Origin of the sequence: Sinomonas flava (assembly GCF_039531875.1) — a bacterium.
Classification (GTDB): Bacteria; Actinomycetota; Actinomycetes; order Actinomycetales; family Micrococcaceae; genus Sinomonas; species Sinomonas flava.
The window spans coordinates 65,296-121,475 of sequence record NZ_BAAAQW010000011.1 but is presented as its reverse complement, the minus strand read 5'-3'; the positions used below and the strand labels follow the sequence as shown (position 1 = coordinate 121,475).

Here is a 56,180-nt window from a genome sequence, read left to right as displayed (position 1 = left end):
CCGGACAACACCACCAGGTCGAGCCCCCCAGCACCCGCCGGGGGGCTCCCTGCATTTAACTCACGCCGCGGGCAAGCCCCGCCCACAACGGCGAACCGCAGGAAAAAAGAGAGGGCCCCGGAGCGCACAATTGGGGGGGTGTGCGCTCCGAGGCGGTTCTCTGGTGCCGCCCTCACTCCCAAGCTTCCAAAGAAAACTGAGTGTGCGCTGGCACATAAAAAACACTACCTGGCAGAACTGCCCTTGGCCAGCATTCGCGCGCCCAGCGCGCCCCAACCTGGTTGCCGCGCCCCCGCCGCCGGTGCGGAGAGCGCCGCCCGTCCTTGTCGGCGTCGTGCGCGGGTGCTCGAATAGGCGCATGGACTCTCCCCGATACCTTCTGGCCATCGGCACGAAGAAGGGCCTGTGGCTCGCTACGAGTCAGGACCGCACCACCTGGGCCCTCGGAGCACCGCAGTTCCTCATGCAGGAGATCCCCTCTGTCGGGATCGACACGCGCGGCGGCCGTACCCGGCTTCTGGTCGGCGTCCGTTCGGAGCACTTCGGCCCGACGGTTGCACATTCCGATGACCTCGGAGCGACGTGGACCGAGCCCGAGGCGGGGTCGGTCGTGTTCCCTGAGGATACGGACGCTGCCGTGGAGCGCATCTGGCAGATCCGCCCGGATAGCGAGGACCGGCCTGGGGTCGTCTGGGTGGGCGCCGAGCCGATCTCAGTGTGGAAGTCGACGGACGGCGGCGAGACGTTCGAGCTCAACCGCGCGCTCTGGGAGCACCCCGACAGGGACAGGTGGGGTCCGGGGGCCGGCGGCGCGGCCGTCCACACCGTGGTCCCCGATCCCGCTGACGATGACCGGATCCACCTCGCGATCAGCGCCGGCGGCGTGTACATGAGCAGCGACGGCGGAGCGAGCTGGTCGGCGCGGAACCACGGCATCTCCGCGTACTTCCTTCCCGACCCCGAGCCCGAGGTCGGCCAGTGCGTGCACAAGATCGCGAGGGATGCAGACGGCCGCCTCTACGCCCAGAACCACCGGGGCGTATACCGCAGCGACGATGCGGGGGACACCTGGACCTCGATTGCAGACGGCCTCCCGGCGGACTTCGGCTTCGTCATGCTGACGCACCCCCGCCGCAGCGGGACTGCGTGGGTCGTGCCGCTGGTCTCCGATTGGGAGCGCGTGGCGCCCGAGGGCCGCCTCGCAGTCCACCGCACCGACGACGCCGGCTCCACGTGGCGCCGCCTGGACGCAGGCCTGCCCGAGTACGACTGGAACACCGTGCTCCGCGACGCCGCGTGCGTCGACGCCGCGGATCCGGTCGGCGTCTACTTCGGCACCCGCGGCGGCTCGGTCTACGCAAGCGCCGACGAGGGCGAGAGCTTCCGTGAGGTCGTCTCGAGGCTCCCCGATGTGCTGTGCGTGCGGGCGGCCGTGCTCGACGGCGGCCAGGGCGTCTGAGCGTGGCGGTCACCGTCGTCGTGCCCTCCGTCCTCGCGGACGTGGCCGGAGGCCGCACCGAGTTCGAGGTTCCGGACGCCGAGGCGAGCACCGTGAGCGCGGCCCTCGACGCCGTCGCGGCCCAGTTCCCGGTGCTCGGCCGGAGGCTGCGGGATGAGCGGGGGTCGCTGCGCCGGCATGTGAACGTCTATGTCGGCGGGGAGAGCGTCCGTTCCCTCCAAGGTCTGGAGACCCACGTGGCCGCTGGTCAGGAGGTGCTGGTCATCCAGTCGATCGCCGGCGGATGACCAGCTGGGGTCCTGCTGCGATGGCGGCGGACGCTCAGGCAGCGTGGTCGCGCACGTGCCAGAGGGTGAAGTCCTCGGACTGCACCGCGCGGCGCGCGTGGCTCGCCTCGAGCCTGATCCAGACGAGCCCCACCCCGGGTGCCGTGTCGTAGACCGTTCCGCGCAGCACGGTCTGCCCGCTGCGGGCCTCGATGAGTTCGCCCCGACGGATGTCGGTGAGGCGGCGGATCCGGCTGTGGGTATCGGCGGTCATCGTCTGCCCCTTCTCGAACATGTGCGCTGGTGAGACCAGTGTCCCGGGGACCGGTTTCCATGCTGTTTCCGGCCGGTAATCGGGCCGTAAGCAGATCTCGGCGGCTCCGTTTCGCGCCTCCCTCGGCTACGGCGGGGCGTCGAGAAAAGTCACGTACTCAGTGGTAAGGCGAAATCTCGCATTCCTGTGGCTAGCCTCGAACGCACAGATGTCATGCGCGTCACACGCGCATGGGGCGAGAATGCAGGAGGGTGTCTGCTCATGCCAGCAAGGTTTGAAGTACGTCGCGGCGGCAAGGGTGCCGGCGCGTATCTGGTCCAGCTCTGCACCGGGGACGGTCGCGTCGTCGCGGACCTCGGTGGCTTCCCGAGCCTCGACGAGGTCAAGCGGGCCATCGCGTTCCTCCGCGAGGGGGCGGCTCAGGGCCACGTCGTCGACCTGACAGGCACTGCGTGACCGGCCGCGCCTGAGCGCCCCCCGCCAGAGGATTGGCCCGGGGCGGGAGCGCAGCGCGTGCCGGTGCAACGTGCGTGCAACCTCCTCCCACGGAGGATCCGGGCGACCGCGATACACTTGTGAGCCACGGCACACATGAAGGGGTGGGTGGACGTGCGCACACAGGACCCGGTGGACGCCCCGGAGCGGCCCGTCGTCGCTGACTCGTGGCGTCGGTCTCTCGCTGCGCACCCGCGCCGCGAGGATGCGGTCGTCACAGACGTCCTCGACGACGACGAGCTGGCCTCCTACCGGGAGAGCCACGCCCTCGCGCGGGTCATGCCCGTGATCGAGGAACTCCTCGTGCAGCCCGCGCGCGACTCCGGCATCCTCGTGGCGGTCGGGGACGCCGACAGCAGGCTCCTGTGGCTCGGCGGCGATGCCTCGGTGCGCCGCCGCGCCGAGGGCATGGCGTTCCTCGAAGGCGCCGACTGGTCCGAGTCCAGCATCGGCACGTCTGCCCCCGGCACGGCGCTGGCCACCGGCGGTGCGGTCCAGATCCGCGGAGCAGAGCATTTCAGCCCCCTCGCGGAGGCCTTCTCGTGCACCGCGGTCCCGATCCGCGATCCCCGCACCGGCGACCCGATCGGCGTCGTCGACATCACGGGCGGCGAGCAGGCTGCGGCCGGGCACGCGCTCCCGTGGCTCCGCGCCGCCGTCGCCGCCGCCGAGGAGAGGCTGCGCGGCCTCGCCAAGGCGGCGCAGCGCACGACGCCGGTCCCCCCGGGCGGTGGGAACCGTACCGGCGCCGGGCCCTCGGCTGGGCCAGCGGTCCTATCGGTCACCGGTCGGGACCAGGGGATCCTCCGCGCGGGTGCACGGGAGCTGAGCCTGAGCGTGCGCCACTCCGAGATCCTCGTCCTGCTCGCCGGCAACCCGCGCGGGCTCACGGCCGAGGAGCTCGCCGAGCGCCTCTACACCCAGGCCGTGCCGCCCGTGACCCTGCGGGCCGAGCTCGTGCGGCTGCGCAAGGCGCTCGACGCCTCGGGAACCGGCGTCCGGCTCCTTTCGCGGCCGTACCGCGTGGAGGGGCTCGAGGTCGACTCGATGCATGCGCTGGCCCTGCTCGAGCGGGGGTCGCACCGCCAGGCACTCGGGTCCTACGGAGGGCAGCTCCTGCCGCGCTCGGAGGCGCCTGCCATCACCGAGCTCCGCGAGGAGCTGTCCGCGACGCTGCGGGAGGCAGTGGTCGGCAGTGCGGCGGTCGACGTCGTGCTGCACTACCTGCGCCTGCCTGAGGCCGCCGACGATCTCGAGGCGTGGCGGACCGCCCTCCGCCTCCTCCCGCCGCGCTCGCCCAAGCGGGCCGCGGTGGTCGCACACCTCGAGCGGCTCGTGGGCTGAGGCGGGAGCGAGCTGCGGGGGGTTCAAAGTGTCGGTGCCCGGGCGTAGGCTCACGCTCGTCAGCGAGGATCTGCGACGCAAGGAGCGGCTGTGACAGCGACACTGAACCCCTACATCAGCTTCAAGGACACCACCCGGGACGCGATGACGTTCTACCAGTCGGTGCTGGGCGGTGACCTCACGATCTCCACCTTCGCGGACCTCCACGCGGCCCAGGATCCCTCCGAGGCGGATCTGGTGATGCACTCCCTGCTCACGACGCCGAGCGGCTTCACGCTGATGGCCTCGGACACGCCAGCACGCATGGAGTATGCGCCCGGGAACAACTTCTCGATCTCGCTCAGCGGCGACTCCGAATCGGAGGGTGAGCTACGCGGGTACTGGGACCGGCTCTCCGACGGCGCCACCGTCTCGATGCCGCTCGAGAAGGCCATCTGGGGCGACACCTTCGGCATGCTCACGGACCGATTCGGCATCGCGTGGCTCGTGAACATCGCGGGCGACGACACGCCGACCGGTCACTCGTAGCCACCTCGTCCCCCCTCGCCACTTCCGCGGAAGGATCCATCGTGCCCACGCTCCTCAATCCCTACCTCAGCTTCACGGGAAAAGCCCGCGAGGCCCTCACGTTCTACCAGTCGGTCTTCGGCGGCGACCTCACCATCAGCACGTTCGGGGAGTTCCGGCCCCCCGCGGACGCTGGCGGGGACGCCCCCGGCATGCCGGCGTCGGAGGCGGACAAGGTCATGCACGGCATGCTCGTCACCCCCAACGGACTGGTCCTCATGGGCTCGGACACGCCCGAAGGCATGCCCCACACCGAGGGCAGCAGCATCTCCCTCTCGCTCTCCGGCGACGACGAGTCCCAGCTGCGCGGCTACTGGGACAGGCTGGCCGACGGTGGCAGGGTCACCGTGCCCATGGAGCGTGCGCCGTGGGGCGACGTGTTCGGCATGCTGACGGACAGATACGGCATGGCGTGGCTGATCAACGTGAACTCGGGCCAGCAGGGAGGGGCGGCCCAGGGCTGACGCCCGCGGGCGCCCCCACCCGGCGCGTTTTCCCTGAACCTGCTCCCTGCTCCAGCAGGGCCTGGCACATAGACTCGGCTCACGGGCGGCAGCGGGGCCGGCAGAGCGGAGGATGCGCGCGTGAAGGTCGGGATTGCGAGGGAACGTCTTGCCGGGGAGCAGCGCGTCGCGGCCACGCCCGAATCCGTGCGGCAGCTCGTGGGCCTCGGACTAGAGGTCATCGTCGAGTCGGGTGCGGGGACGGCGGCCGGCCACTCCGACGCCTCCTACACCGAGGCGGGGGCAGAGGTTGCCTCCTCGCTGGACCCTGCCGCCGTCGACGTCGTGGCCCACGTCCGCGCCCTCGCGCCGGGCACGGCCGCGCGGCTCAAGCCCGGTGTCGTGACCGTCGGGCTGGCGTCGCCCTCCACTGACCTTCCCACGGTCCGGGCGCTCGCCGACGCGCGGGTCACCGCGTTCGCACTCGAGCTCGTCCCGCGCATCTCCCGCGCCCAGTCCATGGACGCGCTCACCTCCCAGGCCCTCGTGACCGGCTACCGGTGCGTGCTCGAGGCCGCGATCCGCCTGCCGCGCTTCTTCCCGCTCTACATGACGGCTGCCGGGACCGTCCCGCCAGCAAAGGTCCTCGTCCTCGGCGCCGGGGTCGCAGGCCTGCAGGCCATCGGCACGGCCAAGAGGCTCGGCGCGCGCGTCTCCGCGAACGACATCCGGCCAGCCTCCGCGGACGAGGTCGCCTCCATGGGCGGTACCTTCATCCGGCTCGACGTTGAAGGGGAGGCCGCCGGCGGGTACGCCCGCGAGCTCACCGCCGACAGGGGGGCGCTCCAGCGCGAGCTCCTCGCGCCGCACGTCGCCGACGCCGACGTCCTCATCACGACCGCCGCCGTCCCCGGCCGCCGGGCCCCGCTCCTCGTCACCCGGGACATGGTCGCCCGGATGCGCCCCGGATCCGTCGTCGTGGACATGGCCGCGGAGTCGGGCGGCAACGTCGAGGGCTCCGTTCCCGGCCAGGACCTCCGCGTTCCGACGGCCGACGGCGCGGGGGAAATCACCGTCGTCGGGCTCAAGGACGCGGCCTCCGCGATGGCCGCCGACGCCTCGCGGCTGTACGCGAAGAACGTCGCGAACTTCATCGCCCTGCTCGTGCCCGGGGCGGACGGCACGGTGGCGCCCGACTTCAGCGACGAGGTGGTCGCCGGCGCGTGCCTGACGCACGACGGCGAGGTGCGGCACGAGCCCACCGCCGAGGCCCTCGCTGCGCTCGCCTCGGCCGAGGCCCCGCCGGGTGAGATCGACGAGACCGAGGAAGGAGCAGGCTGATGGGCGGCATCGAACTGCTGACGATCACGGTGCTGGCGGTGTTCGTCGGCTTCGAGGTGGTCTCGAAGGTCTCGAGCATCCTGCACACTCCCCTGATGTCGGGGGCGAATGCGATCCACGGCATCATCCTCGTCGGCGCGATCACCGTTGCCGGGCAGGCGGCCGACGCGTGGGTGCTCGCGGTGGCGCTGCTCGCCGTCGTGCTCGCCACGGCGAACCTCGTGGGCGGGTTCGTCGTGACGGACCGCATGCTCGAGATGTTCCGTGGACGGAAGGCGCCGGCCGCCGGGCAGCCGGGTACCGGGCGCCAGGAGGCGGGCAGGTGACTCCCGTTCTGGACCCGACGTGGACGGCGCGGCTGTACCTGGTCGCGGCCGTGTGCTTCATCCTCGCCCTCAAAGGCCTGTCCTCGCCGAAGCATGCGCGGCGCGGCAACCTCGTCGGGGCGTTCGGTGCGCTTGTGGCCCTCGTGACGGTGTTCCTCTCGAGCCGGCTCGGCAACATCCCGTGGATCCTCGCGGCGATCGCGGTGGGGGCGGCCATCGCCGCACCAGTCGCGCGTCGGGTCCAGATGACCCAGATGCCGCAGCTTGTGGCCCTCTTCAACGGTGTGGGCGGCGGCGCCGCGGCGCTCGTGGCGCTGCTCGAGCTCCCGCACGCAGACGATGCGTGGGTACGCCTCGCGATCGTGTTCACGCTGCTGGTCGGGGCCCTCTCGTTCGCGGGCTCTGCCGTGACGTTCGCGAAGCTCCAGGAGCTCATGACCACCCGGCCGATCGCCTTCCCGGGCCTTCCGACGCTCATGGGCGCCGTGCTCCTCGCCGCCGCCGTCGCCGCGGGCTTCGTGGTCGTGCTGCCGCTGTCCGCCGGGTCCACCGTGGTCGCCGTCGTGCTCCTCGCGCTGGGCCTCGTGGCCGGAGTCCTGCTGGTGCTGCCCGTGGGAGGGGCAGACGTGCCGATCGTCATCTCGCTGCTCAACGCCTTCACGGGCCTCGCGGTGGCGGCGTCCGGCCTCGTCCTCGGCAACGTGCTGCTCGTTGTCGCGGGCACGCTCGTGGGAGCCTCCGGCACGATCCTGACCCGGCTCATGGCCGCGGCGATGGGCCGCAGCGTCTCCCACATCATGTTCGGCGCGTTCCGCGGAGGCTCGACGGCGGGCTCCACCGCCATCTCCGAGCGCCCGGTGCGCTCGAGCACCGCGGAAGACGTCGCGATCCTCCTCGGGTACGCCCAGAAGGTCATCATCGTGCCCGGGTACGGGCTCGCCGTCGCCCAGGGCCAGCACACCGCCGCCGAGCTCGCGCAGGCCCTCGAGGCGCGCGGCACCGAGGTCGAGTTCGCGATCCATCCCGTCGCCGGGCGCATGCCGGGGCACATGAACGTCCTCCTCGCGGAGGCGAACGTCCCCTACGAGTCGCTCAAGGAGATGGCCGAGGTCAACGGCGACTTCCGGCAGGCCGACGTCGCGCTCGTGGTGGGCGCGAACGACGTCGTGAATCCCGCCGCGAAGTCCACCCCCGGATCGCCGATCTACGGCATGCCGATCCTGGAGGTCGCGGACGCGAAGCAGGTCGTGTTCCTCAAGCGGTCCATGCGGCCGGGCTTCGCGGGGATCGAGAACGAGCTCCTGTACGAGCCGCAGACCACGCTGCTCTTCGGAGACGCGAAGGATTCGCTCACGAAGGTGCTCACGGCGGTGAAGGCGCTGTGATTGGAAAGCGCTGTGATTGGAAGGCACTGTGACGGGCACGGGAGGACTGGCATGACGGACGGGACCATCGCGGTGGTCGGCACCGGCCTCATCGGCGCGAGCTGGGCAGCGTACTACCTCGCGCGCGGGTTCCGGGTGGTCGCGAGCGATCCCGCTCCGGGGGCGCAGCAGGCGCTGCGCGAGCGGATTGACGGCTTCTGGCCCACGCTCGAGACGCTCGGACTCGACGAGGGCGCGTCCAGAGACCGGCTGGAGTTCGCGCCGTCGATCGCCGACGCGGCCCGCGGAGCGGACTTCGTGCAGGAGAACGGCCCGGAACGCCTCGACGTCAAGCGCTCCATCCTCGCCGAGATCGAACAGGGCGTCGGCGAGGACGTACTGATCGCGACGTCGTCGTCCGGGCTGCTCGTGTCCGAGGCCCAGAAGGGCATGCGCCACCCCGAGCGGCTCGTGCTCGGGCACCCATTCAACCCGCCGCACCTCATCCCGCTCGTGGAGGTGCTCGGCGGAGAGCAGACCTCCTCGGAGAACGTCGAGCGGGCCCTCGCCTTCTACGCCGGGATCGGGAAGAAGCCGATCCGGATCAACCGAGAGGTTCCGGGCCACGTGGCGAACCGGCTTCAGGACGCGCTGTGGCGGGAGATGTTCCATCTCGTCCGCACCGGGGTCGCGAGCGTGGCGGACATCGACACCGCGATCTCCTACGGGCCCGGCCTCCGCTGGGCGCTCATGGGCCCCTTCCTCACGATGCACGCGGGCGGCGGCGACGGCGGGATCTCCCACTTCCTCGAGCACCTCGGGCCGGCCATGCGGGACTGGGCGAGGGACCTCGGCGAATACCCCGAGACCGACGAGTATGTCAGCACCATGGCCGAGGGCGTCGAGGACGAGCTCGCGGGACACGACTGGGCCGCGGCGCTCGCGGCACGGGACCGGCTCCTCCTGGGCCTCCTTGCGGCCAAGGCCGAGGCGCCGGAGATTCCGTGACTACCTTGGCCCGGGCCGGATCGGCACGCAGGTCGCGCAGGCCTGTGCCGCCGCCGGATCGGCCAGGGCGTCGCGCTCGAGCTTGAGCCGCGCTGACAATGCGACGGCCATGAGCACGACGGCGGCGACCCCCACCGCGGGCTGCACTCCCCAGCGGATCGCGTCCAGGGGCAGGCCGGCGAAGATCTGCACGAGGAGGCCCGACCGGCTCTGCGTGGTGGCCAGCAGCAGCCCGATCGCGCCGAACAGCGGGCCGCGGAGGTCGCAGAAGGTCGCCTCGGCGCCGATCGGGGCTCCCACGAGGCTGGCGATGAGCAGCCCGAGCGCAGCCGAGCCCGCGAGCACGAGCGCTCCGGTCCACGCGGCACCCGGGAGGGCGGCGCCGTCGAACGCGCCGTTGGCGAACACCAGGGCGGCCGCGGAAAGCACCGCGGCCGCCGCGCCGACTCCCCAGCGGGCTGCCGTCCACGTCGTGACGACCGGCCAGCGGCTGCTCACCGGAACGAGAGCAGCTTGTTGATGAAGCTCGCGTTGGACCCGGTGCCGGAGTCGTGGCCGGGGCAGCGGCGATCCTGGGGGACGTTCGCGAAGACCTGGTCGATGTGCTGGCCGCAGCCAGCCCAGGTCACCTTGCCGCAGGTCGAGCACGTCGCGGGGCTGCACATGGGATTCTCCTTCTTGTCGCTCTCAATACCCCTAGGGGTATTTCTAGAATAGCGTCGAGCGGACCTTCGGGCAAGGGAGGAGCCGTGCGGCCGCACCGGCGCGAGAACCGACACGCGTAGGAGGTGCGCCGCTGAGCAGCCCGGATGTGGATACCCTTCGCGTAATTGGGGGGCCCATTCGTTCTCTGGCAGGAGGGGACAGCCTAGGGCCTGAAGCTCCCCCGGCACGAGTGCTGGGGCATCCAGAGAGGGGGGCCAATGCCGGCCCACAGGAACATGTCCGCCGTCGCGGCGCTGTCCGTCTCCGTACTCCTTGCGCTCACCGGGTGCAACCCGGCGGCGAACTCCGGCGGCTCGGCGGCTCCGAGCAGCTCCGGCGGCACGGGAGCCTTCAGCAAGGACCAGTCGGGGACGCTCAAGACGAGCGGCTACAACCCCTCCGATGAGGTCGGCAAGGCCCGTTCGGACCTCGCCACCCAGGCGGTGGCACCCGCCGAGGTGTCCATGGACACGACGAACTTCGACGCCCAGAAGTTCGCGGCGCAGGCGGCCTCCGGCCAGGTCCCCGACCTCATCCAGGTGGACCGCAGCATGGTTCCGACCCTGGCCGACAAGGGCCTGATCCAGCCCCTCGATGCGTGCTTCTCGCTCTGGGGAGTCACCCCGAACGACCAGTACTACCCGGCCGCGGTCAAGAGCGTCACCTACAAGGACAAGGTGTACGCGGTTCCGCAGTTCTTCCAGACGTCCATGCTCATCGCGGACAAGACCGTCATGCAGGCCGCCGGCGTGACCGAGGACCAGCTCGACACCTCCAAGCCGGACCAGATCATCGCGGCCGCCCAGAAGATGTACAAGGCCTCGGGCGGCAAGCCCTCCGTGATCGGGTTCGATCCCGACCTCCCCGGCTCGGCCGACCTCTGGCTGCAGGTCTTCGGAGGCAACGCGATGGACGGCGACGGCAAGCCGACGCTGGACAACGGCGACAACGTCAAGGCACTCACTTGGATGAAGCAGCTCATGGACGCCCAGGGTGGCTACGCGGCCATCAAGTCGTTCAAGGACTCGATGGACGTGTTCGGCAACCAGAACCAGTACGTGAAGCACCAGGTGGGCGCCCAGACGTGGGCCCAGTGGTACATCAACGTCCTGTCCAACACGAAGGGCGACGTCAGCGTCGTCGGCGCGCCGATCAAGACGCTCCAGGGCAAGCCGATCGGCTACGCCGGCGGCGCCTCGCTCGCGATCCCGACCGCGGCGAAGAACCCCTCGGCGGCGTGTGCCTGGGCCATCAAGGCCACCTCGCTGGACGCGTGGAAGGCCGCCGGGGATGCCCGGGCCCAGACCGTCCAGAAGAAGAACTCCATCAACACCGGCTTGTTCACGGGCTCGCCCGCCGCGGACAAGGCTGTCCGGGACGCGCACGTCACCCCGTCCGGCAACGCGGACTTCGACCAGCTGATCAAGACCTCCTACTCCACGCTCGACAACACGGCCTCGTTCGGCAGCTCGCCGGCCGGGCAGACCATCAAGGACTCGCTCGCCAACGCCGTGGCCGTGGCCCTGTCCGGGGAGAAGGACCCGACCGCCGCCCTGAAGGACGCACAGGACACCGCCATGCGCGCCTGGCAGCAGACCTCGGCCGGGCAGAATCACTGATCCCTGTGGGCACGCGCACGAGCCAGCGCACCCGGTCGAGGAAGTACAACGTCCGGGAGTCCATCGCGGGGTACCTCTTCATCTCGCCGTGGATCGCCGGACTGCTGATCTTCACCGTGATCTCGATGGGCTGGAGCCTGGTGCTCTCGTTCCAGAACTACGACCTGGCGACGGGAGCCAGCTCGCCGGCAGGGTTTGAGAACTACCGCCTGCTGGCCGAGGACCCGAACGTCCTCGGCTCGCTCGGCAACACGTTCGTCTATGCCCTCATGGCGGTCCCGCTGGACATCGCCTTCGCGCTCCTGCTCGCCTCGCTGCTGAACGGCGTCAAGCGCGGCTCCGGCTTCTTCCGGCTGGTCTACTACCTGCCGAAGATGACCCCGGGTGTGGCGACGGCGGCGGTGTTCCTGCTGCTGCTGAACGGCAACAGCGGCGCGATCAACAACTTCCTCGGGCTATTCGGGATCGCTGGACCGCAGTGGCTCTCGGACCCGGTCTGGATGAAGCCCTCGATCGTGCTCATGAGCCTGTGGGGCGTGGGCGGCACGACCGTCATCCTGCTCGCGGCGCTGCAGGCGGTGCCGAAGGAGCTCTACGAGGCGGCTGCGACGGACGGGGCAAGCCGGCGGCAGCAGTTCTTCTACATCACCATCCCGATGATCTCGCCGACGCTGTTCTTCCTGGTCATCGTCAACACGATCGCGGCCCTGCAGATCTTCGACCAGGCGTACCTGCTGTTCTACCGCGACGGGAACTCCAGCGTCCCCGACGCGGCCCGCTTCTACGGGGTGTACCTGTACCAGCAGGCGTTCCAGCACTTCAATTTCGGGCCCGCCGCGGCCATGGCATGGCTGCTGTTCGTGATCATCATGGTCATCACCGTGGTCCAGATCAGGGTCGGGAACCGCTTGGTCCACTACGAGGGGGGTGACCGCCCGTGAGCAACGTCAACCCCGGGCTGGAACCTGGCACGACGGCGGGGCCCGCCGCCGCGCCGGCAGGGGCACCGTCGGTGCCGCTTGCCGGGGAGGGCGCCAGCACGGTCGAGAGGGCCGGGCGGCGGCCTTCGAATCCGGCCGACGTCCAATGGGCCGGGGAGCGCCGCAGCAGGCTGGCCCGGCGGCTGGGCCAGGGCATCCGCTGGCTGCTGCTCGTCGGCTTCGCCCTGCTGTTCATGTACCCATTTGCCTGGCTGCTCGCCGCCTCGCTCAAGCCGCGCGGTGAGGTGTTCGACAACCGGCTCATCCCGCTGACGCCCACGCCCGAGAACTACGCGGAGGTCTGGAACCAGCTGCCGCTGCTCAGCTGGGTCTTCAACTCGGTGTTCATCGCGCTGGCGTCGGCCACCATCGTGACCCTGACCAGCTCGGCCATCGCCTTCGGATTCGCCTACTTCCGTTTCCCCGGGCAGAAGATCCTCTTCGGCATCCTCCTGGGCACGATGATGCTCCCGGGGGCCGTCACGCTCATTCCGAACTACCTCATCTGGAAGACCCTCGGCTGGCTCGGGACGACCGTGCCGCTGTGGGGCGGGACGCTGTTCGGCTCCGCGTTCTACATCTTCCTCATGCGGCAGTTCTACCTGTCCCTGCCGCGGGACCTGTTCGAGGCGGCGCGCATCGACGGGTGCTCGTTCTTCGGGCTGTTCCGCAGGATCGCCTTCCCGCTCGCGCTGCCCAGCGCGATCATCGTGTTCATCTTCGAGTTCCAGGCGTCGTGGAACAACTTCGCGGGCCCGCTCATCTACCTCAACTTCGGCGACCCGAAGGGGTACACCGTGCCGCTCGGCGTCGCCTACGCGATGACGATGTACTCGCCGACGGCGGGCGGCCACGGCGACTACCAGTTCGTGATGGTGGCGTCCTTGCTGGTGACGCTGCCGATGATGGTCATCTTCGCCGTGGGCCAGCGGTACTTCATCGAGGGCATCGCCGCGGGTTCGCTCAAGGGGTGAGGCCCGGGGTGAGACGCCAAGACCGCGTGGCCCCTCGCCCCCGCCACCGCTGCAGTGGCTCTCGCCGGGGCCTTCGCCGATCGTTCGTTGCCCCCGCAGGTTCCGCGGCCGGGAGGGCGGAGAGGGCTGCGGCGGATGCCGGGGGGTCTCTTCAAGGGTCTGCTCGGGCCGCGTCGCAGTGCCTCCCCGGAAGGAGCCCTAGTTTCAGCAGGTGAATCGGACTCCTGCGGCGAGGGCCTCCACCGCCTCCCTGCGGTCCCGCTCGAGCAGTACCAGGGCTTCGAGCTCGGAGCGCCGCTGGCCGTGTTGCGCCAGGGCTGCGATCGAGACGTCCCGGAACAGGCAGGCAAGCGCGCCCGCCAGACCTGCCCTGAGCTGTTCGAGGTTGGTGTGCTCCACGAGCAGGTACGGGCCGGCGATGGCGATGTTGACGCCTTCGTAGCCGGCGTCGCGCAGCCGCCGCGCGGTCGAGGGATCCTCAATCAGGTCGATCTCGTACGGTTCGGCCCGTCTGCTCAATGCGACCATGACGGTGTACTTCGAAGGGCCGCGGGCGGTGCCGAGATTCCAGGGCAGGGCACTGGCGACGATCGCGTCGAGGCCAATGGCCTGCTCGGGCAGGCGGGGGGCACCCTCGATGATGGATTCCCTGGTGGTGTCCATGATTGTTCCACGTCCTTCAGTCGTTCTCTGGATGGCCCACGCGGGAGCCCGCGGGGCGGTCGCTCGCGGCAGGGGTGCCGGAGGGTTCACGGCTGGAGATTTCGCTGGAGACGTGTCGTCGGGCGCCTGGCGGCGCCTCCCCGTAGAGGTGGAGGCACAAAGACGGTGGGCGCCCGTACCCCAGTCTACGCGCTTTCCGCATCACGGAAGGGCAGGATCGGAGGCCTGGCGCAGGCAGCAGCTGAGCAGGCCCGCGGGGACTCTCGCGGCGGGTCCGGCAGTAGGCTGGCGGCTGGACTACACCGCCTCGCCCCGGGCGCCCAGAAGCGGAGGTCCGGCCCCCACCTCGGGTCTCGTGCCGGCCGCGGCGGAGCCTGCAGGGAGCTCAGGTGCGGTCAGTTCCGGGGCACGGTGGAGGTGACCCTAGTGCCCCCGCCTGGGACTCCTTCGGTGCTGGCCGTTGCGCCGAGGGCGGCTGCCTGCTCGCCGATGCGTGCTGCTCGGCGGTCCCGGTCGGCGGTGGCGGCAGTGCCGTCGTCCTCCACGGTCAGCGCGAGGGAGCCGTCGAGGGCGGTGAGGGTCACGGTCAGCTCTGCCGCGGAGCGGGCGATGGCGTCGCCGATGGCTTCCCGGCCGATGGCCAGGATCCCCCGTGCCAAGGCTGGGGGCAGCTCCCCGATGGCGCCGTCCACGCTGACCCGGGGGACGAGGGCGGTGTTCCGGACGGCGTCGTGGACGGCGTCGACCAGGGCGTGCGCGAGGCCTTGGCCGCGGGGGCCCTGCCGGAGGGAGTAGACGGTGCTGCGCAGCTCCCTGATCGTCGCATCGAGTTCCCCGGTGAGCGTGGCGATCCCTGCCCGGATGGCCGGGTCGGGGGCGGTGCGGCCGAGGTTCTGCATGCTCATCCCGGCGGCGAATAGGCGCCGGATAACGAGGTCGTTCAGCCCGGTGGCGATCCGGTCGCGGTCGCTGGACAGGAGCGCGTCCTCGCGCCGGCGCTGGACGAGGCCCAGGTCCAGGGCCAGCCCGACGTGCGAGCCGTACCCGGCCCCCGAGGCCAGGTCCGCCTCGGTGAAGGGGGCGCTGCCGGCCGGCCGGGCGAGCAGCACCAGCCACTCCCCGGCCCTCCCGGGCCCGAGCGGGAACGAGAGGACCTGCCCGAGCTTCCGCGCGGCCGCGGGGCCGAACAGCTGTGCCGGGTCCTCCAGAATCGCCGGCTGCCCGCGCCCGTGGAGGGTCCGGAGCGCCCTTGGGGTGGGGACGCCCTCGGCCGGGGTCAACAGGAGTGCCCCGGCAGGAGCGAGGACCTGCAGCGTCCCCCCTGCCGGCGATGCGATCACGGCGAGGACGGCGACCGCGGCGCGCAGGGCGTGCCGGGCGACCAGCTCCAGGTCGCCCTCCGGGGAGGATGGGAGCCCTCCGCTGCGTCCTGGCCCCGGTCGGCGGGGGTTGGGTGGCCGGCGCGGCCGGCGGCCGGGCCCAGGCTGCTAGTGCTCGGCAAGGTCGTCCGCCACCCGATGCAGGTCCTGGGCCCAGCCGGTGGAGCGGTTGGGCTGCGGGGCCCCGGACTCGAAGTTCGCAAGGGCCTCGGCGATGTCGTCCAGGGCGGCGGAGAGGTTCGCCTTCACCGCGGTGTACCCCTCGGCCGAGCGGGGGTCAGCCGAGGCGGCCTTGAGCTGGTCCGCCCCTGCCCTGATGACCAGCGAGGCCTCGAGCTCGTTCATGCCCCGTCCTTCCCGCCGGAGTGCAGCGGCTGGACGCCGTCCGCCCTGCCTGCGCCGTGCTCGAGGGTGTAGGCGAGGAACTCGTCATCGAAGGCCACGATGCCGGCGTCCACCGCCTCCAGCTTGGCCCGGACCAGTGCCGAGAGCGCACGCCAGCGCTGCCGGCCGCTCTCCTGGGCCGTCTTCGGGCCCGTGGGGTGCCGGTGCAGGGCGAACTCCGCCGCGCGCGGCAGGTCCAGGACCATCCGATAGCGGCAGGCGCCGTGGATGAAGGCGATCGCGGCTCTGCCGTGCTCCCAGGTGCAGCGGAAGCCGGTAGCGCCCGACCCTGCGAGCATGGCCCCGATCTCGGCCTGCGACTCCAGGGCCGTGACCGAGGCGCCCCGGATATAGTTGCTGCTCATCTCCGTCCCCGCCTCCCCGTGCCCGGCCCAGGGCCCGCCGCCCCGGGCGGCGCCACTCGGAAGGCCATCCTGGTGGTCAGGGACCGGCTTGGGCAGCCCCGGCGCGCGGGGCACCCGGACGGTGGGATGAGGCTGGGGAGTCCAAGGATGAGCTGACCGTTCTATAGGCTGCCCGCGCCCGCCGGCGCAGTCAGCTGCGGTGGAGCCAGAGGCACGCTTGCCGGTCGCCCCCCATCACTCTACGCCGCGCTGCGCCCTGCGCCCATCCCCGGGCGGTCCCGCCGCACGCCGGGCACGGGGACTGCTGCAGTGCGCTCCTTGGACGACGCCGGCGCCGCGCTGCCCGGGCGGCGCCGGCGCGGGCCGGGTCCGTCGCTGGCAACCTCACCGCTGCGCCCCGGCCGGGGACCCCCGTCGCGAACTTCACCATCGCCACCACTCCGCGCATCTACGACCGGCAGACAGGGGCGTGGAAGGACGGGGAGACCGTATTCGTCCGCTGCACCCTCTGGCGCGACGCCGGCGTGAACGCCGCAAAGTCCCTGGCCAAGGGGACCCGCGTCATCGCCACCGGAACCCTCACCGAGCGCACCTACCAGGCCAAGGACGGCCAGAGGCGTACCAGCGCCGAGCTCGACGTCGACGAGCTCGGCGCCAGCCTCCGGTTCGCGCCCGTGAGCGTCACCCACCGCCCCGGACACCGCGACCAGAGCCCCGCACAGGCCCCCGACGAAGGGACAGCACAGTGAGCGAGACCGACACGACGACCCAGACCGCCCCCGCTGGTGGGTGGACGAGTACACCGCCGTCCCCGACCCCATCGAGGCCGGCACCGGCTAGTGCTTCGACACCGTCACCGAGGCCGCCGAGCACGGGCAGCCCTGGGCCGTCCTCGAGCACCCCGCCGCCTACACCGCCGGGCCCGCCAGCCCCGGCCACTACATCACCGCCGGCCACCACGACGACGCGGCCTACTGCCTCGCCACCCGCTCTCAGACACTAGTTGAGCGGGACGCGTGCAAGCAGTTCGCGCATCCACTCTTCATGCTCGTCGAGCTCGAACTGCGCGAGTACGAGGCTCTCGTCAATCCACTCCTCGGACACGGTAGCGCTTTCCCCATCAAAGGAACGTTTACTGAGAGGGAGTGTCCGATTAACGGTGGGAACGGCGTGGCCTGACCGAAAGGAAGGGCTATGACCGACGCCGTCGAGATGATCGATCCCGTGACGGGAGAGATCATCGATGAGAGGCAGCTCGCGGAGCAGCTGCTGGCGCAGGCACGCGAGCAGGGCGTGGGGTTGGTGGGCCCGGGCGGCCTGCTGGCCGGGCTGACGAAGACCGTGCTGGAGACAGCGCTCGAAGCGGAGATGACCGAGCACCTCGGGCACGAGCGGCACGGGGCCGCCGAGGGGCCCAACGTCCGGAACGGGACGAGGTCCAGGACCGTGCTGACCGAGATCGGGCCGGTGGAGATCGAGGTGCCGCGGGACCGGGAGGGCACGTTCGAGCCGCAGATCGTCAGGAAACGAAAGCGCCGCCTGGACGGGATCGACGAGGTCGTCCTCTCGCTGAGCGCCCGCGGCCTGACGACCGGGGAGATCGCGGCCCACTTCGAGGAGGTCTACGGCGCCAACGTCTCCAAGGACACCATCTCCCGGATCACGGAGAGGGTCTCCGGGGAGCTGGCAGAGTGGGCCAACCGGCCGCTCGCCCGCGTCTACCCGGTGCTCTTCATAGACGCGATCCACCTCAAGGTCCGCGATGGGCAGGTGCGCAACAAGCCCTTCTACGTCGTCCTGGGCGTGACCGTGAACGGCGAACGGGACATCCTGGGGATCTGGGCCGGGGACGGGGACGGCGGGGAGGGCGCGAAGTTCTGGCTGGGCGTCCTGACCGAGATCAAGAACCGGGGAGTCGAGGACGTGTGCATCGCCGTCTGCGACGGGCTCGAGGGCCTGCCGGATGCGATCACCGCGGTCTGGGAGCTCGCCATGGTCCAGACATGCGTCATCCACCTGATCCGCAACACCTTCCGGTTCGCCTCCAGGCACTACTGGGAGGAGATGGGCAAGGACCTCAAGCCCGTCTACACGGCCCCGACTGAGGCCGCGGCCCGGGAGCGGTTCGCGGAGTTCGACGCGAAGTGGGGCGACCCGTACCCGGCGATCAGCAGGCTCTGGCGCAGCGCGTGGGCCGAGTTCGCGCCGTTCCTGGACTGGGACGTGGAGATCCGCCGCGTGGTCTGCTCGACCAACGCGATCGAGTCCCTCAACGCCCGCTACCGGCGTGCGGTCCGCGCCCGCGGGCACTTCCCCGACGATGCCGCCGCGCTGAAGTGCCTGTACCTCGTCACCCGCTCCCTTGACCCGACCGGGCCGGGCAGGGCACGCTGGGCCACACGCTGGAAGCCGGCACTGAACGCCTTCGCGATCGCCTTCGAAGGCCGAATCAACTAGATGCACGCCATGCCGTTCCCACCGCTATTCGGACAGTCCCCCGTCCTCGGCGGACAGAAGACAGACCCACAGAAACCCCCAATAAAACAACCGAGATGCGCTCCCAATCACATCAATCTGAGCAGAACCTACCAGAAACCTTGATAGAACCTCAAAGTTTCCTTCCGAAACTTCAGGATGCTTAGGGCGCGCCGCCAAGGCCTGCGGGCCCCCGGGCTCTGGGAGCACGGACGGCGCTGCGCGGAATGCTTGTCCCCCCTGGGTTCTGATACCCGTCGTAGCAAGCGCCGGTCGGCTCCGCCAGACAACGACTGCCTGGCACCCCAAACTGCACAGCCCGCGCTGCGCCGCCAGAGCCTGCCACCGCACGTCGTCGTCCACAGCGGATCCGGGCTTCGGCCACACCCAAGGCATCTCAGCTCGGACGGGGAACTCCTCGAAAGGCCGACGAAGCGAGACCGCGCCGAAACATTCAGGCCGATCAGCCGGCCATGTCACGTTGCACTTCCGTGGCCAGGACTGAAGCGGTCGGAGGTCAGCTCTTTCCGGCGATAAATGCAAGAGATCCAAGGCCGCGAGGCGCCTTGCGCGGCTGATGTGCGCGCCGATTGTCCCGATCGGGCGAACTCACACGAGATCGGACCAATGCCCTGTGCAGACGACTTCGACGACTTGTGCAGACAACTTCGAGAACTGACAGTATCGCCGCGGAAATGTGATCCCTGATTTGTAATGCTTGCCACGTACGCGCCTATGTTCTGCATGCCCCGGTTTCTGATACGTTCCTGGTATGCGTGTTGGGTACGGGAGAGTGTCAACGAGGGACCAGCACGTCGATGCCCAGCGGGATGCCCTTGCCGCGACCGGCTGCGACCAGGTCTTCGTGGACTCGGCCTCCGGAAAGCTCGCCTCCCGTCCCGGGCTGGAGAAGGCGCTGCTGTGCGCGAATCGGGCAGGGGACCAGCTGGTGGTGACGAAGCTGGACCGGCTCGGTCGGTCGTTGGAGAATCTGATCGAGCTCTCGAAGCAGCTGCAGGCCAGGGGCGTCGACCTTGTGGTTCTGGATCAGGGGATCGACACCTCGACTCCGGTGGGGAAGATGTTCTTCCACATCCTCGGGGCGATCGCAGAGTTCGAGCACGCCCTGATGTCCGAAAGGACCCGCGATGGTCTCGCCGCTGCCAGGGCCCGCGGCCGTACCGGCGGCCAGAAGCCCAAACTCGGTCCCCGTCAGGTACGCCTGGCCCGCCAGATGTACGAGGAGACCGGCCCCGACGGCAAGCGGGCCTACACGGTGGAGCAGATCGCGGCCGAGTTCGGCGTGACTCGTCCGACCATCTACCGGCACCTCTCGAAGCAGCCCCGAGTCTGACCGTGAGGAGACACAGCCCATCGAACCCCGCCCAGGGTCGCTGCCGCGGCGACCCACCGGCCAGATCTCGTCAAGCACATGCGATGAGCATCCCAAGTTCCCTGCAGCTTCGCCGCGGTCCTAGCGCATGGTCCTTGACGTCGGGCGCACAGCTTGACCCGGCCGCCCCTGAAGTGCCCTGACCGGCAGCCATCTGGGGCCAGCCTCCTACAGCAGGACCAGACCGCTGTGTCCGCCTCGCCGTGGAGAGCCGGCAATCAGGGGTCGTCCAGTCAGGGCTTCCCAGGCAATGTCGCCGGCCTCATCAATATCCGAGGTCCCGTTGCCCTCAGGGAACACCGCATACAGCTCATAGCTAAGGAGCCGTTCACGAGTTAGCGCGGGTGTGCGCTGACTGAGCTCGAAGACCGCCACCTCCGCTCGGCCGGACTCGACCCATTCCCCAGCCTGCTGGGAGTCGCTGGCCTCTGCTATGGCAATCTGCACACCGGGGTACTGCTGCGTGAAGTGGCGGACGAGCTCCGCCGTGGGGTACGTGATCAACGACGACGGAGCAACACGACGAGCACGAACGGCTCGTCCGCGAGCGAGGCGAGCTCCACGGACGGGGCCGCGGTGAGCGGGTGGTCTGTGGCGACGGCGATGCCCAGTGCGTCGTCGGCGACGACCCGCGCGCGGAGCCCGTGCACTGTGCGCTGGCCTGCGGTGAAGCCGATGTCGAGCGCGTCGGTTGTGAGCAGGTCCATCACCTGGGCGCTGCCGAGGTGGGCCGTGAAGCGCAGCTCGATCCCGGGATGCCGGCGGCGGACGAGCCGGGAGATGTCCGCGACGGCCGGGGCGTCCATGCCCCAGGCGAACCCGATGCGCGCGATCCCGTGGTCGTTGCGCTCCGAGTTCCGTGCGGCGCGCACTGCCTGGTCTGTCCGGGCGAGGACATCCTGGGCGAGGGGCAGGAACGCCAGTCCTGCCCGGGTCAGGGCCACGGCGCGGGTGCTCCGCTCCACCAGCTTGACCCGCACGCTGGCCTCGAGCTGGCGGATGTGCTGGCTCACCGCAGGCTGGCTCAGGTGGAGCGACTCGGCGGCCCGGCTGTAGTTGAGCTCATGGGCGACCGCAACGAACGAGGCGAGCCAGCGCAGTTCCATGGTGACAGGCTAGGGGAATGGCAGGCCCGGGCTGGGCGCGCATCGGGCCGAGCGGGAGGCGATGGGCATCCCGCCCGCGGTTCCTGTCCGGGCTGTCCCCTCGCAGCGGGCCTCGGTCAGTACGGGACTGAAGGCAGGCGAACCGTCTCTGCCTGCGGCGCCGGTTCCCTCGCTGGGATGGACGCGCAGGACGCCTGCCTGCGCCCGGGCCCCACCCCGCGTTCCCGGCGGGAAACGGCCGGGGGCGACGGAGTGCGGGGTGGGGGTGGGTGCCGGGTCTCAGTGGCTGAGGTCCTTGCCCTTGGTCTCGGGGACGGAGAGCACGACGACGGCGCTGACGACGAGCAGGGCGACTGAGTAGAGGTTGAACAGGCCGGCGGAGCCGATCCCCGTGAGCCACTGCTGGAGGTAGGGCGCGGTGCCGCCGAAGACTGCAACGCAGATCGAGTAGGGCACGCCGACTCCGACGGTGCGGATCTTGGTCGGGAAGAGCTCGGCGTACACGGCGGGGACGATCGCGGCCGAGCCGGCGATGAAGAACAGCATGACGGACATCGAGACGGTGAGCTGCCAGGGCGAGTCCCTGAGCAGCCAGATCATGGGGTAGTGCATGGCGGCGGCGCCGAGTGCGGAGGCCCACATGATGGGCTTGCGGCCGAACCGGTCTGCTGCCCTGCCCCACAGGGGTAGGACGGCGATGAAGACGACGAGGGCGATGCTGGATGCCCAGAGGGCCTCGCCGCGGTCCATGCCGAGGGTGGTGGAGGCGTAGGTGGGGGCGACGACGCCCCAGATGTAGTAGGAGACGGTGAGGCCGACGGTCAGCCCGATGACCTGGAGTGCCTGCCTGCGGTGGCGCACGATCTGCGGCCACATCGGCTCGTGGCGCTCCTGGACGGTCTCGTGCTCGAATGCGTCGGTCTCCTTGAGGCGGGCGCGCATGATGAGCGCGTACAGGCCGAAGGCGGCACCGATGAGGAACGGGATGCGCCAGCCCCACGCGGCCATGTCCGCCTTGCTCAGGACTCCCGAGAGGACCGCGCCGAGCAGCGTCCCGCCGAGGATGCCGACGGTCCCGGAGGTGTAGATGAGCGTGGACCACAGGCCACGCTTCTCGCGGGGGGCCATCTCGGAGAGGTATGTCTGCGACGAGGGCAGCTCGCCGCCGTGCGCCAGGCCCTGGATGAGGCGGGCCACGAGCAGCAGTAGGGACGCCCAGGCGCCCACGGCGCCGAAGGTCGGGGAGATGCCGATCAGCAGGCTGCCCAGGGCTGCGAGGCCGACCGCGAGCGTCATGGAGGACTTGCGGCCGATCCGGTCGCCGATCCAGCCGAAGATGAAGCCGCCGAACGGGCGGGCCACGAAGCCGACGGCGAAGATCGCCAGCGTGCTCAGGATCGCCGAGGTCGGGTCGGTGTTGCTGAAGAGCTGGGCCGCGAAGTACGGGGCGAAGGTCGCGTAGATGGCCCAGTCGTACCATTCGACGGCGTTGCCGATGCCGGTGCCGATGAGGGTGCGCCGCGTCGACGGGGCGCCTTTCGCGGTGGTCGAGGGGGGGGTGGCGGTGGTCATGGTGTTCTCCGGGGGCGTCGGTGGGGTCGGGGGCGTGGGGTCGGGGACGGGGTTCACAGGCGTGGGGCGAGTTCGGCCGAGCGGGTGAGCGCGAGGTGGGCGTAGAGCGCGGCGCCGTCGGCGAGCACGCTGTCGTCGAAGGTCGCGAACGGGGAGTGGTTGAACGCGGTGGTCGCCGGATCCGTCCCGGGCGGGACGGCGCTGAGGCCGATGAAGCTTCCGGGGACCTCCGCGAGGATGCGCGAGAAGTCCTCCGACCCGCTCAGCGGCTGGGCGAGACGGGCGTGGCGGCCGTCGAACAGTTCCGCGATGGAGCCCTCGGCGAAGTCGGTCTCCGCCAGGTCGGTGACGGTGAGCGGGTATTCGGCCTCGTAGCGGACCTCGGCCTCGAGCCCGTGCGCGTAGGCGATGCCCTCCAGCAGCCGGGGGACGGCCTGCTGCATGCGCGCCCGGTGCGCGTCCGAGAACGTGCGGATCGTCGCGTCGAACTCCGCGGTGTCGGGGATGACGTTGCGCTTGGCGCCGGCCGCGAGCCTGCCCACCGTGATGACGGTCGGGTCGAACATGTCGAACTGGCGCGTGAGCATGGTCTGCAGGGCGAGGACCATCTCCGCGGCGACGGTCACGGGGTCCTTGGCCAGGTGCGGCGCGGACCCGTGGCCTCCGGCGCCGTGGACGGTGACGAAGAGGCCGTCCGAGGCGCTCATCATCACGCCGGGACGGGTCACGAACTGGCCGTGCGGGGCCAGCGACGAGAAGACATGGAGGGCGTAGGCGGCGTCGGCCCGGCGCCCGGCGGCGTCGAGGACGCCCTCGCGGACCATGTGCGCGGCCCCGTCGAAGCCCTCCTCGCCGGGCTGGAACATGAGGACCACGTCGCCGGCGAGGGTGTGCCGGCGGTCGGCCAGGAGGGTCGCGGCGCCCACGAGCATCGCGGTGTGCAGGTCGTGGCCGCAGGCGTGCATCGCGCCGTCGATCCGCGAGGTGTAGTCCACGCCCGAGCGCTCCTGGACGGGGAGGCCGTCCATGTCGGCGCGCAGCAGCACGACGGGCCGCGTCGCCTCGCGGGGGAGCGCCCCTCCGCGGAGGACCGCGGTGACGGAGGTCGTCTCGGTGCCGGTCGTGACCTCGAAGCCGAGGCCGTCGAGCGCGGCGAGGACCCTCTCCTGGGTGCGGGGCAGGTCGAGGCCGATCTCCGGCTCGCGGTGGAGGTCGTGCCGGAGGGCGGCGATCTCGCCCTGGAGGTCGCGGGCATCCTGGAGAAGCGTCACGGCTGCCTTTCTGTGGGGTGGCTATTGTCTGCTGGTCGCCTTCAAGTGTCAGGCAGCGGTGGCCTCTGAGCGTAAACTCGTCATTATCATGCAAACGGATGCCGGTATTGGTAGTGATCATGCATCTAGTGATCTGGAGCACGTCCTCACGGAGGCCGACCTCGAGCTCATCAATGCCCTCCAGATCGCGCCCCGCGCGACGTGGCAGGACGCCGGCCGCATCCTCGGCGTGCGGCCGGCGACGCTCGCTGTGCGGTGGGAGCGGATCCGGCGCAGCGGCGTCGCGTGGATCACCGGGTACAGCATCGGCGACCCCACCGCCATGAACCTCGCGTTCGTCGACGTGGACTGCGAGCCGGGCCGCGTGGGCGAGGTCGCCGACGCCCTCTGCGAGATCCCCGAAGTGCAGTCCGTCGAGCTTCCGGCCGGACACCACGACCTCCTGCTGACCGTGTTCACGCCCACCGTGACCGACTACGCCCGCACTACCGGCCCGGCGATCCTCCGGGTGCCTGGGGTCGAACGCACCCAGACCTCCCTGGGCAGCCGCCTGCACCTCGCGGGGCACTCGTGGCGCCTGTCTGCCCTCGACCCGGCCAAGGCAGCGGCGTTCGCCGCGCTTCCCGCCCCCCGGCCCGCCCCCGGACCGCTCCCCGAAGCGTGCCAGGACCTGCTGCCGCTGCTCATGCGGGACGGGCGGGCCACAGCTGCGCAGATGGCCAAGATCCTCGACCGGAACGCCTCGACCGTCCAGCGCCAGCTCGCACGCGTGCTCGGCTCGGGCCTGATGTCCTTCAGGTGCGACGTCGCCCACGGCCTGGTCGGCTTCCCCGTCACCTGCACGTGGTACGCCAAAGTCCCGCCCGGAAAGCACGCCGCCGCCGCGGTGGCGGTCCGCTCGCTCCGCTCGGTCCGGCTGGCCGCCTCGGTCACCGGACAGGCCAACTTCATCGTCACGATGTGGCTCCGGTCAGTCGCGGAGGTCATGAACGCCGAACTGGCACTGCAGGAGAAGATTCCAGGCATCGAGCTCATCGAGAGCCTCGTGATGCTCCGTATCGCCAAGCGGATGGGCGTACTGCTCGACCCGGACGGGCGCTCGCTCCACCGCTCCGTCGTTGTCGGCGGAGTCCTGCCCAGCGATCTCGACGACAGCAGCCTGCCAGCCGAGTGACGCCCTCGGACTTCGAGGGACTCAACCCGCCCGGGAGGGAGGCCGTGGCCCGGATGAGCAGCGATTGAGAGGATGCCCAGCCGCCGCCGAACCATCGGCGAGTGACGTCGGAGCGGACCCGTGGCGGCTTCGCCCCGGCCAGGGCCCGTGGCCGCATCGGGGGGCCAGAAGCCCCAGCTCGGGCACCTTCGGTTCAGCGGCGCTTCCCAAATCGGTGAACTGCAAGCCTGCACGAGCAGCCTCGGCTTCTGGCGTGTTACGTACCGCCCCCGCTTCTCACGTACCCACCAACCCGGACGGGTTATGGAGAAGCCATCAGCTACTCAAGTCTGGAAGCAAACCCGAGAGGTGCTCGGGAGATTGCTGCGCGCATCAGCAATCGGGTGTTTGCTGATAGGGCGCCAACAAATATGGGTCCCTCGTACAGGCCGACTTCGAAACTGCAGAGAGAGGTGCCGACGTGACCGTGGTGCCGCCTGATGCCAGAAATTTGCGGGCCCCTAGACGGGGCTATCGTTACCAGGCATGGATCCTCGTAAGCTCGAGCACTTCCTCACTGTGGCGGAGACGGGCAACTTCACCCGAGCGGCAAAGTTGCTCCGTATCGCCCAGCCGTCGTTGTCGCAGTCGATCAAGGCGCTTGAGCGAGAGCTGAGGGTTGCGTTGTTCCACCGCCTGCCCACGGGCCTTGAGCTCACGGAGGCGGGAAGGCAGCTCCTGGCGCCAGCCTCACGCGCACTCAGAGCCCTCAAAGACGCGCGTGAGTCCCTTGAGAATCTTGTCGAGGTTCGCAGTGGCCGGGTCGACATTGTGGCTCCGTCGTCATTGATCACGTACCCCACGGCAGAGCTCGTCCGCCACTTCACGCGGCAGTATCCCGGTGTGCAGATCGCCATAGCAGAGGCCAGCGACTCCCAGCAGGCTGGCGAATGGGTCGAGTCCGGCCGAGCGGAGGTGGCGGTCTTCGAGCTCAGTCAGCGCACACCCGCGCTAACTCGTGAACGGCTCCTCAGCTATGAGCTGTATGCGGTGTTCCCTGAGGGCACCGGGACCTCGGATATTGATGAGGCCGGCGACATTGCCTGGGAAGCCCTGGGTCAAGTCCTTTTGAGTGGTGTATCTGATCCTGTGGTCCTTCGGGGTCGGGGTTATGCGGTGAGGGCGTGGAGGTCGGGCTCGGTCGCCTCCTCGGTGCTGGTTTTCGCCGACGCGGCGGGCGGCGGCGAGGGCGTCGAGTCCGAGGTAGCGGCGCTGCTCGGCCCATTCGTCGTGCTGCTCGGCCAGGACGGCGCCGACGAGGCGGGTGACCGAGCCCCGGTCGGGGAAGATCCCCACGACGTCGGTGCGACGGCGGATCTCCCGGTTGAGCCGCTCGTTGGGGTTATTCGACCAGAGCTGGCGCCAGATGGACTTCGGGAACGCGGTGAAGGCCAGGATCTCCTCGCGGGCGGCCTCGAGGTGGGCGAAGGACCTCGGCAGCTTGTGCTCGAGGGCCTCCAGGACGCGGTCGAACTGGGCGTGGACGGATTCTGCGTCGGGCTGGTCGAAGACCGTGCCGAGCAGGGTCTTCACCCACGGCCAGGAGCTCTTCGGGGTCACCGACATCAGGTTCGCGGCGTAGTGGGTTCGGCACCGCTGCCAGCTTGCGCCGGGCAGGGTGGCCCCGGTGGCGGCGACCAGGCCGGCGTGGGCGTCGCTGGTGACGAGCTTGACCCCCGTGAGGCCGCGGGCGACGAGGTCGCGGAAGAAGCCCAGCCAGCCGGCCCCGTCCTCGGCGGAGGTGACCTGCAGGCCCAGGATCTCGCGGTAGCCCTCGGCATTGACCCCGGTCGCGACCAGGACCGCGATCTTGACCACGCGCCCGCCCTCGCGGACCTTCATCGTCAGCGCGTCCGCGGCGACGAACGTGTACGGGCCACCGTCGAGGGGCCGGGTGCGGAATGCCTCGACCTGGGCGTCCAGATCCTTCGCCATCTCCGAGACCTGGGACTTGGACAGCCCGGTGATCCCGAGGGTCTGCACGAGCTTTTCCATCCGGCGAGTGGAAACGCCCAGGAGGTAGCAGTTCGCCACCACGGTGGTCAGGGCGGCCTCGGCGCGGCGGCGCCGCTCGAGCAGCCAGTCCGGGAAGTACGAGCCCTGGCGCAGCTTCGGGATCGCGACGTCGATCGTGCCCGTGCGGGTGTCGAAGTCCCGGTGCCGGTAGCCGTTGCGCCGGTTCACCCGCTCGGGGCTCGCGGCGCCGTAGGAGGCCCCGCAGACCGCGTCGGCGTCGGCCGAGAGCAGGGCGTTGACGAACGTCGTCATCATCTCCCGCAGCAGGTCCGGGGACGCCTGGGCCAGGTGTTCTTCGAGGAAGCGGGCAGGATCGATACTGTTGGGTGCGACGGTCATCGCGGCAGTCCTTTCGAGACGGAAGTAGAGAGCTTTCTCGAAGGATCACGCGGTGACCGTCCTCGTCTGCGACGACACGCTCACCGGGAGCCGTACACCACTCTGCCGGACGCTACCCACGCAGTGACCCGAGGTAAGAGGCAGGCTAGACCTCCGACGGGTCTGGCCTGCTTCTGCTTTCCAGGATTTATCCGGTTTTGCTGCCTTCAGCCTTCATGGCAGTCTCACGGGAACGCAGGTACGTGGCGATGGCCAGACGGTTGATCGCGGACCGGCTCACGATACCGACGGGGCGGGAATCCTTCCCGTTGACCACCGGAACCTTCTTGAGCCGCGCATCGGACGGACAGCGCAGCGACAGCGTCCTCGATCGATGCGCGCGCGTCGAGAGTGACGGTGTCGTGCGTTGCGAGCCGCATGACGTTCAGGTCAGCCATGTCGGACATTGCCTGTTCCAGGTCGTCCTCTGCGCCGATAGCGTAGGAGTAGATCGACGTCGCGGTCGCATGGGTTGCCGACAAGTAGCGCAGGATGTCGCCGTCGGACAGGAAGCCTGCCAGTGTCCCGTCCGCGTTCAGGACCGGTGCACCCGAGATACCGCGCTCAGCAAAGGTCTGAAGGGCCTCGAGCACGTTCTGGTTCGAGGACAGGGCGTAGACGTCGGACTGCATGATCGACTGGACGGTATGGGCCGGCCCCTGAACGCCTTCTGCCGCGTGGCGGGACCGCACCAAGCGGTAGGCCAGGAACGCGAGGAGAATGCCGAGGAACGAGGTGGCAACCACCAGTGCGACGGCACCGTGGAAGCCGGCAAGCAGTGAATCGCCTTCGCTGCGACCGGCACCGGCATTCGCCGCGACCATGGCACCGAAGATGCCGGTCGCGAGAGAGGTGCCCACGCAGCCGGCGATCTGGAAGCTGGTGGAGACCACCGTGACGCCGTGCGGGCTGGTCTCGCGGTCGAGGTTTGCCAGCGCGAACGTCTGTGACGGTCCGACGACAAGTGCCGTGGCCAGCGCTGCCGGGACATAGAGGAGCCCGAAGATCCAGATCGATGAGTGGCCGGCCGCGACTCCGACGAGCGTCACGAAGACCGCCATAACGAGGAATCCGAGTGGGATCGACCAGTGGCCGCCGTGGCGGTCGAACAGGCGCCCGGCGATCGGCCCCATCCCCACGGTCAGCAGAATCCCGGGTGCGAGGGTCAGCGAAGCACCCAGCGGGGGCAGGTCGAGTGCGCCCTGGAGGAACAGCGGGATGACGACGTTCATGGCGAACACGAAAACCAGGCCGAGCATCGTCATCAGCACACCTAACACAAAAGGTGCGCTGGAGAACGGCCGTAGGTCAAGCAGCGGATTTTCGATGCGGCGCTGGCGGATGACGAACAGCGACATTGCGATCAGGCCGACGAGGCCGGAAATGCCGGCGGAAAGCGCAGATCTGCTGAAGGCGACGGTCATGCCGTAGAGGACGCAACCCAGGCCAACTGAAACGAGGAGAAGTGAGAGCACGTCGATAACCGGGCGGCCGAGCTCGGCGACGTTCCGCAGGATGACTGCGCCGGCGAGTAGCACAGCACAGGTGAGCGCGCCGAACACCCACATCAGGGTGGTCCAGGGGGCGACGGTCAGAATGGCGCCGGACAGAACGATGGCCAGCGACGGGCCGAGCGTGGTCATCGCAGCCATAATGCCCATGTTGAGTCCGAGCTTCTCGCGTGGTGACACAGCGAGGGTGATGTTCATGCCGATGGGTGTGAGCAGGCCGGTTCCGATGGCCTGCAGCAAACGTGCCAGGAGCAGGAGGCCGAAGGTGGGAGCCATGGCCCCCACCACCGATCCGAGAACCATGATCGCTACGACGGCGACGAACAGCGGCCTGGTGGGGAACCGGTGGTACAGAACGTTCGCGACAGGCACGAACACGGCTGCGACGAGCAGGTAACCGGTGGTCAGCCACTGCACCGTGCTCACGTCGACGCCGAAGTCCTGCATGATCGGAGTGAAGGCTACGTTGAGGAACGTCTCATTGAAGGTGGCGAGGAACGCAGCGGCCGCAGCGACCGCGATCATTCCGCCTGCTCGGTCCCTGACATTCTGACGGGACATTGGAGAGGACGGCATAGGGTCTCCTGACAGTCGGCGGTGTGGAGGCGATCGACCGTGCCGTGTCAGAAGGTACTCTCAGGTGCCCCGCGTGTCGTGTCATCGATGCCGTGATGGCCAGAGGCCGCATCGAGCCTAGCAGATCACGGACCTCGACCCCGGTGCCGGCTTCCTGAAGGGCTCGGCCAAGGAGCCCCTTCGTGCGCGGCGGTGACGACATGCGCCTACTCGCGGCCCAGAGCGCTCATGGGTCCTACGGGTGGCACCTGGCAGAAGAAGGCCCATCATGGGCGAAGGAGGGCCAATTTGTCCGCACTCTTCCTGGTGGCCTGCTTCACCCCGCTCGTCAACGCGTGGTGGCGGGCCCGCGCCTTCCGGTGCGGGCCCGCCACTGCGATGTGCTTGGTTCCGTCGGCTCAGCGGCCTTCGACGTACCCGGCGTCGACGTGCAGGGTGGTGCCGGTGACGAACGAGGACAGGTCGGAGATCAGCCACAGCGAGGCCTGGGCGATCTCGGTGGGCTGGCCGAACCGCTCCAGGAGGGACAGCTGCGGGGCGTAGGAGGCCTCGTCCAGCCCGAACTCCTCGAGCGCCCCGCGCAGCATCGGAGTGTCGATGGCCCCCGGGGCGACGGAGTTCACGCGGATGCCCTTGGAGCCGTACTCCATCGCCGCGGTCTTGGTCATCCCCACCACGCCGTGCTTGGCGGAGACGTAGGCGATGTTGCCCGGCTGCGGACGGAAGCCCGAAACGGAGGAGATGTTGACGATCGAGCCGCCGTCGCCCTGCTCGAGGAGCTGCTGGAGCTCGTACTTCATCGACAGGGCCGTTCCCTTGAGGTCCACGGACATCAGGCGGTCCCAGTAGGCCTCGTCGAACTCGGCGGAGTAGCCGTTGTCCGGGGTCAGGGCCGCGTTGTTAACGGCGCCGTCGAGCCGGCCGTAGGTGGCAACGGCGAAGTCGACCATGGCCTTGACCTGGTCCGACTTCGAGATGTCGACCTTCACGAACGCGGCAGAGCCGCCCTGGGCCACGATGTCGTCGGTGACGGCCTGGCCTTTCTCCTCGTTGAAGTCGGCGAGCACAACGTTGGCCTTCGCCTCGGCGAACAGGCGGGCGGTCGCCTCGCCCATGCCCATCGCCGCGCCCGTGACGATGACGGTCTTGCCTTCGAGGACTGGATAGGTAGTCATGCCGTTCCCTCTCACCAGATTTTAGTTGATACTTCAATCAACGGGGGACGAGGGGCAAAATGTTCCCCGACCCGACTTCCGACCCGCACCCGTTGGGTGCAGGGCCGCCCGTAGTTCGGCAAGCCCGGCGGGCACGCGGTGAGGGTCCGGCAGGTCGCCCCGCTTCCGGGGCAGAAGCCGACTGCGGAGCTGAGCCTGGACGGCGTGCCCCGGACGTCGTTCGAGGCGGACCCGGACCCGGACGCGCGGCGGGCGCTTCCTGCCCCGGTAGGACACCAGGACCTCGCGCGGGCGGTGATGTCGCTCAGGGGCCGAACCATGCGGCCAGTGCTTCCGTGAGCTCTGCGCCGGCCGCGTGCCCGACCCACGCCACGTGGCCGTCGGGCCGGATGAGGACGCCCTCGGGGGCCGGGACCTCGCCGAGCACCGGAAGCCGCCACGCGCCGTCGTGCGCGGCGTCCACGAGCCGGACCCGGTCCGTCCAGCGTCCGGTGCGCAGGGCCCCGGGCTCGCCGAGGTTCAACAGGACAGGCCGGGCGTCGCGGAGGAGCCCGAACATGCGGCGGGGACCGTCGGCCGTCACGAGGTCGAGGTCCGGCATGCGGCGCCCGAGCAGCGGATGGCCTTCGCCGGGTTGGGCGCCGAGGTCGTAGCGGATGTCGAGGCCCGACTGCATGGCGGCGTACGTCCGCCGCGGCTCCTCCATCGCGAGCAGCTCCGCCACCACGGCCCGCAGGGCGTCCATGCGGGGATCCCGGCGGGTGAGAGCCGTCTGAGCCATGGTCGCCCGCAGCACTCGCGCGCCAACGGGGTGCCGCTCCGCGTGGTAGGTGTCCAGCAGAGCCTCCGGCGCGGTTCCCCTGACCACCTGCGCGAGCTTCCAGCCGAGGTTCACGGCGTCCTGCACCCCGGTGCCCAGGCCCTGGCCGCCCACCGGGTAGTGGACGTGCGCCGCGTCGCCGGCGAGCAGCACCCGGCCCCGCCGGTAGGCCTCCGCCTGCCGCGCCATGTCCGTGAACCGCGAGATCCACGTGGGGCTGTGGGCGCCGAAGTCGGTGCCCCAGACGGAGACGAGGGCGCGGCGGACGTCATCGAGCGTCGGCTGCCCCTGGCCCGCGTACTTCTCGGTGACGACGACGCGCACCCGCGGGCCGGCGCCGATCGGACCGATCGCCTGGGTGCCCTCCTCCGTGTAGCGGATGCTCCGCTCGGGCTGCTCGTCCACCTCCACCTCTGCGATGAGCGAGCTGACGGACGGGTCGCAGCCCGGGAACCCGATCCCTGCTGCCTTGCGCACGAGGCTGCGGCCGCCGTCGCACCCCACGAGGTAGTCCGCCCGCAGAGGCCCGCCGTCAGAGAGTCGGACGACGACGCCGCCCTCCTCCTGCTCGAGGCCGGTCACCTCGCGCTCGCGGAGGGTTGGGATGCCGAGCTCGGCGACCCAGCCGGCCAGGATGCGCTCGATCTCCGCCTGCCTCAGCGCAAGGCTGTAGCCGTGGCGAGTGGGGAGGCCAGCCATGTCCAGAGGAATCCCGGCGAATCCCGTGACCTGGACGGTCTGGCCGGCGTCGAGGAACCGCTCGACGACGCCCCGCATGTCCAGGATCTCGAGGGTCCGCGCGTGCAGGCCGCCGGCCCGCGAGCCCTCGACCTCCTGGGTGGCGCGGCGCTCGACGATCACCGCTTCTGCCCCGGCAAGGGCGAGCTCCGCCGCGAGCATCATCCCCGTGGGGCCCCCGCCGGCGATTACGACCTGATGGCTGTCCGCAGTCTCCACAGCCAGCATTGTCGGCCTGCCGGGGCCCCTTGCCGGAAGCCCCGGTGCCGCCGATAGTCTGAAAGTGAGGGGACTCAATTCCGGGCGCATCGTGTGGCCGCTGGGGTAGCCTGCAGGATGACAGCCACCCTCGGCGCCCTCGGAGTGCATCATGTCCTACATCGTGGATTTCACCACCGTCTCGCCCGTCGGGCTCGAGTCCTCGCCGGTCGCGGACGCCCTCGCAGGCCTGAGGGCGAATGAGGCGCGCTACTTCAAGAACAAGTACGACCATTCCTTCACGGTGGAGCCGGCGGGCGAGGCCCAGGACGTCGTCGACTGGGTGCACCGGATCCTCAAGGAGGAGCGGGACATCGTCATCTCCTCCCCGCCGCTCGAGGCCACCGCCTTCGAGGTCGACGGCATCCGGATGGCGTACGTCTTCTACGAGAGCGGGCTGTCCGTCAACGTGATGTACACGGTGGACGAGGCCGGGAAGCGGGCGGTCGGGTTCAAGCTCTCGGACGGGATGGAGGTCCCTGAGGAGCTCGCCTCGAGGTTCAAGTTCGCGCGGCAGAAGTCGAAGCTGGCCGGGACGATCCGCGGCTCCTTCTTCGTCATCAAGGGCGAGTACTGACGCTTCCCCCCGGGCCGCGCCACGCGGGTTCGCGTCTACCGCACGGCGTGGTCGTTTCCGCGCATGCGCACCGCGACAACGATGCCTGAGAGCGCCGTGAGGCCGGCGACGGCGGCGATCGCCGTCGGAAGGCCGTAGAGGTCCGCGAGGACGCCGGAGACCAGCGCTCCCACGGCGAACCCGCCGTCCCGCCAGAGGCGGTAGATGCCCACGGAGCGGGCACGCCAGGCCGGATGTGCGACGTCGCCTATCGCCGCGAGCAGCGTCGGGTACACCATCGCGGTGCCGAGCCCGAGCAGGACGGCTGCGGCGAGCCAGACTGCGAAGCCGTGCCCGGCCGCGACCATCACGAGGCCGACGGCCTGCACGAGCATCCCAGCGGTGATGAGCCACTTGCGGCCCCATCGGTCGGAGGCGGCGCCCGTGACGAGCTGGCCTGCGCCCCAGACTGCGGGGTAGGCGGCGGCGAGGATGCCGATTTCGCCCAGGCTCAGTCCTGCCGAGGCGAACAGGATCGGGAAGAGGCCCCACGCGAGGCCGTCGTTGAGGTTGTTGACCAGGCCGGCCTGGCTGACCGAGGACAGGGATCGGTCGGTGAAGCTCGTGAGCCGGAAGACCTGCCCGTTCGTGAGCCCGGCGTGGGCGCCGCCATGGGAGTCCACGTGCTGCGCCGCCTCGAGCTTGACGTGGTGGTGCGTCTCGCGCACGAACAGCGCTGACATGCCGAGGCCCACGGCGATGTACGCCGCGCCGACGAGGAAGGGGCCGGGGCGCAGGCCGTAGTGCCCAGCGATGTAGCCCGTCACGAGTGCGGTGAGTGCGACGCCGAGGTACCCAGCGGCCTCGTTGAGCCCCATCGCGAGGCCCCGCTGCTGCGGGCCGACGAGGTCCATCTTCATCACGACCGTGGTGGACCAAGTGAGTCCTTGGCTAATGCCCAGGAGAACGTTCGCCGCGACGATCCAGCCCCAATCGGGCCCGAAGATCAGCAGGAGTGGCACGGGCAGCGCCACGAACCACCCGGCGACGAGCACGGGCTTGCGTCCGAAACGGTCCGAGAGGGTTCCGGCGAAGTAGTTCATCGCCGCCTTCGAGAGTCCGAACGCGAGGATGTACGTCAGCGCGCTCGTGTAGAGGCTGAGGTCGAACTCCTTCTCAGCCAGCAGCGGCAGCACTGTGCGCTCCTGCCCGAGGGTCCCCCCTACGAGTGCGTTTACGGCCACGAGAAGCATGAACTGGGAGAGGTTCTGCCGCAGTCCGAGGACGGGCGGGGCGCTGGCGGTCTTCACGAGTGGTTCTCCAAGAAAACATGGAATAGGATTGGATTCAGTATTACATGGATCTTTGGATCCTTGGACGCAGATCCTTGGACGCAGATCCTTGGACAACGAGGGGAGTGCCGATGGCGGAGCTCGACATGAGGTCATCGAAGCGGGCCGACAAGGCCGCGCTGTTCGAGGAGTTCGCGCGGGTGGGGAAGGCGCTCGCGAACGGCAAGCGGCTCGAGCTCCTGGACCTCCTGACCCAGGGGGAGCGGAGCGTCGAGGCGCTCGCGGCCGCGGCGGGTCTTGGGCTCTCCACGGCGTCGGCCCACCTGCAGACGCTCCGGCAGGCGGGGCTCGTCGCCACACGCCGCGAGGGCACCAGGATCTTCTACGACGTCGCCGGCCCGGACGTCCTGCGCCTGTACGCGCTCCTGCGCGGCGTCGCCCAGGAGCGCGTGGCCGACGTCGAGCCGCGCCGCGTGGCGTACCTGAGGCTCGCGGGAGCGCGCGCGGACGAGGAGGGGCTGACGCGGGACGAGCTCGTGGCCCGCGCGGCCCAGGGAAGCGTGACGGTGCTCGACGTGCGGCCGGCGGACGAATACCGCGCCGGCCATGTGCCGGGCGCCCGGTCCGTGCCCCTTGACGAACTCGAGGCCCGGCTGGCCGAGCTCCCCCCGGGAGCCGACTTCGTGGCGTACTGCCGTGGTGCGTACTGCGTGCTGGCGTACGACGCCGTCGACCTCCTCCGCGCGCATGGGCGCCGCGCGCAGCGGCTCGAGGACGGCATGCTCGAGTGGCGGCTCGCCGGGATGGCGGTCGAGTCTGGCGCAGGCCCTCGTCCCGCCTGACCGTCAGGCGCCGGCCCTGTGGCCCTTCGGTCAGTGGCTGTAGTCTCCGCGGCTGTACTCGAACACCCAGCCGATGAGCCCGATGGCGCCGAACGCAGCGCCGATGGGAAGGATCCAGAAGGCGATGGCCAAGGCGAGGAAGGTCACCGCGCAGGCGGCGCCGAGGAAGACCGGCCACCAGCTCCACGGGCTGAAGAACCCCTGCTCGCCCGCGCCCTCATAGATGTGCGCATGAGGACGGTCTTCGGGCCTGCTGCCCACGCGCCGCCCGGTCAGCCAGAGGTAGGTGGCGATCATGAGCGCCAGTCCCGCCACGAGGACGAGCGGGATCCCACCGCCGAATTCGGCGAAGTGCGTCAGGACCGCGTAGATGGCCCCGGTGACGAGCAGGAAGACGAAGAGCACGGCGAATATGAGTGTTTCGGTCTTCATGGGCTCCTCCTGGATGATCTGTCCCCCTCGCTCGCCTCACGCGTTGAGGCCGCCCCACGGGGGCGGACTGTCGGCGAGCCGCCGGGAGGCTTCGAGCATGGCCGCGTGGACGAAGGCCTGCGGGAAGTTGCCCCGCAGCTGGCGCTGTTCGACGTCGTACTCCTCGGTGAACAGCCCCGGGGTCCCGCAGGCGGCCCGATTCCGTTCGAACCAGCGGGCGGCCTCGAGGGGCTGGTCACTCTGGTGCAGGGCCATGGCGAGGTCGAAGCCGCAGAGGAGGAAGGCTCCCTCTGACAGGTCCAGGGGGCGGCGGTCCTGGCGGAACCGGTAGAGGTAGCCGTTGCGGGCGAGCTCCTCCCGGACTGCCCGCAGGGTCGCGATCGAGCGCGGGTCCTGCGGTGCCACGGCGCCGCGGATCACGGGGCGGAGGAGCGCGGCGTCGACCCTGCTGTCGGTGGGGGACCGCTGCCAGCGCCCGCTGGGGTGGAGGCAGTCGTTCGTGACGTCGGCGATGAGCCCGTCCGCCTGGGAGGACCAGAGGGCGCCCTGCGGCGCGGGGGCGTGGCGGCCGATAGCCCTCAGCCCGGCGGCGCAGATGAGCCGCGAGTGGGCCCACCGCTCGTTGTCGAGCTCCCACATTCCGGCATCGGGTTCCGTGTGCCTCTGGGCGATGGCGTCCGCGGCGACCTCGGCGGCCTTCCACTGTTCGAGGTCCAGCCGGTCGTTCTCGGCCGCGGCCGCGAAGAGGAGCAGGGCCTCGCCGAACACGTCCAGCTGGAACTGGCCGTTGACCCAGTTGCCCGCCCGGCCGGACCCGCCGGGGTAGCCCGGCAGGCCGACGTCGTGCTCGTCAGGGACCCTCCCCCCGTCGACGGTGTAGGCGGGGCGCAGGCCGGGCCCGTCCTCGAGGAGCCTGGCGGCGACGAAGCCGACCGCGTCGTCCATGAGCGGGAACTCCTTGCAGGAGGCCGCGGCGACGCCCACGAAGCACTGGTCCCGGATCCACGCGTAGCGGTAGTCGTAGTTGCGCTTCTGCTGCGCACGCTCCGGCAGGCCCATGGTCGCTGCCGCGACCATGGCACCGCCAGCGCCGGTCATGCCGCGCAGGACGGCGTAGGACTGGCGCGCGTCGTCCGGGGCGATGGTGTTCCCGAACTGGGGCACCTCCCGCTGCCATCCGTACTCGGTCGCAGTCCATGTCTGGTCCGGCTGGATCAGCTCGCCGGGAAGCTCGGTGTCGGAGACCTCGAGCACGAGGTCGTAGTGCTCGCCTTCGGGGACCTTCACCGTGAATTCGAGTGCCCCGTCCTGGGCCTCCGCTTCCGGAGCGCCCGTGACCCTGATCCTCAGCGGGCCGCTGCAGGCGGTCCAGACTCCGTCATCCCTGCGCAGGCGTCCCATCCGGTGGTGCCCGAAGCCTGCACGGACGTCGACGGCGACGCGAACCTCCGCCGCGCCCTGCACGGCGCGGATCCGGCGCAGCAGAATGGCGCGGTGGGGGTCCCCGGGATACGCCAGGGCTTCCCGGCACTCGATGATGCCGGCGCTCGTGATCCAGCGGCTGACCCAGATGAGGGTCCCGTCCTCGTACTGCCCGCCCCAGACGAAGCGGGGATCGGCCGGCGTCACCGCGAAGCAGCCAGGACCCCCGAGGAGCGCGGAGAAGACCGCGTCGTCGTGCCACTTCGGCACGCACATCCAGGAGATGTCACCGCGTGGGCCGATCAGGGCTGCCCGCATCCCGTCGGCGAGCATCGCGTACTCCCGGAGCACATGAGGTGCAAACTGCTCGGGCATGCCAGCAGACTAGGGCAACTATTGCGAAGGAGCAATAGAAGGTCCGATCATATCTTTTGTTTCAGGCCATCTATTGCGGGAATGCACTTATTGCGAACCACTCACGGACGAGGGGAATGAGCAGCATGCCAGAGCTACCGAAGGAATACGCCGCCTACTTGGCAGGCAGGGATGCGACGTTCGTCGAGGCCGTCCGGCCCATCCTGGAGCAGTCCGCGGCCGGAGGGCGGCACGGCGTGCACGTGCGGTACACGGCCGGAAGCGTCCAGGCGCTCCTGGACGAGCAGACCCCCTACGGAACCATCACCGAGGGCCTCGACTAGTCCGACAGTCCGAGCCCTGGAAGGAGCAGTCCAGATGGAAACAGCACGCCGGGTTGTCGTCGTCACGGGCGCAAGTGGGGGGATCGGCCGCGCCTCGGCCATCGCCTTCGGGAAGGAGGGAGACGCGGTAGCGCTGCTGGCGCGCGGCGAAGCCGGACTCGCCGGGGCGGCCGCCGAGGTCGAGGCCGCCGGCGGGAGGTCGCTCCCCATCGCCGTCGACGTCGCGGACGCCCACGCCGTGGACGACGCCGCCGAGCGCGTCGAGCGGGAACTGGGTCCCATCGACGTGTGGGTCAACGTGGCCTTCACCTCCGTCTTCTCACGCTTCGACGAGATCGAGCCCGAGGAGTACAAGCGGGTGACTGAGGTGGCCTATCTCGGGTATGTCTACGGGACCATGTCCGCTCTGAAGCGCATGAAGGCGCGGGACCACGGGACGATCGTGCAGGTCGGCTCTGCCCTCGCCTATCGCGGGATCCCGCTGCAGACCGCGTACTGCGGTGCCAAGCACGCGATCCAGGGGTTCAACGAGTCGCTCCGTACCGAGCTCCTGCACGAGGGCAGCGGCGTCAGGACCACGATGGTCCAGATGCCGGCGGTCAACACCCCGCAGTTCTCGTGGGTGCTCTCACGCCTGCCGCACCAGGCGCAGCCCGTCCCGCCGATCTACCAGCCCGAGGTCGCGGCCCGTGGCGTCGTGTACGCGGCGGCCCACCCGGAGCGCCGCGAGTACTGGGTAGGTGGCAGCACTGCGGCCACCCTCATCGCGAACGCCATCATGCCGGGCCTCCTGGACCGCTACCTCGCGAAGACGGGATTCCACGCCCAGCAGACCCCGGAGCCCCGCGACCCGGACCAGCCCGCCAACCTGTGGAAGCCAGCCGATTCCTCGCGAGACTTCGGAACCCACGGGATCTTCGACAGCAAGTCCTCCGGCCGCAGCTACCAGCTCACCGCCTCGCACCACCATGGCGCCGTCGCGGCCGCAGCTGGGACCGTCCTCGCCGGGGCTGCCGCCGCCGCGACTGCACTCCTGCGGAAGGGCCACCGGTGAAGCCCCTCGAACTGCTGCGGGCCGCCTACGGCACCGCTGAACTTCTGGCCCCCGGGACCGTCGAGGGCCTGCTCATCGGCCGTGCGCCGGACCAGCGCGCCCGGGCCGTCATCCGCATCCTCGGTGCACGGCACCTGCTCCAGGCCGCCGTGACAGCCCGCGGAGGGCGCACCCTCCATCGCCTCGGCGGCGGGGTCGACCTGGTCCACGCCCTCACCATGGTCGCTCTGGCCGCGTTCGACCGACGACGGCGACGCCCCGCCGTCGTCAATGCCGCCGTCGCGCTGGCCTTCGCCGCAGGGGAGTGGCGGTGACCGGCGCAGCGTGCACGAGCACACGTGTCCCTTCTGAACCAGGAGCCGCATCATGAGGAAAGCCCATGAGACCCCACTGGAAGGCATCGACCGGCTGCTCGAGAACGTCGAGAAGGGCCGGTTCGAGCGGTCGCTCTCGGCGCTGACGGCCGCCGGCGCCCTCGTCACCGCCGCCGAGATCTACTTCGAGCACGACAAGGCCAGCTTCGGCAATCCGTGGATGTGGGCGCCGGTCGCGCTCGGCCCTGTCGGGGCAGCCGCGGGCGTCGCCGGGTTCTTCAGCCGGCGCATGGCCAAGACGGCCCTGCCGCTCGCCAGCGCGGCGATCGTGGCCAACGGACTCCAGGGAACGTACCTCCACGTGCGCGGCATCGCCCAGAAGCCCGGCGGGTTCTCGAACCTCCGCTACAACCTCGAGATGGGGCCGCCGCTCCTGGCGCCGCTGCTGGTGACCCTCGTCGGAGGCATGGGACTGCTCGCCTCGGTGCTGAGGAGGGAGAAGTGAGCGCGCTGCCGCTCCCGTCCCGGGAGGGCGGCGACCGCTACCGCGGCTTCAGCAGTGCCGACCAGTCGAAGCACTGGGACCGGGTGACCCAGGGAGTGGTCCTCGCCCGGCTCGGCCGCCCCGCCGACATACGCTTCTTCACGGTGCGCGAAGAGGCGATCGCCGGTGCCCTGTTCGACCAGCTGCTCGGGCAGCACGCGGACCCGCGGGTCCCGGTGCTGAACATGGTGGACACCCGGCTGGCCGAGGCGCAGACGGACGGCTGGCGCTATGCCGACCTTCCCGAGGACGGACAGGCGTGGCGGGACACGCTCGCGGCGTTGGACGAGGACGCCAGGGAACGCTTCGGGAACGGGTTCCCTGAGGTGGCACAGGACCACCAGGCGTCGCTCCTGCGCAGGATCCAGGAGCTCGGGACCGAGACGTGGCACGGCATGGCCGCGGCCAGGGTCTGGAGCCTGTGGACGCGGTACGCGTGCACCGCCTTCTACTCCCATCCCTGGGCCTGGGACGAGATCGGCTTCCCCGGACCCGCCTACCCCCGCGGCTACAAGAACCTCGGACTCGACCGCCGAGAGCCCTTCGAGGTCCGCGATGCCAGGCCCCGCGAGGATCCGGTGGAGCGGGGGAAGGGGGGCGCGCGGTGAGCGCTCTCCGCGAACGGAACGATTCGGCGTGGCTCCTGCCGCCGCGGCCGGGGATGAACCACGGCCTGCGCAAGGACATGCGCCGCTTCGGGGACCAGGACGAGGTGGACATCGCGATCGTCGGCTGCGGCGCCGGCGGGTCCACGCTGCTCCAACGCCTGGCCCGGGCCGGGTGGAAGGCCGTGGCGTTCGACGCCGGGCCGTTCTGGGATCCGGACAGGGACTGGGTCAGCGACGAGGCCGGCTCGCACCACCTCTACTGGACCGAGCCCCGCGTGATCGACGGAACCGATCCCGTGCCGCTGGGCTCGAACAACTCCGGCCGCGGGGTGGGCGGGTCGATGGTCCACTTCGCCGGGTACACCCCGCGGTTCCACCCGAGCGACTTCCACACCTACAGCCTCGACGGCGTCGGGGCGGACTGGCCGCTCGAGTACTCGGACCTCAAGGGCTTCTACGAGGACATCGAGGAGGAGCTGCCCGTCGCGGGCGAACCGTGGCCGTGGGGGGAGCCGCACGAGTACACCTACCGTCCCCACCCCGTGTCCGGGAACGGGGAAGTGTTCCTGCGCGGCGCGCTCGCCCGCGGGATCACCGCGAAGGTCGGCCCTGTCGCGATCGCCAACGGACGGTTCGGCAACAGGCCGCACTGCATCTACCGCGGCTTCTGCCTCCAGGGCTGCAAGGTCAACGCCAAGGCCTCGCCGCTCATCACCCACATCCCCGACGCGCTCGCACACGGCGCGGAGGTGCGCGCCGACTCCATGGTGACCCGAATCGGATTCGACGAGCACAGCGGACAGGCGACCGGCGTGCACTACGTGCGCGGCGGCGTCGAACGCTTCCAGCGCGCCCGCCTGGTCGCCGTCGCCGGGTACTCGATCGAGACCCCGCGCCTGCTGCTGAACTCCGCCAACTCGCGGTTCCCCGAGGGCATGTGCAACGACTTCGACCAGGTGGGCCGCTACCTCATGGTCCAGGGCGCGCCCCAGACCGGAGGACGCTTCACCTCGGAGGTGCGGATGTACAAGGCGCCGCCGCCGGAGGTCAGCACCGAGGACTTCTACGAGACGGACCCCTCGAAGCCGTACAAGCGCGGATTCTCCCTCCAGACAGTCTCGCCGCTGCCCATCACCTGGGCCGAGCATGTGGCCTCGCAGGGCCATTGGGGCCAGGACCTGCGCCGCTACATGAGCGACTACCCGCACTGGTCGTGCCTCGGAGCGCTGTGCGAATTCCTCCCGCTGGCCGAGAACCGGGTGACCCTCGCGGACGAGAAGGACCGCCACGGGCTGCCGGTCGCCAAGTTCTCCTACAGCCAGTGCGAGAACGACCGGAAGCTCATGGACGCGGCCCAGACGGTAATGGAGGAGATCCTGACCGGGGCCGGCGCCGAGGAGACCATGACCGTCAAACGCTACGCCCACCTCGTCGGCGGCGCGCGGATGGCCCGCGACGAACAGCACGGCGTCGTCGGCTCCAGCGGGCGCAGCTTCGCCGTCCCGAACCTCTACATCACCGACGGGAGCATCCTGCCCACCCAGGGCAGCGCCAACCCCGCCCTGACCATCATGGCCCTCGCAGCCCGCACCGCCTCGATCCTCATCACCGGCAAAGGAGACTGACATGGCATCCCAGACCGTGGCCGACTACCTGCTCTCACGCCTCCGGGAATGGGACGTGGACAAGGTCTTCGCCTTCCCCGGCGACGGCATCAACGGCATCCTCGCCGCCTTCGGCAAGGCCCACAACCAACCGAAGTTCATCCAGGCCCGGCACGAGGAGATGGCCGCGTTCGAGGCCGTCGGCTACGCCAAGTTCAGCGGCAGGGTCGGCGTCTGCATGGCCACCTCGGGCCCGGGCGCCATCCACCTGCTCAATGGCCTCTACGACGCGAAGCTGGACCACGTGCCCGTCGTCGCCATCGTTGGCCAGACGGCCCGCAGCGCGATGGGCGGCGCCTACCAGCAGGAAGTCGACCTCCTGACCCTGTTCAAGGACGTCGCCTCCGACTACCTCCAGATGGTCACCGTTCCCGAGCAGCTTCCGAACGTGCTCGACCGCGCCATCCGTATCGCGCTCGGCAAGCGGGCCCCCACCGCGATCGTGATCCCGAGCGACGTCCAGGAACTCGAGTACAGCGCCCCGACGCACGCCTTCAAGATGATGCCCTCGAGCCTCGGGATCCGCTGGCCCCGGACCCAGCCCGACGACGACGCCATCCTCGGCGCCGCGGACCTGCTGAACAAGGGCGAGAAGGTCGCGATGCTCATCGGCCAAGGAGCCCGGGGCGCCGCGGCCGAGGTCCGCGAGGTCGCCGACCTCCTCGGCGCCGGCGTGGCCAAGGCGCTCCTCGGCAAGGACGTGCTCGCCGATGACCTGCCCTACGTCACGGGCTCGATCGGCCTCCTGGGCACGCGCCCCAGCTACGAGATGATGATGGAGTGCGACACGCTCCTGACCGTGGGCTCGAGCTTCCCGTACACGCAGTTCATGCCCGAGGAGGGCCAGGCCCGAGGCGTCCAGATCGACATCGACCCCGGCATGATCGGGCTGCGGTACCCGTACGAGTACAACATCGTGTCCGACGCCGCCGCGGCCCTGCGCGCGCTTATCCCGCACCTGCGCCGGAAGGAGGACCGGTCATGGCGCGACGACCTCGAGTCCAAGGTCACCCGCTGGTGGGAGACGATGCGGGCCGAGGCCATGGTCGAGGCCGACCCGGTCAACCCGATGCGCGTCTTCTCCGAGCTCTCCGACCGGCTCCCCGCCGACGCCATCGTCAGCGCCGACTCCGGCTCGTCCGCGAACTGGTATGCCCGGCAGCTGAAGTTCCACGGCACCATGAGGGGCTCGCTCTCGGGCAACCTCGCCACGATGGGCCCCGGCGTCCCCTACGCCATCGGGGCCAAGTTCGCCCACCCCGGGCGCCCGGTGATCGCGTTCGCCGGCGACGGGGCCATGCAGATGAACGGGCTGAACGAGCTCATCACGATCACCCGCTACTGGAGGGAATGGGACGATCCTCGGCTCATCATCATGGTCCTGCACAACGACGACCTCAACCAGGTGACGTGGGAGATGCGCGCGATGGGCGGCGCGCCCGCGTTCCGTGAGTCCCAGGACCTCCCCGACGTCGACTATGCGGCCATCGCATCCGTCGTCGGCCTCGGCAGCATCGCCGTGGACAGCCCCGACCAGCTCGGGCCCGCCTGGGAGAAGGCCCTCGCGGCCGACCGCCCGACCCTTCTCGACGTCCGCACCGACCCGGACATCCCTCCCATCCCGCCGCACGCCACGTTCGAGCAGGCCCTCAACAGTGCCAAGGCCATGCTCAAGGGCGACAGCAGCGCCTGGGGAGTCATCCGCGAAGGGGTGAAGACGAAGGCCCAGGAGTTCCTTCCCCACCGAAGCGAGGAGCACTGAGCAGCCAGCATCACAGCCGGTACCGCAACGGTGCCGCGGGGTCGGGAGAGAGCGCGTCGACCGCGTCCTTCGCCGCCGCGCTCTGCCCGTTCGAGGTGAAGCGCGGGACTGAGTGGCTCTCCGGTTCCGGCGGCGAGATCCTGTCGCACATCTCGTTGACGTGCAGCCAGAGGTTCGTGTCGAACCAGTATCCCGTGTGGCTGAGGATGCGCGGCAGGGCCTGCCCATAGACGTACCTGTCCGAGGGCGGGTCGAGGAGCAGCACGTCCACGCTCCCGACGGCGACCGTCTCGTCGCCGCTGTTGGCCGGCACATCCCAGTCCGCCTCGACGTCCCCGCCGATGTAGTCGGTGAGGTAGTACAGGTTCTTCCACCGCACCGGGGCGAGGCCGCCCTTTCCCGCGGCGAGGCACCTCAGGAGCCCGTCGCTGAACAGCGCCGGGAAGGCCCACCGGTAGAGCTTCGCGAGCGGGGCGCCGAACGTGACGAGCCCGATCTCGTGGTCCTTCGTGTCCTTGCGCTCGGAGCGCCGGGCCACGGTGGCGGCGGCGATCACGCTGCCCTGCGAATGCGCGCTGAGCACCACCCGGCCCCCGTTGTCGTGGATCCACCAGATGCGGCGCGTCAGGTCGGGGACGGCCCGCTCCGCGTACGCGGGCGGGGCGAAGGGGTGGAAGGCGCGGGGGAAGAACGTCCCGACGTCGAAGGGAACCATGAGCAGCCGGCGCTTCCGCTCGTCGCGGAGCGCGTACCGCACCACGAATCCATAGGCGACCGGCAGGACGCCTACGATCCCCATCACGGCACCGGGGAGGATCACCGGAGGATCCTGGACCATGAACAGGACCCAGAGCGGATAGGCGAAGGCCCCGAGCAGGCTGGGGACCGCCACCACGATGACCAGGGCCGCGGCGAGGGCAGGCGTCCTCTCGGCGATGACCCGCACCGCGGCCGTCCTCCGGACCCAGGACGTCGGCTCGCCCCGCCCGCCGGGGTCCGGATCGAGCGCCGAGTACATCCAGGCCTCCCGGTCCTTCGCCGCGGCCGCGGCGGCGGCATCTTGGACTTCGGGGGGCGAAAGCGCGGGCTCCACGCCATCCGAAGGGCGGTAGGCCCGGCGGAGGTCCGCGGTGAGCGTCCCCGCATCCTTCCGGACGCGGGCCCACAGGCGCACCCCGGCGACCATCAGGAGCCCGACCAGGACGGCGCCGAGCGCGCACACCAGGATGGTCTGGACCGAGATGACCGCCTTGGGCACGCAGACCACGGAACCGTCGCAGCCGTCGGCCACGCCCACGCCGTACCTGACCGGGCCGAGGCCCAGAGCGACGAGCAGCGTGGCGGACACGAGCACTCCGTTGGCGAGCACGAGCGCCACCGCGTTGAGCACTACGGGGGCGGCCCAAGGGAAGACGCCGATCCGCGTGTGCGCCTCGCGGTCGCCCGTCATCTCCTTCCTCCGCTCGGCCCTGCGGCGGGAGGCCCACGCCGCGATCTGCTGGACGATGAGGGGGAGCAGGAGGAGGACTGAGAGCCCCCAGCCCGTATTCACCGCAGCGACGATGCCGGGCAGCACGCCGTCGGGCTGCACGGGGTGGGCGGGCAGCAGGAGGGCGGCCGCGACCGCGGCCCCGAGCGCGGCGATCGAGGCCCCCAGGAGGACCCAGGACAGCGGCCCGCGCGCCTCGTCCCCGGCAAGGGCCACGAGCACGGCCGCGAGGATTAGCACGGCAAGGACCAGCGCCGAGACGGCGAGCACCGCGAAGGCGGACCCGCCGTCCGGCGCCCCGGCGCCCTGCCCCTGACCCGCGGCGACGGCGGCCACGCACCAGGCCAGCATCGCCGCGGCTACGCCGATCCCGGCTGCAAGGTGGAGGTTGGAGAGGTGGGAGTGCCAGAGCCGCCCGGACCAGAAGGCGGGGCTGCGCAGGCCCCCGGGCTGGGCCGCGGCGCAGCGGGTTGAGGGCTCCGGCTGGGACTCCTTGTCCGCGGGCGGCTCCACGTTCTCGTACCGGTTCCGGGAGACCCGGGCCAGGAGGTAGAACAGGACTGCGACGGCCACCGGCGGCAGAGCGCCCCACGCCAGGCGCACGCCGAGGAGGTCCCGCGGGGCAAGGGCGTCCAGCACGCCTGTGGCCCACAGGTGCTCTCGGCAGGGGACCTGCCCGAGGCACTGGTACGCCACCGTGTCGAGGCTCGGCAGCGTCACCATCACCGCCACGCTGACCGTGAGCGCCAGGGCCGCGAGCCTGGCACACCAGCGGAACGCGCGGGTGGTCGGCGGCCTCTCGGCCTCCTCCGACCCGGACATCACGCGCCGCCGCGCCATCCAGCCGGCCATGTTCGCGAGCATCGCCGGAGTGAGCAGCGTCCACAGAACGCGGACCGGCGAATGCGAGGTCAGGCCGCCCCACGCGTACGCCTCGAGGTGGCGCCCGCGCGCATCGGCGGTCCGGTAGAACCCGGCGATCCGGTCACCCCAGACCCTCGTGGGCTTGAGGTCGCCGAGGAGCTCCTCCGGGCAGAAGCCGCCCACGCCGTGAACGCGGATTTCTGTGAGTCCCGCTAGGGCGGCTGGTTCCGGTACCAGGCCCCCTGACCCGTTCGAGTCTCCCGTCACGCCAACAAGTTGACCACCGCGGGCAGCGCGCGGGAATACGCGGCACGATCGCATGCCCGCGACTTTCGCACCCGCGGATGACGCAGGGCCGGAATCCGGGGTAGCAAGGAGGCATGACGCTGACTCCCGTGCGCCCCGGGGCGAAGGCGGTGCAGTCGCTCGTCGACGAGCTGCGCCGGACCATCGAGGGCGACGTCGACGACTCCTCGCTCGCCCGGGCGCTCTACTCCTCCGACGCCGCGAACTACCGGGTGGTGCCCGGCGCCGTCGTGCGGCCGCGCTCGCGGGAGGACGTGCTGACGGCGGTGGGCGCCGCGCGCGAGCACGGTGTCCCCGTCACGGCCCGCGGCGCGGGGACCTCGATGGCGGGCAACGCGGTCGGCCCCGGCCTCGTGCTCGACTTCTCGCGCTACCTCAACCGCATTGTCTCCCTCGACCCCGGCGCGCGGACCGCGGTGGTGCAGCCCGGCGTCGTGCTCAAGGACCTCCAAGCCGCCTGCGCGCCGCACGGGCTGCGGTTCGGCCCGGACCCCGCGAGCGGATCCCGGTGCACGCTCGGCGGCATGATCGGCAACAACGCCTGCGGCGCCCACGCGATGTCCTACGGCCGCACCGCGGACAACGTGCTCTCCCTGACCTGGCTCACCGGCACCGGCGACGTGGTCACAGCCTCCTCCGGGCCCGGCGCCATCGACGCTGTGCCCGGACTCCGCGGCCTCGCCGACGCGCACTTGGCGCTGCTCCGCACGGAGTTCGGCCGCTTCAGCAGGCAGGTCTCCGGATACGCCCTCGAGCACCTCCTCCCCGAGAGCGGCCGCAATGTCGCCGCCGCGCTCGTCGGCACGGAGGGCACGTGCGGCGTGCTCCTCGAGGCCACCCTCCGGCTCGTCCCGCGGGCCGAATCGCCCGCGCTCGCCGTGCTCGGCTACCCCGACCTCGCCGCCGCGGCCGACGACGTCCCCCGCCTCCTGCCCTTCCGCCCCCTCGCACTCGAGGGCCTCGAGACGCGCCTGCTCGACGCCGTCCGCCGCTCCAAGGGCCCGGACGCGGTCCCCGACCTGCCCGGGGGCGGCTGCCTCCTCCTCGCCGAGGTCCCCGGGGACTCGCCCGACGACGCCCTCGACGCGGCGCGCCGCCTCGCGGATGCGGCAGCCACCGACGAGACCCAGGTGTTCCCGGCTGGCCCCGAGTCCGCCCGGCTGTGGCGCATCCGCGAGGACGGTGCGGGGCTCGCCGGCCGGACCGAGAAGGACGACCAGGCCTGGCCCGGCTGGGAGGACTCCGCCGTGCCGCCCGACCGGCTCGGCGACTACCTGCGCGCGCTGCGGGAGCTCATGGACAGCGAGGGCCTCACCGGCATGGCGTACGGGCACCTCGGCGACGGGTGCGTGCACCTCCGCATCGACTTCCCGCTCGAGCACGACGGCGCGCTCATGCGCCGGTTCCTCGGGCGCGCTGCGGAGCTGGTCGCCGCGCACGGCGGATCCCTCTCCGGCGAGCACGGCGACGGCCGCGCACGGTCCGAGCTGCTGCCCGCGATCTACAGCGCAGAGGCCATCGCTGTGATGGCGGAGTTCAAGGCCCTCTTCGACCCGGAGGACTTCCTCAACCCGGGGATCGTGGTCCGGCCCGCGCCGCTCGACGCGCACCTCCGCCGCCCGCGCGCGGCCGAGCTCACGGTCACCGACGGCTTCGCCTTCGCGGACGACGGCGGCAGCGTCACCAAGGCGGTCCACCGGTGCGTGGGGGTGGGGAAATGCCGCGCGGACCCGAGGGGCGAGGGCGGCTTCATGTGCCCGTCCTTCATCGCCACGCGAGAGGAGAAGGACTCGACGCGGGGGCGGGCGCGGGTGCTCCAGGAGATGCTCAACGGGGGCGTGGTCCGGCTGGGATGGCGGTCGCCCGAGGTGCACGACGCCCTCGACCTGTGCCTGAGCTGCAAGGCCTGCGCGACGGACTGCCCGACAGGGATCGACATGGCGGCCTACAAGTCCCAGACCCTGTTCGAGGCCTACCGCGGCCGGATCCGCCCGCGCAGCCACTACACCCTGGGCCGGCTGCCGCAGTGGCTCCGCCTCGCGGCGCCCTTCGCGGTGCTCCTCAACGTCGCCGCCCGGGCCGCGCCGCTGCGAAGGGCCGCGCTCGCGTTCATGGGCGCGGACCGCCGCCGCTCACTCCCGCGGCTGCCCTTGGCGCCGTTCCGCTGGGACCGGGCCGCGCGGCGTCGTGCGCCCGCCGCCGCCGGGGCGCCGCGCGTGCTGCTGTGGGTGGACTCGTTCTCCGACGCGCTCGACCCGGCAGTCCCGCGCGACGCGCTCGAGGTGCTGCGGGCCGCGGGGTGCGACGTCGAGGTGGCCGGCTCGGGGGCGTGCTGCGGGCTCACGTACATCTCGACCGGGCAGCTCACCGCAGCGAAGGCGCGCCTGAGGCGGACCCTCGACGTGCTCATGCCGCACGTGAGGGGCGGGCGGACGGTGGTCGGGCTCGAGCCGAGCTGCACCGCGACCCTGCGCTCCGACCTGACGGAGCTCCTCCCGGACGATCCCCGTGCCGCCGAGCTCGCGGGGGCCGTCAGGACCGTCGCCGAGTTCCTGACAGGAATCGGGTGGGAGCCGCCGCGCGTGGGGGAGAAGCTGCTCGTCCAGCCACACTGCCACCACTACTCGGTGATGGGCTACGGCGCCGACCGCGCGCTCCTGGAGGCCATGGGATGCGACGCGGAGATCTCGGCCGGGTGCTGCGGCCTCGCGGGGAACTTCGGCATGGAAGCGGGGCACTACGAGGTGTCCGGGAAGATCGCGCGTGGGGGGATCCTCGCGAAGGCCGCGGCAGCGCCGGACCGGGCACTCCTCGCCGACGGCTTCTCGTGCCGCACCCAGGTCCGCGACCTCGCCGGCCTGGAGAGCAGGCACCTCGTGCAGGTCCTCGCCCAGGCGCTGCGGTCCCGGTCCTGAGGCGGGCGCGCACGACGGCGGGTGGGAGACGCCGCTGCGCCGCCCACCCGCCGTCGTCCGTGCGTTGCCGCTAGCGGTTGCGCCGGCGCAGGCCCTCACCTTGGACGCCGTCCGCGTCGATGTGCTCCTTCGCGACGTCCTCGCTCACGGTCTCCTCGTCGGTGACGGTCTCTGTGCCGAGCTTGACGCGCTCCACAGGGACAGTCTCCTTGTCGACCACGGGCCGCTCCTCGTGGAGGGTGACCTCGTGCTCCTCCTCGGAGAGGTTCGGGCCGTCCATCGCGGCGCCGCGGTTCTCGTCCGTGACGGGCTCGCGCTCCACGCGGACCTCTTCCCGCTGGACCGGAACCGTCTTGGTGACGTTCTCGGTCGTGACGTACTTGCGCAGGCGGGCACGGCCCGTCTCCTGCCGCTCGGTGCCGACATTCAGCCGCTCCTCCGAGCGGGTCATGGCGTCGTCGGTCGTCGGGCCGGAGGTGTCGCCCTCGGTGCCGGTGACCTCGTCCGTGCGGCGCGTGCCGGTGCCCTCGTCGTAGCCCGGCTCCACACCGCCGGCTGCCCGGGCGTCGGTGCGCCCGTCGCCGCGGAGGCCGTCGCCGCCAACGCCCTCGCCGGTGCCGTAGGACGGCGCGGTGCGGCCGTAGTGGCTGTAGAGCCGGTCCTCTTCGGTGCGCTCGAGGTGCCCGTCGGGATCGACCCGGGGGGCGTCCTTCACCTGGTCCTTGGTGTAGGGCACCACGATGTCCTCGCCGCGAACGCTCGCGTCGTGCAGGGGGACGAAGGACTCGTGCGTGCCGAAGAGCCCGGTCTTGACCGTGACCCAGTTCGGGTTGTTGGTGTCGTCATCGAGGTAGAGGTCCCCGATCCGTCCGATCTTCTCGCCGTCCTGGCCGATGACGTCCCCGTTGCCGGGCGTAATGGTGTCGAACTGTTCCCGTGTGACCATCGTGATTTTCTCCTTTGGTCTGCTGGATCGTGCCATACCTTCTCCGGTACCCCCGCGTCTTGAGGGAAGTGGCTGTTCTCGCGCCAGCTGCGTCGACCGTGATCATCGGCAGCCGCTGCCCGGCGCGCGAATGACTCACCAGTACCCAAGGCTTCCCCGGCCAAAACATGGCCGCCGAGGTCACCCCGTGTGGCGCCGAGGTCACCCCGTGTGGCGCCGAGGTCACCCGGTGTGGCGCCGAGGTCACCCGGTGTGGCGCCGAGGTCACCCGGTGTGGCGCCGAGGTCACCCGGTGTGGCGCCGAGGTCACCCGGTTCAGACGGGGCGCGGGTGGAAGTGCCGTTCTCGCCGTGAAGTCCGCGAGGAGCACACTCCGTTGCGAGAGAGGCACGAGGGGTGACTTCGCGCCCACACGGGGTGACGTCGCGTTCACAGGGGGTGACTTCGCGCTCAAAGGGGGTGACTTCGCGCTCACAGGGGGTGACCTCGGCGGAGTGGGGCGGGGAGCATTGTGCGGCCGTATGCTGGCGTGCTACGTTTCGGGCGATCGTGACGCATCGGCAGGAGGTGAGACCCATGAACGCAGTATCCGCAGTGGGTGCTCCCCGCAGTCCACGATCGCGCGACTGAGCTAGTCGCCGCCGGGAGCGCCCGAGAGGCACATCGCGAAAGGCGACTCCCATGAACACAGCACCTTCCTTCAACGCGGCACCGTCTTCACCGCGTCACGCCCCCGATGCCCCAGCCGAGAGGGCCTTGGTCCTCGGCGGCGGCGGGTCGACGGGCAACGCCTGGCTGATCGGCGTCCTTGCCGGCCTGTCCGAGGCCGGACTCGACGTCACCGATGCCGACCTGATCGTCGGAACCTCCGCCGGATCGACCGCCGCGGCCCAGGTCAGGAAAGCCAGCCCCGCCGACCTCTACGCCGCCGTCCTCGCCGCGCCCGACCCCGCAAGGCCTGCAACGCCGCAGTCTGAGAGCGTGCGCGTCGCGACCGGAAGGGTGGTCGACCAGCTTGAGAGGACGGCGAAGATCATCGCCGCTGCCCAGGATCCCGCGGACATGCGCCGCAGGATGGGTGCGTTGGCGCTCGAGAGGGACGCGGGGCCGGACGGCGCGGCACACACCCGGTGGCGCGCCGTCGTCGCCGGCCGCCTCCCGAGCCAGGGCTGGCCGGACCGGCGCCTGCTGATCACCGCCGTCGACGCCGTCACGGGGGAGCCCGCCGTGTTCGACCGCGACAGCGGAGTCGAGCTGGTGGACGCCGTGGCCGCAAGCTGCTCGAGCGGCTTCGCCTACGCCATCGGCACCAGCCGCTACATCGACGGCGGATACCGACGGAACGAGAACGCCGATCTGGCGGCCGGATACCGGCGCGTGCTGGTGCTGTCGCCGTTCGGGGGCAGGACGCGGCATCCGCTGGAGTGGCGCATGCAGCTCGCGGCACAGGTCGACGAGCTCCGCGCCGGCGGCAGCACGGTCGAGACGGTCTTCCCGGACAGCAGCGTCGAGCACCTGTTCGGGGCCAACGCCGTGGACTACACCCTGCGCCCGGCGGCCGCGCGGGCCGGCCACAGCCAGGGCACGGCCCTGGCCGGACGGGTCGCGGCGTTCTGGCGCTGACCCCGGCGTAAACCCGCGCCGTGGAACGCAACCCCGTGGTCTGGTGTTGGCAACTCTTCGGTTCTTGTCACGCCGCCACGGACCCTTGAACCTTCGTGACAGGACGCGCAATCTTGCCGTGTCCAGCGAGTGAGGCATCTGACGAACGGAGCCAGCGATGACGCAGATCACGATCAATGGCGTGTCCCTCGACCCGGCCGCCGAGGCGGCGGCCCCCGCGGCGCACGCGCGCGAGGTGACCGATGCGGCGTCGTCGGACTACATCCTCGTCCAGACGGCCGAACCGCTCACCGAGGACCAGCGCGCCCAGCTCGAGGCGACCGGCGCCGTCGTGCACGAGTACGTTCCCGACGACACCTACCTGTGCGGCTTCGAGCCCAAGGACCTCGGGCCGGTGCGGGCGCTCCCGTTCGTCACGTGGGCAGGCGTCTACCTGCGCGGCTTCAAGGTCAATCCCGCGCTCCGCGACGAGCCGGCCGCCGTGGCACGCGAGATCGTGCCGCGGGAGGTCGGACCGCGGCCCTCGCGCAAGCCGCGCACGGTCGACGTCGTGCTGCACGACGACGTCGACCCCGCCTCGGCGGGGGTGCTCGAGCAGATCGCCGCCGCGGCCAAACTGGACCCGAGCACGCTCGAGCCCGGGCGGCACAAGGTCCGCATCACGGTCGAGCAGGGCATGCTCGACCGCATCGCCGCCGTGGACAAGGTGCGGCACATCGAGGAGGTCCCGCAGCGCCAGCTGTTCAACAACCACTCGCGGGTGATCCTGCACGCGGACGTGCTCGTCAACGGGACCGAGTACAAGGGCGACGGCGAGGTCGTGGCCGTGGCGGACACCGGCTTCGACAGGGGCTCGACGACGGACGTCCACCCGGCGTTCACGGGCCGGGTTGAGAAGCTGTACGCGCTCGGCCGGCCGAACCCGGCCAACGCGGACGACCCGCACGGCCACGGGACCCACGTGGCGGGCTCCGTCCTCGGGGACGGCACCTCCGCCACGATGGGCGGCGCGATCCAGGGGACGGCACCGGCCGCGAGGCTCGTCCTGCAGTCGACGCTGGACTCCGCCGGACAGCTCGGCGGCCTCCCCGCGGACCTCCACGACCTGTTCCGGCCGCCCTATGACACCGACGGCGCCCGGGTGCACACCAACTCATGGGGCTCGACGACGCCTGGCCTCCCGTACGATTCGAGCTCCCAGGAGATCGACGACTTCGTCTGGACCCACCAGGACATGGTCATCACGTTCGCCGCCGGCAACGACGGAGCCGACAAGGACCGGGACGGACTCGTGGACGGCGGCTCGATCGGGTCCCAGTCCGCGGCGAAGAACTGCATCACGGTCGGCGCGAGCGAGGGGGACCGGCCCGCGTTCGCCCCCACCTACGGCCAGTACTGGCCGGCGGACTTCCCCAGCAACCCCGTGCGCAGCGACCGGCAGGCCAACCGCACCGACGGCATGGTCGCCTTCAGCAGCCGGGGCCCGACCAAGGAGCAGCGCATCAAGCCCGACGTCGTCGCCCCCGGGACCTGCATCCTCTCCACGCTGTCGCGGCAGGTCGCGTCGCCGTCGACCGACTTCGGGACCTCCACGGACCCGCTGTGGTTCTTCGACAGCGGCACGAGCATGGCCACGCCGCTCGTGGCGGGGTGCGTCGCCGTCCTCCGGGAGACGCTCGTGAAGAACGGCACGGCAACGCCGAGCGCCGCCCTGGTGAAGGCCCTGCTCATCAACGGCGCGGTCGAGCTCCCCGGGCAGTACGTCCCCACCGAGGCGGGCACGTCGCCCAACGGCAGCTCCGGCTGGGGCCGGGTGGACCTCGCCGGGTCCGTCATCATCCCGGGCCCGAGGTCGGACAGCGGCTTCGGCGAGGGCGGCCCGCTCAAGCAGGGCGAGGAACAGAGCTTCACGGTCGACATCCCGGGAAAGGGCGACGCCGGCGCCTCGCCCGCCGCTGCCGGCTCGGCGACGTTCAAGGTCACCCTCGTCTGGTCCGACCCGCCCGGGGCGGCCCTCCAGAACGACCTCGACCTCATCGTGCGGGCTGCGGACGGCACGGAGCGGCACGGCAACATGGGCACCTCCGACGGCTTCGACCGCCGCAACAACGTCGAGCAGGTGCTCTGGCAGAACATGCCGCAGGGGAAGGCCACGGTCGTGGTCCGCGCGTTCCGCATCACGCGGTTCCCGCAGCCGTACGCCTACGCCTGGCGGATCGGCTGAGGCGCGCTCGGCGTCTCCTTCTGCCACGGCCAGCGGCCGGTGATCTCCAGCTCGAGGGAGAAGCTCAGGAACGTCCGGATGAGGACGATCACGGCGAGCACGGCAACGCTCTGGAGGGTCGGGGTCACGGCCACCGTGCGGATGATGTCCGCTGCGACCAGGAGCTCGAGCCCGAGGAGGATCGACCTGCCCAGCAGCTGCCGGTAGGAGCGGTACACGCTCTTGCCGGCCGGACCCGGCTTTCGGAGGGCCAGGGGAATCGACACGAGCGCGCCGATGACCATGACGGTCACCCCGGCGACGTCCACGTACTGGCCAATTGCCTCGATCACTGCCCGGTAGTCCACGCGCGTCTCCTCGTCGCCGTCGTCCGCTGGGACGTTGCCCCGGGTCCGCGGGGCTGAAACGCCGCACGCGACGGCGGGCCGCCGGGGGTGCGGGGGGACGCGCGGAGGAGGGCCTCACCCTGAGCGGGTGAGGCCCTCCTCCGCGGCTTCTGGCCGGATCAGCCGGCGATTCAGCCCTCGGCGGGGTCGAGGACGAAGTCGTACACCATCTCCTCGCCCTTGCCGTCCGCGGCCGGCTTGGGGTCGAGGATGAGCTCGGGCTTGACGGCCGAGGCGATGTCGTCGTCGTTGTGGGCGTCGCCCGGGAAGTAGAGCTGCGCGGTGATGAGCTCGTGGCCCGGAGCCGAGACCTTGACGTGGATGTGCGCCGGGCGCCACGCGTGCCAGCCAGCGGCAGCGATCAGCTTGCCGCAGGCGCCGTCGGTCGGAATCTGGTACGGGGCCGGGCGCATCGTCTGGATCTCGAAGTTGCCGTTCTCGTCGGCGAGGACGGTGCCGCGGAGGTTCCACTCGGGCAGGCCCGGGGCGTACTGCGAGTAGAAGCCGGCGCCGTCGGCGTGCCAGATCTCCACCTTGCCGGGGAGGCCGTTGCCATCGAGGTCGCGGATCTGGCCCTTCCAGGTCAGCTCGGTGCCGGGCTCGTCGTCGCGGCGCGGCAGGCGGGCCGGGGTCTTCTGGGCAGGGGAGTCCGGCACGTAGTACGGGCCCTCAATGGTGCCCTTGGAGCCCTTGCGGTTCTCCGTCGCGACCTCCTCAACGACGTGCTCGACCCACACGTCGAGGAAGAGCGGCCACTCGCCGTCCTCGCCGACGCTGATCAGCCAGTCCTTGAGGGCGTTGTACTCGGCGTACGTGACCTTGTGCTTGCGGATGGTCGCGTAGACGGCCTCGAGCACCTCGCGGGCAAGCAGCGAGACGCGCTCCTTGGGCACCTCGAGCGCGGCGCGCTTGCCGCTGGCCTTGAAGCGCTCGGTGGCCTTGTTGCCGGACTCGGCAGCCTTCGCGTCGAATTCGGTAATGGTCTGGCTCATGGTCATCCTCCTCGATGATGGGCCGGGTGGGGGCTGTGTGATCAGCCGCCGGCGTGATGGGCGGCACAGTCGGTCGCGTTGCCCTTCACGCTAGGCCTCGGTATTGCGTGCACACAAATACCTAGTTCCATCTCATTGATATCCAGCACGTTTGAAAAGCACCCTTGGCCGACCCTAGGCAAAAGCCCAGTGTGATCGTCCTCACGGCTTGACAGGATCTTTCACAGCCCGCGACGACGACGTCGTGGAAAGCCACAGGCAAAGGGAGACAACCCATGACGGAAACCCTGGACCACGTCCGCGCCCAGCTCTCCGACGCACTCATCGAAGACGCGTCGACCGGGACCTACCGAGCCAAGCGCAGCATCTTCACCGACGAGGAGCTGTTCGAGCTCGAGATGAAGTACATCTTCGAGGGCAACTGGGTCTACCTGGCCCACGAGAGCCAGATCCCCAACGTCGGGGACTACTTCACCACCTACATCGGCCGCCAGCCGATCGTCATCTCGCGCGGCAAGGACGAGCAGCTCCACGCCCACATCAACGCCTGCAGCCACCGCGGTGCGATGCTCTGCCGCCGCAAGACGGACAACCGCACCACCTTCACGTGCCCGTTCCACGGCTGGACCTTCTCGAACAACGGCAAGCTGCTCAAGGTCAAGGACCCGAAGGGCGCCGGCTACCCCGAGCAGTTCAACAAGGAGGGCTCGCACGACCTCACGAAGGTGGCCCGCTTCGAGAGCTACCGGGGCTTCCTGTTCGGCAGCATCAACCCCGACGTCAAGCCGC

51 protein-coding genes, 1 rRNA gene and 2 pseudogenes (2 of these 54 only partly in view) are annotated in these 56,180 nt (G+C 70.4%); 32 read left to right on the top strand and 22 right to left on the bottom strand.

Going from position 1 to position 56,180, the window contains the following annotated elements; genetic code table 11:
* The 3 genes from rrf to ABD298_RS16365 form a co-directional block, all read left to right on the top strand.
* A 5S ribosomal RNA gene (rrf, locus tag ABD298_RS16375) occupies window positions 1-6 on the top strand; it begins 111 nt to the left of the window's first position.
* Window positions 7-358: 352 nt separating this feature from the next.
* Window positions 359-1,459: a WD40/YVTN/BNR-like repeat-containing protein gene (locus ABD298_RS16370; RefSeq protein ID WP_344300854.1), complete on the top strand. Its 1,101-nt coding sequence runs from the start codon at window positions 359-361 to the stop codon at window positions 1,457-1,459.
* Between the two features lie 2 nt (window positions 1,460-1,461).
* Window positions 1,462-1,746: a MoaD/ThiS family protein gene (locus ABD298_RS16365; RefSeq protein WP_344300853.1), complete on the top strand. Its 285-nt coding sequence runs from the start codon at window positions 1,462-1,464 to the stop codon at window positions 1,744-1,746.
* Between the two features lie 34 nt (window positions 1,747-1,780).
* On the opposite strand, the gene ABD298_RS16360 is transcribed toward ABD298_RS16365, so the two are convergent.
* Window positions 1,781-1,999 (bottom strand): hypothetical protein, encoded by a 219-nt coding sequence (locus ABD298_RS16360; RefSeq protein WP_344300852.1) that lies wholly within the window; start codon window positions 1,997-1,999, stop codon window positions 1,781-1,783.
* Between the two features lie 261 nt (window positions 2,000-2,260).
* Between ABD298_RS16360 and ABD298_RS16355 the strand changes: the two genes are divergently transcribed.
* The 8 genes from ABD298_RS16355 (at window position 2,261) to ABD298_RS16320 (ending at window position 8,887) form a co-directional block, all read left to right on the top strand.
* Window positions 2,261-2,455, top strand: a complete 195-nt coding sequence (locus ABD298_RS16355; RefSeq protein WP_344300851.1) for a YegP family protein — start codon at window positions 2,261-2,263, stop codon at window positions 2,453-2,455.
* Window positions 2,456-2,602: 147 nt separating this feature from the next.
* Window positions 2,603-3,838 carry a helix-turn-helix domain-containing protein gene (locus ABD298_RS16350; RefSeq protein WP_344300850.1) on the top strand — a complete coding sequence of 412 codons (1,236 nt, stop codon included), beginning with the start codon at window positions 2,603-2,605 and terminating at the stop codon, window positions 3,836-3,838.
* 90 nt (window positions 3,839-3,928) lie between these two features.
* Complete coding sequence (locus tag ABD298_RS16345) at window positions 3,929-4,366, top strand: VOC family protein (protein ID WP_344300849.1); 438 nt, start codon at window positions 3,929-3,931, stop codon at window positions 4,364-4,366.
* Between the two features lie 41 nt (window positions 4,367-4,407).
* Window positions 4,408-4,869, top strand: a complete 462-nt coding sequence (locus ABD298_RS16340) for a VOC family protein (protein ID WP_344300848.1) — start codon at window positions 4,408-4,410, stop codon at window positions 4,867-4,869.
* Between the two features lie 120 nt (window positions 4,870-4,989).
* Window positions 4,990-6,189, top strand: coding sequence for a Re/Si-specific NAD(P)(+) transhydrogenase subunit alpha (locus tag ABD298_RS16335; protein WP_344300847.1), 1,200 nt, complete (start codon window positions 4,990-4,992; stop codon window positions 6,187-6,189).
* Window positions 6,189-6,515: an NAD(P) transhydrogenase subunit alpha part 2 gene (locus tag ABD298_RS16330; protein ID WP_344300846.1), complete on the top strand. Its 327-nt coding sequence runs from the start codon at window positions 6,189-6,191 to the stop codon at window positions 6,513-6,515. The genes ABD298_RS16335 and ABD298_RS16330 overlap by 1 nt, the downstream gene beginning before the upstream one ends.
* Window positions 6,512-7,900 carry an NAD(P)(+) transhydrogenase (Re/Si-specific) subunit beta gene (locus tag ABD298_RS16325; protein WP_344300845.1) on the top strand — a complete coding sequence of 463 codons (1,389 nt, stop codon included), beginning with the start codon at window positions 6,512-6,514 and terminating at the stop codon, window positions 7,898-7,900. The genes ABD298_RS16330 and ABD298_RS16325 overlap by 4 nt, the downstream gene beginning before the upstream one ends.
* A 51-nt stretch (window positions 7,901-7,951) precedes the next feature.
* Window positions 7,952-8,887, top strand: a complete 936-nt coding sequence (locus ABD298_RS16320) for a 3-hydroxyacyl-CoA dehydrogenase NAD-binding domain-containing protein (RefSeq protein WP_344300844.1) — start codon at window positions 7,952-7,954, stop codon at window positions 8,885-8,887.
* Here the strand turns inward: ABD298_RS16320 and ABD298_RS16315 are convergent, their stop codons facing one another.
* On the bottom strand, window positions 8,888-9,385 hold the full coding sequence (locus ABD298_RS16315) for a hypothetical protein (protein WP_344300843.1): 498 nt from the start codon (window positions 9,383-9,385) through the stop codon (window positions 8,888-8,890). It lies immediately after the preceding gene.
* Window positions 9,382-9,552, bottom strand: a complete 171-nt coding sequence (locus ABD298_RS16310; RefSeq protein WP_208710945.1) for a hypothetical protein — start codon at window positions 9,550-9,552, stop codon at window positions 9,382-9,384. The genes ABD298_RS16315 and ABD298_RS16310 overlap by 4 nt, the downstream gene beginning before the upstream one ends.
* 258 nt (window positions 9,553-9,810) lie before the next feature.
* Between ABD298_RS16310 and ABD298_RS16305 the strand changes: the two genes are divergently transcribed.
* Genes ABD298_RS16305 through ABD298_RS16295 form a run of 3 tightly spaced genes read left to right on the top strand, consistent with a single transcriptional unit; the run spans window position 9,811 to window position 13,165 of the window.
* On the top strand, window positions 9,811-11,211 hold the full coding sequence (locus ABD298_RS16305) for a type 2 periplasmic-binding domain-containing protein (RefSeq protein ID WP_344300842.1): 1,401 nt from the start codon (window positions 9,811-9,813) through the stop codon (window positions 11,209-11,211).
* Complete coding sequence (locus ABD298_RS16300; RefSeq protein ID WP_425564466.1) at window positions 11,211-12,152, top strand: carbohydrate ABC transporter permease; 942 nt, start codon at window positions 11,211-11,213, stop codon at window positions 12,150-12,152. Before ABD298_RS16305 ends, ABD298_RS16300 begins: the two co-directional genes overlap by 1 nt.
* Window positions 12,149-13,165: a carbohydrate ABC transporter permease gene (locus ABD298_RS16295; protein WP_344300840.1), complete on the top strand. Its 1,017-nt coding sequence runs from the start codon at window positions 12,149-12,151 to the stop codon at window positions 13,163-13,165. The genes ABD298_RS16300 and ABD298_RS16295 overlap by 4 nt, the downstream gene beginning before the upstream one ends.
* A 204-nt stretch (window positions 13,166-13,369) precedes the next feature.
* Here the strand turns inward: ABD298_RS16295 and ABD298_RS16290 are convergent, their stop codons facing one another.
* From ABD298_RS16290 to ABD298_RS16275, 4 genes are all read right to left on the bottom strand, one after another.
* Complete coding sequence (locus ABD298_RS16290) at window positions 13,370-13,828, bottom strand: hypothetical protein (protein ID WP_344300839.1); 459 nt, start codon at window positions 13,826-13,828, stop codon at window positions 13,370-13,372.
* Window positions 13,829-14,223: 395 nt separating this feature from the next.
* Complete coding sequence (locus ABD298_RS16285; RefSeq protein WP_344300837.1) at window positions 14,224-15,168, bottom strand: sensor histidine kinase; 945 nt, start codon at window positions 15,166-15,168, stop codon at window positions 14,224-14,226.
* Window positions 15,169-15,315: 147 nt separating this feature from the next.
* Complete coding sequence (locus ABD298_RS16280; RefSeq protein ID WP_344300836.1) at window positions 15,316-15,552, bottom strand: hypothetical protein; 237 nt, start codon at window positions 15,550-15,552, stop codon at window positions 15,316-15,318.
* A complete protein-coding gene (locus ABD298_RS16275) occupies window positions 15,549-15,956 on the bottom strand; it encodes a hypothetical protein (protein ID WP_344300835.1) in 408 nt (135 codons plus the stop codon). Before ABD298_RS16275 ends, ABD298_RS16280 begins: the two co-directional genes overlap by 4 nt.
* 194 nt (window positions 15,957-16,150) lie before the next feature.
* On the opposite strand from ABD298_RS16275, the gene ssb reads away from it, so the two are divergent.
* From ssb to ABD298_RS16260, 3 genes are all read left to right on the top strand, one after another.
* Entirely contained in the window at window positions 16,151-16,705 is a 555-nt protein-coding gene (gene ssb, locus ABD298_RS16270; protein WP_344300859.1) for a single-stranded DNA-binding protein, read from the top strand.
* 463 nt (window positions 16,706-17,168) lie between these two features.
* Window positions 17,169-18,413 (top strand): IS256 family transposase, encoded by a 1,245-nt coding sequence (locus tag ABD298_RS16265; protein ID WP_344300857.1) that lies wholly within the window; start codon window positions 17,169-17,171, stop codon window positions 18,411-18,413.
* Between the two features lie 790 nt (window positions 18,414-19,203).
* Complete coding sequence (locus ABD298_RS16260; RefSeq protein WP_344300834.1) at window positions 19,204-19,785, top strand: recombinase family protein; 582 nt, start codon at window positions 19,204-19,206, stop codon at window positions 19,783-19,785.
* Between the two features lie 207 nt (window positions 19,786-19,992).
* Here ABD298_RS16260 and ABD298_RS18720 read toward each other — a convergent pair whose 3' ends face one another.
* From ABD298_RS18720 to ABD298_RS16245, 4 genes are all read right to left on the bottom strand, one after another.
* Window positions 19,993-20,328 carry a LysR family transcriptional regulator substrate-binding protein gene (locus ABD298_RS18720; protein WP_425564464.1) on the bottom strand — a complete coding sequence of 112 codons (336 nt, stop codon included), beginning with the start codon at window positions 20,326-20,328 and terminating at the stop codon, window positions 19,993-19,995.
* Window positions 20,325-20,930, bottom strand: a complete 606-nt coding sequence (locus ABD298_RS16255) for a LysR family transcriptional regulator (RefSeq protein ID WP_344300833.1) — start codon at window positions 20,928-20,930, stop codon at window positions 20,325-20,327. The genes ABD298_RS18720 and ABD298_RS16255 overlap by 4 nt, the downstream gene beginning before the upstream one ends.
* Window positions 20,931-21,209: 279 nt before the next feature.
* Entirely contained in the window at window positions 21,210-22,502 is a 1,293-nt protein-coding gene (locus tag ABD298_RS16250; protein ID WP_344300832.1) for an MFS transporter, read from the bottom strand.
* Window positions 22,503-22,555: 53 nt separating this feature from the next.
* Entirely contained in the window at window positions 22,556-23,773 is a 1,218-nt protein-coding gene (locus ABD298_RS16245; RefSeq protein ID WP_208710818.1) for a M20 metallopeptidase family protein, read from the bottom strand.
* An 88-nt stretch (window positions 23,774-23,861) separates the two neighbouring features.
* On the opposite strand from ABD298_RS16245, the gene ABD298_RS16240 reads away from it, so the two are divergent.
* Window positions 23,862-24,947: an Lrp/AsnC family transcriptional regulator gene (locus ABD298_RS16240; RefSeq protein ID WP_344300830.1), complete on the top strand. Its 1,086-nt coding sequence runs from the start codon at window positions 23,862-23,864 to the stop codon at window positions 24,945-24,947.
* A 525-nt stretch (window positions 24,948-25,472) separates the two neighbouring features.
* A pseudogene (locus ABD298_RS18715) lies at window positions 25,473-25,931 on the top strand (LysR family transcriptional regulator); the annotation flags it as partial.
* A gap of 164 nt (window positions 25,932-26,095) precedes the next feature.
* Here the strand turns inward: ABD298_RS18715 and ABD298_RS16235 are convergent.
* The 4 genes and pseudogenes from ABD298_RS16235 to ABD298_RS16220 all read right to left on the bottom strand — a co-directional run bounded on the left by ABD298_RS16235 (window position 26,096) and on the right by ABD298_RS16220 (window position 32,419).
* A pseudogene (locus ABD298_RS16235) lies at window positions 26,096-27,341 on the bottom strand (IS256 family transposase).
* Window positions 27,342-27,565: 224 nt separating this feature from the next.
* Complete coding sequence (locus ABD298_RS16230) at window positions 27,566-29,416, bottom strand: MFS transporter (protein WP_344300829.1); 1,851 nt, start codon at window positions 29,414-29,416, stop codon at window positions 27,566-27,568.
* 449 nt (window positions 29,417-29,865) lie between these two features.
* Window positions 29,866-30,642, bottom strand: a complete 777-nt coding sequence (locus tag ABD298_RS16225) for an SDR family NAD(P)-dependent oxidoreductase (protein WP_344300828.1) — start codon at window positions 30,640-30,642, stop codon at window positions 29,866-29,868.
* A gap of 304 nt (window positions 30,643-30,946) precedes the next feature.
* Entirely contained in the window at window positions 30,947-32,419 is a 1,473-nt protein-coding gene (locus tag ABD298_RS16220; protein ID WP_344300827.1) for an FAD-dependent monooxygenase, read from the bottom strand.
* Between the two features lie 151 nt (window positions 32,420-32,570).
* Between ABD298_RS16220 and ABD298_RS16215 the strand changes: the two genes are divergently transcribed.
* Window positions 32,571-33,035, top strand: a complete 465-nt coding sequence (locus tag ABD298_RS16215) for a phage tail protein (protein WP_344300826.1) — start codon at window positions 32,571-32,573, stop codon at window positions 33,033-33,035.
* Between the two features lie 35 nt (window positions 33,036-33,070).
* Here ABD298_RS16215 and ABD298_RS16210 read toward each other — a convergent pair whose 3' ends face one another.
* Complete coding sequence (locus ABD298_RS16210; RefSeq protein ID WP_344300856.1) at window positions 33,071-34,267, bottom strand: MFS transporter; 1,197 nt, start codon at window positions 34,265-34,267, stop codon at window positions 33,071-33,073.
* 185 nt (window positions 34,268-34,452) lie between these two features.
* Here ABD298_RS16210 and ABD298_RS16205 point away from each other — a divergent pair, with 185 nt between their 5' ends.
* Window positions 34,453-35,148, top strand: coding sequence for an ArsR/SmtB family transcription factor (locus ABD298_RS16205; RefSeq protein ID WP_344300825.1), 696 nt, complete (start codon window positions 34,453-34,455; stop codon window positions 35,146-35,148).
* A gap of 30 nt (window positions 35,149-35,178) precedes the next feature.
* Here the strand turns inward: ABD298_RS16205 and ABD298_RS16200 are convergent, their stop codons facing one another.
* Together ABD298_RS16200 and ABD298_RS16195 are read right to left on the bottom strand one after the other, a co-directional pair.
* Window positions 35,179-35,580, bottom strand: a complete 402-nt coding sequence (locus ABD298_RS16200) for a cytochrome c oxidase subunit 4 (RefSeq protein WP_344300824.1) — start codon at window positions 35,578-35,580, stop codon at window positions 35,179-35,181.
* A 36-nt stretch (window positions 35,581-35,616) separates the two neighbouring features.
* Complete coding sequence (locus ABD298_RS16195) at window positions 35,617-37,377, bottom strand: glycoside hydrolase family 15 protein (RefSeq protein ID WP_344300823.1); 1,761 nt, start codon at window positions 37,375-37,377, stop codon at window positions 35,617-35,619.
* A gap of 125 nt (window positions 37,378-37,502) precedes the next feature.
* On the opposite strand from ABD298_RS16195, the gene ABD298_RS16190 reads away from it, so the two are divergent.
* Genes ABD298_RS16190 through ABD298_RS16160 form a run of 7 tightly spaced genes read left to right on the top strand, consistent with a single transcriptional unit; the run spans window position 37,503 to window position 43,646 of the window.
* The gene (locus ABD298_RS16190; RefSeq protein WP_344300822.1) at window positions 37,503-37,700 is read left to right on the top strand and encodes a hypothetical protein; all 198 of its coding nucleotides are present in this window, start codon (window positions 37,503-37,505) and stop codon (window positions 37,698-37,700) included.
* A gap of 34 nt (window positions 37,701-37,734) precedes the next feature.
* A complete protein-coding gene (locus tag ABD298_RS16185; protein ID WP_344300821.1) occupies window positions 37,735-38,754 on the top strand; it encodes an SDR family oxidoreductase in 1,020 nt (339 codons plus the stop codon).
* The gene (locus ABD298_RS16180; RefSeq protein WP_208710935.1) at window positions 38,751-39,068 is read left to right on the top strand and encodes a hypothetical protein; all 318 of its coding nucleotides are present in this window, start codon (window positions 38,751-38,753) and stop codon (window positions 39,066-39,068) included. Before ABD298_RS16185 ends, ABD298_RS16180 begins: the two co-directional genes overlap by 4 nt.
* A gap of 52 nt (window positions 39,069-39,120) precedes the next feature.
* Window positions 39,121-39,573, top strand: coding sequence for a hypothetical protein (locus ABD298_RS16175; RefSeq protein WP_344300820.1), 453 nt, complete (start codon window positions 39,121-39,123; stop codon window positions 39,571-39,573).
* Entirely contained in the window at window positions 39,570-40,220 is a 651-nt protein-coding gene (locus tag ABD298_RS16170; RefSeq protein ID WP_344300819.1) for a gluconate 2-dehydrogenase subunit 3 family protein, read from the top strand. Before ABD298_RS16175 ends, ABD298_RS16170 begins: the two co-directional genes overlap by 4 nt.
* Window positions 40,217-41,845 (top strand): GMC family oxidoreductase, encoded by a 1,629-nt coding sequence (locus ABD298_RS16165; RefSeq protein WP_344300817.1) that lies wholly within the window; start codon window positions 40,217-40,219, stop codon window positions 41,843-41,845. The genes ABD298_RS16170 and ABD298_RS16165 overlap by 4 nt, the downstream gene beginning before the upstream one ends.
* Window position 41,846: 1 nt before the next feature.
* Complete coding sequence (locus ABD298_RS16160; RefSeq protein WP_344300815.1) at window positions 41,847-43,646, top strand: thiamine pyrophosphate-requiring protein; 1,800 nt, start codon at window positions 41,847-41,849, stop codon at window positions 43,644-43,646.
* 10 nt (window positions 43,647-43,656) lie between these two features.
* Here the strand turns inward: ABD298_RS16160 and ABD298_RS16155 are convergent, their stop codons facing one another.
* Window positions 43,657-46,182 carry a hypothetical protein gene (locus ABD298_RS16155; RefSeq protein ID WP_344300814.1) on the bottom strand — a complete coding sequence of 842 codons (2,526 nt, stop codon included), beginning with the start codon at window positions 46,180-46,182 and terminating at the stop codon, window positions 43,657-43,659.
* A gap of 197 nt (window positions 46,183-46,379) precedes the next feature.
* Here ABD298_RS16155 and ABD298_RS16150 point away from each other — a divergent pair, with 197 nt between their 5' ends.
* The gene (locus ABD298_RS16150; protein ID WP_344300813.1) at window positions 46,380-49,220 is read left to right on the top strand and encodes an FAD-binding and (Fe-S)-binding domain-containing protein; all 2,841 of its coding nucleotides are present in this window, start codon (window positions 46,380-46,382) and stop codon (window positions 49,218-49,220) included.
* 70 nt (window positions 49,221-49,290) lie between these two features.
* Here ABD298_RS16150 and ABD298_RS16145 read toward each other — a convergent pair whose 3' ends face one another.
* Window positions 49,291-50,166, bottom strand: a complete 876-nt coding sequence (locus ABD298_RS16145; protein WP_344300812.1) for a DUF2382 domain-containing protein — start codon at window positions 50,164-50,166, stop codon at window positions 49,291-49,293.
* 681 nt (window positions 50,167-50,847) lie between these two features.
* Here ABD298_RS16145 and ABD298_RS16140 point away from each other — a divergent pair.
* The gene (locus ABD298_RS16140) at window positions 50,848-51,789 is read left to right on the top strand and encodes a patatin-like phospholipase family protein (RefSeq protein ID WP_344300811.1); all 942 of its coding nucleotides are present in this window, start codon (window positions 50,848-50,850) and stop codon (window positions 51,787-51,789) included.
* A gap of 157 nt (window positions 51,790-51,946) precedes the next feature.
* Window positions 51,947-54,013 (top strand): S8 family serine peptidase, encoded by a 2,067-nt coding sequence (locus ABD298_RS16135; protein ID WP_344300810.1) that lies wholly within the window; start codon window positions 51,947-51,949, stop codon window positions 54,011-54,013.
* Here ABD298_RS16135 and ABD298_RS16130 read toward each other — a convergent pair.
* A complete protein-coding gene (locus ABD298_RS16130; RefSeq protein WP_208710927.1) occupies window positions 53,992-54,360 on the bottom strand; it encodes a DUF1622 domain-containing protein in 369 nt (122 codons plus the stop codon). The genes ABD298_RS16135 and ABD298_RS16130 overlap by 22 nt on opposite strands.
* A gap of 170 nt (window positions 54,361-54,530) precedes the next feature.
* Entirely contained in the window at window positions 54,531-55,391 is an 861-nt protein-coding gene (catA, locus tag ABD298_RS16125) for a catechol 1,2-dioxygenase (RefSeq protein WP_344300809.1), read from the bottom strand.
* Window positions 55,392-55,666: 275 nt separating this feature from the next.
* Here catA and benA point away from each other — a divergent pair, with 275 nt between their 5' ends.
* Window positions 55,667-56,180, top strand: partial view of a benzoate 1,2-dioxygenase large subunit gene (benA, locus tag ABD298_RS16120; RefSeq protein WP_344300808.1) — the 5' end (the start) only. It continues 860 nt past the right edge of the window; the window shows 514 of its 1,374 coding nt (coding positions 1-514); the start codon lies at window positions 55,667-55,669; its stop codon lies beyond the right edge, outside the window.

What these genes read in the sequence shown, in the direction of transcription:
- ABD298_RS16370 (WP_344300854.1), top strand. Translation starts at nt 359, where the DNA reads ATGGACTCTCCCCGATACCTTCTGGCCATCGGCACGAAGAAGGGCCTG.
- ABD298_RS16360 (WP_344300852.1), bottom strand. Translation starts at nt 1,999, where the DNA reads ATGACCGCCGATACCCACAGCCGGATCCGCCGCCTCACCGACATCCGT.
- ABD298_RS16355 (WP_344300851.1), top strand. Translation starts at nt 2,261, where the DNA reads ATGCCAGCAAGGTTTGAAGTACGTCGCGGCGGCAAGGGTGCCGGCGCG.
- ABD298_RS16330 (WP_344300846.1), top strand. Translation starts at nt 6,189, where the DNA reads ATGGGCGGCATCGAACTGCTGACGATCACGGTGCTGGCGGTGTTCGTC.
- ABD298_RS16320 (WP_344300844.1), top strand. Translation starts at nt 7,952, where the DNA reads ATGACGGACGGGACCATCGCGGTGGTCGGCACCGGCCTCATCGGCGCG.
- ABD298_RS16310 (WP_208710945.1), bottom strand. Translation starts at nt 9,552, where the DNA reads ATGTGCAGCCCCGCGACGTGCTCGACCTGCGGCAAGGTGACCTGGGCT.
- ABD298_RS16305 (WP_344300842.1), top strand. Translation starts at nt 9,811, where the DNA reads ATGCCGGCCCACAGGAACATGTCCGCCGTCGCGGCGCTGTCCGTCTCC.
- ABD298_RS16290 (WP_344300839.1), bottom strand. Translation starts at nt 13,828, where the DNA reads ATGGACACCACCAGGGAATCCATCATCGAGGGTGCCCCCCGCCTGCCC.
- ABD298_RS16280 (WP_344300836.1), bottom strand. Translation starts at nt 15,552, where the DNA reads ATGAACGAGCTCGAGGCCTCGCTGGTCATCAGGGCAGGGGCGGACCAG.
- ABD298_RS16275 (WP_344300835.1), bottom strand. Translation starts at nt 15,956, where the DNA reads ATGAGCAGCAACTATATCCGGGGCGCCTCGGTCACGGCCCTGGAGTCG.
- ABD298_RS16265 (WP_344300857.1), top strand. Translation starts at nt 17,169, where the DNA reads ATGATCGATCCCGTGACGGGAGAGATCATCGATGAGAGGCAGCTCGCG.
- ABD298_RS16260 (WP_344300834.1), top strand. Translation starts at nt 19,204, where the DNA reads ATGCGTGTTGGGTACGGGAGAGTGTCAACGAGGGACCAGCACGTCGAT.
- ABD298_RS16255 (WP_344300833.1), bottom strand. Translation starts at nt 20,930, where the DNA reads ATGGAACTGCGCTGGCTCGCCTCGTTCGTTGCGGTCGCCCATGAGCTC.
- ABD298_RS16250 (WP_344300832.1), bottom strand. Translation starts at nt 22,502, where the DNA reads ATGACCACCGCCACCCCCCCCTCGACCACCGCGAAAGGCGCCCCGTCG.
- ABD298_RS16240 (WP_344300830.1), top strand. Translation starts at nt 23,862, where the DNA reads ATGCAAACGGATGCCGGTATTGGTAGTGATCATGCATCTAGTGATCTG.
- ABD298_RS16230 (WP_344300829.1), bottom strand. Translation starts at nt 29,416, where the DNA reads ATGATCGCGGTCGCTGCGGCCGCTGCGTTCCTCGCCACCTTCAATGAG.
- ABD298_RS16225 (WP_344300828.1), bottom strand. Translation starts at nt 30,642, where the DNA reads ATGACTACCTATCCAGTCCTCGAAGGCAAGACCGTCATCGTCACGGGC.
- ABD298_RS16215 (WP_344300826.1), top strand. Translation starts at nt 32,571, where the DNA reads ATGTCCTACATCGTGGATTTCACCACCGTCTCGCCCGTCGGGCTCGAG.
- ABD298_RS16210 (WP_344300856.1), bottom strand. Translation starts at nt 34,267, where the DNA reads ATGCTTCTCGTGGCCGTAAACGCACTCGTAGGGGGGACCCTCGGGCAG.
- ABD298_RS16205 (WP_344300825.1), top strand. Translation starts at nt 34,453, where the DNA reads ATGAGGTCATCGAAGCGGGCCGACAAGGCCGCGCTGTTCGAGGAGTTC.
- ABD298_RS16200 (WP_344300824.1), bottom strand. Translation starts at nt 35,580, where the DNA reads ATGAAGACCGAAACACTCATATTCGCCGTGCTCTTCGTCTTCCTGCTC.
- ABD298_RS16195 (WP_344300823.1), bottom strand. Translation starts at nt 37,377, where the DNA reads ATGCCCGAGCAGTTTGCACCTCATGTGCTCCGGGAGTACGCGATGCTC.
- ABD298_RS16190 (WP_344300822.1), top strand. Translation starts at nt 37,503, where the DNA reads ATGCCAGAGCTACCGAAGGAATACGCCGCCTACTTGGCAGGCAGGGAT.
- ABD298_RS16185 (WP_344300821.1), top strand. Translation starts at nt 37,735, where the DNA reads ATGGAAACAGCACGCCGGGTTGTCGTCGTCACGGGCGCAAGTGGGGGG.
- ABD298_RS16175 (WP_344300820.1), top strand. Translation starts at nt 39,121, where the DNA reads ATGAGGAAAGCCCATGAGACCCCACTGGAAGGCATCGACCGGCTGCTC.
- ABD298_RS16160 (WP_344300815.1), top strand. Translation starts at nt 41,847, where the DNA reads ATGGCATCCCAGACCGTGGCCGACTACCTGCTCTCACGCCTCCGGGAA.
- ABD298_RS16150 (WP_344300813.1), top strand. Translation starts at nt 46,380, where the DNA reads ATGACGCTGACTCCCGTGCGCCCCGGGGCGAAGGCGGTGCAGTCGCTC.
- ABD298_RS16145 (WP_344300812.1), bottom strand. Translation starts at nt 50,166, where the DNA reads ATGGTCACACGGGAACAGTTCGACACCATTACGCCCGGCAACGGGGAC.
- ABD298_RS16140 (WP_344300811.1), top strand. Translation starts at nt 50,848, where the DNA reads ATGAACACAGCACCTTCCTTCAACGCGGCACCGTCTTCACCGCGTCAC.
- ABD298_RS16135 (WP_344300810.1), top strand. Translation starts at nt 51,947, where the DNA reads ATGACGCAGATCACGATCAATGGCGTGTCCCTCGACCCGGCCGCCGAG.
- catA (WP_344300809.1), bottom strand. Translation starts at nt 55,391, where the DNA reads ATGAGCCAGACCATTACCGAATTCGACGCGAAGGCTGCCGAGTCCGGC.